The sequence below is a fragment of the Ferrimonas marina genome (assembly GCF_900129905.1).
GTDB lineage: Bacteria > Pseudomonadota > Gammaproteobacteria > Enterobacterales > Shewanellaceae > Ferrimonas > Ferrimonas marina.
Map to the genome: position 1 here is coordinate 1 of NZ_FQXG01000004.1, position 57,671 is coordinate 57,671.

The following is a 57,671-nucleotide window of genomic DNA, read 5'->3' on the forward strand; positions in this document are numbered from 1 at the left end:
CCGCTCGTCGTCTCCAGGTGTCCCCAAGCATGGAAGACAGTCGAGCTTGAAGGCCGTCGCCGTGGGACGGCCCGTTAAATCCGGCTCCCGCAACCGCTTCTGGTCAGAAAAAAAGACACTAGGATACGATATGAATGGTTAGCTCGTCGGGCTCAGCTTTTCATAAAAGCCGCGAAGGTCGTCCCTTCAAATCCGGCTCCCGCAACCACATTCCTCGAAAGAGCCAGCCACTGTGCTGGCTTTTTTGTGCCTGATTTTCACCACTTGTCGCCCCCAGGTGTCCCCAAGCATGGAAGACAGTCGAGCTTGAAGGTCGTCGCCGTGGGCCGGCCCGTTAAATCCGGCTCCCGAAACCACATTCCTCGCTAAGCCGGCCTCTCTCTTCCACCAAGCTGAAACCTGGCCTAGCGGCTTCTCCTCTCCGGCGGTGAGGCCTTCAGTATCTCCACCATGGAAAAGTAGCGCTCTAGGTAGAGGCTCAATTGGTAAAGGGCAAAGCCCCGACGATCCGCAGACGCGTCAGCCAGCAACTCCTGCAGCCAGCGCTGCTCTTGCGTCAACGGCTCGATGTCGCCCTGGCGCCCATCGATCGCCCTGATCAAAGAAGCGTATGCTTGGTCAAACAGCCTACGCAGTCGACTCAGCTCCTCCTCCGACAACCGCGACTCCTTACCCAGCTGTGGTACCAGAACGTTGAGGTGACCCATCGCGCCCTTGTAGATCGCTAACAAGCTACTGCTGTTGGCCGAATCGGCGTAACCAGGCTCCTGTCGCATCTGTGCCAGGCTCGCCGTCAATGCGACCCCCTGTTCGTACGCCAGGCGTCGAGCTCGCGCCAGCTCCACCGTCGCAGGCTGTGCATCTGCCAACCCCTGTAACACCCGCTGCAGATAGCGATGCAGTGTCGCCAGGGCCGTGCGCCTCAACTGGGCCTGACGCCCCCCCTGCCATTGCGGCCAAAGGAATCGATAAGCCAGGTAGATCAGCAAACAGCCGATGACCGTATCCATCATTCGCGCCAGCAGCACGGTGTTGTCCGCCATGTTGATCACATCCAGGGCCAACATCAGCACCAGGGTCGCGCCCACGGTTGTCCAACCATGATGGATCTGCACCAGGGTCAGCGTCAGTGGCAACAAACAGAGCACCAGTATTAACGACCAACTCGGTGCCAGCCCCAGTTGCAGCCAGACACCAGCCAGCGCAATCCCCCCAAGGGTGCCAAACGCCCGTTGCCAGACACGACTGCGAGTGGCCACAAAGCTGCTTTGTCGCACCATGATGATAGTACTGAGGATCCAGTAGCCGTTCTCCAGCGGCAGCTGCTCGGCGATCAGCATCGCTGCCGCCAGGATCAGGGCCAACCGGGCCGCGCCCCGTCCAACCGGACTGGACCACCGCATCATCTGTCGCCACTGCTGCCAGGGGCTGCGCTCCTCCACCGGCAGAAACTCCCTTTGGAACAGGGGGGCGGCCCGGTATGCCAGTCGGGTTATGCGCTCCGCGTTATCCGCCATATAGCGCGCCACCAGACCGCGCCGATCTGGCCCCGCATCGGCTCGCAAGGCCTGGGTGAGCTTATCCACCACCTCCGAAGGTGGCGCGCCCGAGCGCAGATCCCGCCCGGACTCCAGGTCCCGGCTCAACTGGGCCAAACGCTGGGCAATCTGTTGGGTCCAGCGGCGATACAGAGGCAAGTGTTTCGGCTCCGTCAGCACCGAACTGGCCAGCGCCGGTTCTGGTAGCGCCTGCAATCGCTCCTGCAGATCCACCGCCGCGACAAAGGCATTGCGCAGGGGGGCGATACCCGGCTGGTCCTGTACCGCCGCCAGCTGCCTGCGCGAAGATTGCAGCTGCTGGCTCAGGGCATCGTCAAAGTGTGGCGCCAGCCGCATCTGTTGCAGCTGTTCAGGCCGCTCCGCCATCAGATTACTCAGTCGGGCGTAGGTGGCCGCCAAAGATTGCCTCAGTGGCAATTGCCGCCACAGCCGGTACCACAGAGCGCTGAACAGCAGCAGCCAGAACGCCGCCAAACCAAACCCCAGCGCCAGTTGCCAGGCGGGATACAAAGACGCCGTCGCCAGACCGATCACCCCTAAGGTCAGCACTCCCATCCCCAACTTACCGGCCAGCTCCCCCCAAGCCGCGCAACTGGCCATAAAAAAGCCCAACAGGGCAAACCAAAGCGGTAACCCGTTGGGCAGATAGAGCGCGATGGTGGCGCTGAGACCCGAGCTGATGGCAAAGCCTAATACCCCAAGCAGCCCTCGGCGGCGCCAGTGTGCTGAGGGCAGGTCAAGCGAAGAGACCAGGATCCCGGGCAGCACCAGCATCGCCAGCACAACACGTTCAAGCTGGTCCAGGGTAAAACCCAGGGCCAGCGCCAGTGCCATCGCCGTGGTCAGGCGCAGGGCATTGTTGATGTGTGGGTTAAACCAGATGGCTGTGGTCAAAGCGTCCCTGCTGACATCGAGGTGGGATTACAGACCCATAGCGTAACGCATCACCTGATTCTTGATAGGCCCCGATCGCTGTGCCGCCATCAGACCCAGGTTGCGGACCAGTGCCAGCGGCCGGCGCTGATTGGAAAACAGGTTGTAGAACAGGTCCATGGCCGACTGCATCATCAGGTTGTCCGGTCGACGGCGACGCTGATAGCGCTGCAACACCGTGGGGCTCCACCAATCCTGCTGCTGGTCCAGCGCCTCGCCGATCACCTCGGCCAGGGCTCGGACATCCTTGAAGCCCAGGTTCACCCCCTGCCCCGCCAGCGGGTTGATGGTGTGGGCTGCATCCCCCAACAGTACCATCCGCTGCTGGACATACTGCTGGGCGTGCTGCCGGGTCAGCGGGAACGAGGCGCAGCGCTCAATCTCAAACGCCCCCAGTCGGTCCGGGAAGTGATGCTGGATCTCCGCCGCCAGCTCCGCCGGACGCATCGCTTTGAGCTGGGCAACCCGCTCGGGGCTGTCATACCAGACCAGGCTGGCATGCTGGCCCACCAGCGGCAGGAAGGCCCGCGGGCCGGCCGGGGTGAACTCCTGCCAGGTGATGCGCTGCTGCGGCAGTTCGGTGCGGACGTTGATCGCCAGGCAGTGATGACGATACTGCCAGCCAGTCACCCCGATCCCCGCCGCCTGGCGTACCCGGGATTGGGCGCCGTCACAGCCAAGCATGATCTGCCCCTGCAACGTCCGATCCCCCAACAAGAGGTAGGCCCCCTGCTCGTCCTGCCAGAACTTCGAGGGAGCCTGCCCGGTCATTAGGCTGATGCTGGGATGCTGAGCCACCCCATCCCACAGCGCCAACTGAACCACCCGGTTCTCAACAATGTGGCCCAGGTGGCTGTGACCCAGCTCTTCGGCCTTGAAATCCACCTCACTGCGCTGCCACTCCCAGGTAGCCAGGGTGTCGTAAGGCGCAGCTCGACGGGCCAACACTCCAGGCCAGGCCCCCAACTCTGCCAGCAACTGCTCTGAGGCGGCACTGATGGCACTGACCCGCAGATCCATAGGTTGGTCAGCCTCAAACGAGGCCGGAGTCTGGGCTTCCACCAAGCCCACGGAGAGGCCTCGTTGGGCCAGGGCACAAGCGGCTGCAGCGCCGACCATGCCGGCACCGACGATCAGCACATCATACTTCTCTGTCATAGCGATCAATCGTCTCGTTTTTCCTGATGCCAGTGTACGGCAAAGAGGCTCTTGCTTCATGCTCATGGAGCCCAATAGCAACGAAATCGAGCATCTATTCGATACGACATCGCGCTCGACTTTGTCCCACATCTGAGCCAGTTAGCTCGCATGCTCAGGCAAAGCCCCGGCGGATACCGGCGCAACGCTGGTCAGCAGCGCGCTTCGGCGCTAAAATGTGCCGCTAATTTTTTCCTGGCCTGTAACTTTGAGCGACGCTGATTGATGAGCAAGAAACTGCACATTAAGACCTGGGGCTGCCAGATGAACGAGTACGATTCCGCCAAGATGGCCGATCTGCTCGACGCCTTTGGTAACTACACCCTCACCGAGGAAGCAGAAGAAGCCGACGTGCTGCTGCTGAACACCTGCTCCATCCGAGAGAAAGCCCAAGAGAAGGTATTCCACCAACTCGGTCGTTGGCGCCCCCTCAAGGAAGCCAACCCCAAGCTGGTGATCGGCGTGGGCGGCTGTGTGGCCTCCCAGGAAGGGGACGCCATCCGTGAGCGTGCCCCCTTTGTCGACATCGTGTTCGGCCCCCAGACCCTGCACCGCCTGCCGGAGATGATCGGCAAGGTGCAAAGCGGTGAGAAGGGCGTGGTTGACGTCTCCTTCCCGGAGATCGAGAAGTTCGACCGCCTGCCGGAGCCCCGTGCCGAGGGCGCCACCGCCTTTGTCTCCATCATGGAAGGCTGCAACAAGTACTGCTCCTTCTGCGTGGTGCCCTACACCCGCGGCGAAGAGGTCAGCCGCCCGCTGGACGACGTCCTCTACGAGATTGCCCAACTGGCTGACCAGGGTGTCCGCGAGATCAACCTGCTGGGTCAGAACGTCAACGCTTACCGTGGCGAAACCCACGACGGTGAGCTGTGCCATTTCGGTGATCTGCTGCGCTTCGTTGCCGCCATCGACGGCATCGACCGCCTGCGCTTCACCACCAGCCACCCGGTGGAGTTTACCCAGGACATCATCGATGCCTACGCCGATGTACCGGAGCTGGTCGACTTCCTGCACCTGCCGGTACAAAGCGGCTCTGACCGTATCCTGACCATGATGAAGCGCAACCACACCGCGCTGGAGTTCAAGTCGATCATCCGCCGCCTGCGCAAGGTGCGTCCGGAGATCCACATCAGCTCCGACTTCATCGTTGGCTTCCCCAACGAGACCGATCAGGACTTCGAAGACACCATGAACCTGATCCGCGAGATCGACTTCGATCAGAGCTTCTCCTTCATCTACAGCCCTCGCCCGGGTACGCCGGCGGCGGACATGCCGGACGACGTCGAGGAGGAGACCAAGAAGCAGCGTCTCTACATCCTGCAGGAGCGCATCAACCAGCAGGCGATGCAGTTCAGCCGTCGCATGCAGGGCAGCGTCCAACGCATCCTGGTGGAAGGCACCTCCCGCAAGAACGTGATGGAGCTGCGAGGTCGCACCGAGAACAACCGGGTGGTCAACTTCGAAGGCCAGCCGGAGCTGATCGGCAGCTTTGTCGATGTGGAGATCACCGAAGTGCTGCCTCACTCTCTGCGTGGTAATCTTATCCGTACCGAGGATGAGATGGATCTGCGCCGCGAGTTGCGCCCCTCCGACATCCTGAAAAAGCGGCCCAACAACCAGCTCGATGAGCTGGGTGTGGCCACCTTCCAGCCTTAAATAGGTACGAGGACGGGCAAAGCCCTGCTAGGCTCAAGGCCATAGCCACCGTTGCTTGGGGTACCCCTCCCCAGGCAACGTGCCCCTGGCAGCCCAATGCCCAAAAACCTAAGGAAAGAGATTGAGTAGCAAACTGCTGACCCTCGAGGTCTACCTGGAGCCGGCCCAGAACCAACGTCTGGCGGCACTCTGTGGGCCTTTTGACGACAATCTGAAACAGATCGAACGCCGACTTGGTGTCGAGATCAGTTACCACAACAACCACTTCACCGTGGTTGGCCAGGCCATTCAGGCCAACAGCGCCATCGAGCTGTTGAAATCCCTTTATGTAGAAACCGCCGCCGTCAAAGGCAAGATGCCGGACCTGGAACCGGAAGCCGTGCACCTGGCGATCCAGGAGGCGGTGGCACTGGAAGCGGAAGACACCAGCGCCATGGGTGACGAGGTGTTCCTAAAGACCAAGCGTGGCGTGCTCAAGCCCCGCAACCCCAACCAGGCCCAGTACATCCGCAACATCATCGCCCACGACATCTGCTTCGGTGTCGGTCCGGCCGGTACCGGCAAGACCTACCTGGCGGTGGCTGCAGCGGTGGATGCCCTGGAGCGCCAGGAGATCCGCCGCATCCTGCTGACCCGTCCGGCGGTGGAAGCCGGTGAAAAGCTCGGCTTCCTGCCCGGTGATCTGAGTCAGAAGGTTGACCCCTACCTGCGCCCGCTGTACGACGCCCTGTTTGAGATGCTCGGCTTCGAGCGGGTTGAGCGCCTGATTGAGCGCAACGTCATCGAGGTGGCCCCACTGGCCTACATGCGCGGCCGTACCCTCAATGACGCCTTCATCATCCTCGATGAGAGCCAGAACACCACGGTGGAGCAGATGAAGATGTTCCTGACCCGCATCGGCTTTAACAGCCGCGCGGTGATCACAGGTGACATCACCCAGGTCGACCTGCCCCGGGGCACCCGCTCCGGCTTGCGTCACGCCATCGAGGTGCTGCGTGACGTCGACTCCATCAGCTTCAACTTCTTCCAATCCTCCGACGTGGTCCGCCACCCGGTGGTGGCCCGTGTGGTCGAGGCCTACGAGAGCTTTGAGCGCGCCGAACAGGCCAAGAAGGCCCAGAAAGAGCGCGAGCGCCGCGCTGAGCGTGAGGCCCTGGCGGCGGGTCAGCCTCTGCCGGTACCGCCCTCGGCGGAGTCCAACCATGAGTAACGACCTGGATTTGCAGCTGGCCATCGAGGCTGACAACCTGCCCAGCGAAGCCCAGTTTCAACGCTGGGTGGATACCGCCCTGGCCAGCCACCAAGCCGACAGCGAGCTGACCATCCGGGTCTGCAGCACCGAGGAGAGCCAGCAGCTCAACCGCGACTACCGTGGCAAGGACAAACCCACCAACGTCCTCTCCTTTCCGTTCGAGGCCCCACCCGGTATCACCCTGCCCCTGCTGGGGGATCTGGTGATCTGCGCCGAGGTGGTTGAGCAAGAGGCACAGCAACAGCAAAAAGCGCCGATGGATCATTGGGCTCACATGGTGATCCACGGCTGTTTGCATCTGCTAGGCTACGATCATATCGAGGATAACGAGGCCGAGCAGATGGAAGCGCTGGAGCGCCAGCTGCTGGCCCAACTGGACATTGCCGATCCCTATCAAGAGCGGTAATCTGACCCTGTGTCCCCAACCCAAAGAGAAACCATGAACGACGACCAACCTCCGTCGAGTCACGCCAAGCAAAAGCCCGGCCTGCTCGAACGATTGAGCCAACTGTTCGCGGCCGAGCCGCAAAACCGCCAAGACCTGGTAGAGGTGATCCAGGACGCCGAAGAGCGTCAGCTGATCGATGCCGACACCAAGGAGATGATCAACGGGGTGCTGGATGTCGCCGAACTGAAGGTTCGCGATCTGATGATCCCCCGCTCCCAGATCATCGCCATTGAAAAGAATCAGACCGTGGAGGAGTTCCTCCCGGTGGTGATCGAATCCGCCCACAGCCGCTTCCCGGTGATCGACCGCGATAAGGACCACATCGAGGGGATCCTGCTGGCCAAGGATCTGCTGGCCTGGGGCTTTAATGGCCACACCGAGCTGACCCTGGATAAGGTGCTGCGTCCTGCGGTGGTGGTGCCCGAGAGCAAGCGGGTCGATGTGCTGCTCAAGGAGTTCCGCTCCGAGCGCTACCACATGGCCATCGTGGTGGACGAGTACGGCGGCGTCTCTGGCTTGATCACCATCGAGGACATCCTCGAAGCGATCGTCGGTGACATCGAAGACGAGACCGATCTGGAAGAGGATTGCCAGGCCCACATCCGCCGCATCAGCCGGCAGGTCTGGTCCGTGGCGGCACTGACCCCCATCGAGGAGTTCAACGAACACTTCGAGAGCCACTTCTCCGACGACGAATACGACACCGTCGGTGGCCTGATCAGCCACGCCTTCGGCCACCTGCCGGAGCGCGGCGAGTCCATCGAGCTCGAGGGCTTCGAGTTCAAGGTGGTCAGCTCCGACACCCGCCGCCTGGTTCAGCTCCAGGTCAGGGCCATCAGTAATCAAGCGTACAAGGACCCGTCCGCGGCGTGAAATCACTCAATCTAACAGCGGGGCTCAGCCCCGCTTTTCGTAGCCAGGCCCTGTGGCGGCCACTGCTTGCCTTTGGCCTGGGCGGTCTCGCCCACCTGGCCTTTGCCCCCTGCGACATCTGGTGGCTGCTGCCCCTGGCCCTGGCCGGCCTGATGCAACTGGTGGAGCGGCGCAGCCCCCGCCAGGCGGGCTGGATCGGCCTAAGCTGGGGCTTTGGCCTGTTTGCCTTTGGCATCCGCTGGGTCCACGTCAGCATCGACAATTTCGGTGGCATGCCACTGCTGTTCTCGCTGCTGCTGATGGCCCTGCTGTGCCTCTACCTGGCCATCTACCCTGCCCTGGCGCTCTACGCCCTCAATCGCTGGTTTAGCCAATCCTCCCTCAGCCGCTGGCTCGCCTTCCCGGCCCTCTGGTTGCTTACCGAGGTAGCCCGGGGCTGGATGCTGACCGGCTTCCCCTGGCTCTGGTCCGGCTACAGCCAACTCGAAGGCCCTCTCAGTGCCCTGCTGCCCATCGTCGGTGTACTTGGCACCGGCTTGGTGATCAGCGCCCTGGCGGCGGCCCTGCCGTCGTTGCTGCAGCGACGCTGGGGATACCTGAGTGTCCCCGTTGTGGTCGTACTGATGACTTTGCTTGCCTCCCTGTACCAGCCCATCTCCGCCACCGGTAAACAGGTGGATGTCGCCCTGGTGCAGGGGGATATCCCGCAAAGCCTGAAATGGGAGCCGGAGAATCTCTGGCCCACCCTGGTCAAGTACCAGGATCTGAGCCGCCCCCATTTCGATGCCGATCTGATCATCTGGCCGGAAGCTGCCATCCCGGCGCCCGAGCACCTGGTGCGGGAGTTTCTGTTCCAGCTGGACTGGGGGCTGAGCGAAGCCGATGCGGGCCTGATCACTGGCCTTATCAGCATGGACACCCAGAAGAACTTCTATAACTCCCTGATGGTGCTGGGAGAGGATCCCAATGGTCCGCCCATGAACCCCAGCCAACCCGGTCGCTACCACAAGCACCAGTTGCTGCCCATCGGCGAGTTTGTGCCCTTAGAGGACCTGCTGCGTCCGCTGGCCCCCTTCTTCAACCTGCCGATGTCCTCGTTTCAGCGCGGCGACGCGCTGCAGCCCAACCTGCTGGCCGGCGGTGTGACCCTGGCTCCGGCCATCTGCTACGAAATCGCCTTCCCGGAGTTGGTGCGCCAGAACACCCACGAAGATACCGATCTGCTGCTGACCGTCTCCAATGACGCCTGGTTTGGCGACTCCATCGGCCCGATTCAGCACATGGCCATCGCCCAGGCCCGGGCGCTGGAGCTGGGCCGGCCGCTGCTGCGGGTCACCAACAATGGCATCACCGCGGTGGTGGATCACCAGGGCCGGATCACCGAGCAGCTGCCCCAGTTCACCACCGGGGTGCTGCGTGCCCCGGTCGAGCTGGTCGAAGGCCGTACCCTGTTCGCCCAGTGGGGGCAGCGCTGGCTCTACCTGCTTGCTATCGCCATGCTGCTATTGGCCGTTGGCCTGGGCCGTCGAGCCCAGCACTAGCCTGGCACTCAAAGGCGCGAACCAAAACGCAGAACAAAGAAGGCAGCCCATGGGCTGCCTTCTCGTTTCTTAGAGCTGAATCCGCTTCTCCCAGGCTAATCCGGGTTTTCCACCGCTTCATCAAGATTCAGCTCGTTAAGGATCAGAAAGCTATTGAGGCACTGGCCACCGGATTTGTCCTCACACAGCACCAGCGTCGGCTCCGCCTCGACAACCTCTGCCTCGGTCTCCGGTATAAGGAACAGGATGGAGAGGAAGGAGAAGGTAAAGGAGAACGGGATATGGGTCAGGGTGTAACCCAGGTGCTCGCTGCGGGTCATCGACTTGTCGAAGATGGCGACGTAAAGGTGGATAAGGATAACGAGTGCCACCGGGGCACAGAACAGCAGCAACAGATTGCCGGTGTACTCCACTTCCAGAAAATGCAGCAGCACCGCCAGCAGCACGTGAGTCATGGAGATGATGGGTGGCAGCGCCAGCAGGGTCTTGATCATGGTGGGAACCGGTTATCCTCAGACAATGGGGTCTTTCAATACGCAGCCCCGGACCAACATGGAGCAACGACGCTGAAAACTCTGGCCTGGTACTCAAGGCTCAGAGCCGGCTTAAGCTACCAATTCGCCCCAGACCGATCAACGACTTGTCGCTGATTGCCTTGGCGGTTCAGCAGCGACAACACAACAACGGCAGCCCGAGGGCTGCCGTGCTCCACTGCGAGGGTTACAACGCGTCCAGCGCCTCGGACAGCTTGGTCACCGCCACCACCTCCATCCCCTCGATGGGGCTGCGCGGCGCATTGCCCTTGGGCACGATGGCGCGACGAAAGCCGTGCTTGGCCGCCTCGGACAACCGTTCCTGGCCGTTGGCTACCGGCCGGATCTCACCGGACAGACCCACCTCGCCGAACACCACCAGCTCACGACTGAGGGTCAGGTCGCGGAAGCTCGACACCATCGCCAGCAGCAGCGCCAGATCCGCTCCGGTCTCGCCCACCTTAACGCCCCCCACCACGTTGGCGAACACGTCCTGATCCGACATCAGCATGCCGCCATGGCGGTGCAGCACCGCCAGCAGCATCGCCAGCCGGTTCTGCTCCAGCCCCACCGCCACCCGGCGCGGGTTGGCCAGCTGACTGTGATCCACCAGCGCCTGCAGCTCCACCAGCAACGGGCGGGTGCCCTCCCACACCACCATCACCACCGAGCCCGGGGATTGCTGCTCGCCACGGGACAGGAAGATGGCGGAGGGATTAGCCACCTCTTTGAGGCCCTCGCCGGTCATGGCGAATACCCCCAGCTCGTTCACCGCGCCAAAGCGGTTCTTGTGGCTGCGCATGGTGCGAAAGCGGGAGTCCCCCATGGAATCCAGCAGGATAGAGCAGTCGATGCAGTGCTCCAGCACCTTGGGGCCGGCCAGGGTGCCGTCCTTGGTGACATGGCCCACCATCAGGATCGCCACGTTGTTCTGCTTGGCAAAGCGGGTCAGGTAAGCCGCGCTCTCCCGCACCTGGGCCACGCTGCCCGGGGCGGACTGGATGTCGGCCATGTGCATCACCTGGATGGAGTCGATCACCATGATCGACGGCTTCTCCTTCTCCGCCACCAGGCAGATCTGCTCCACCGAGGTTTCCGACAACATCTTCAGCTTGTCGGTGGGCAGCGCGAGACGCTTGGCCCGCATCGCCACCTGCTGCAGGGATTCCTCACCGGTGACATAGAGTGCGTTCATCTGCTGCGACAACTGACACATCACCTGCAGCAGCAGGGTGGATTTACCGGCGCCGGGGTTACCGCCAATCAGGATCGCTGCCCCCGGGACGATGCCGCCTCCCAGCACCCGATCCAGCTCGCCGTAGCCGCTGGAGAAGCGCGGCACTTCGGTCAGGTCAATCTCCGCCAGGGTCTGTACCTGACTGCCACCTGCGCCGGCATAACCGGTGTAGCGATCGCCGCCACGGCTGGGCTTACTGCTGCCCAAGCGCACCTCGGTCAGGGTGTTCCAGGCACCGCAAGCATTGCACTGGCCCTGCCAGCGGGGGTGGTCGGCACCACAGTCATTGCACACGTAGGCGGATTTGCTCTTTGCCATTGAGAGACCATCTTCGAATCAACAGGATGGCGCATTATAACAGCCTCCGAAGCCGTCGCAGCTCCCTGCTTTCGCCCCCGCTCAGGAAAGCAACACAGAACAATACACCTCGGGATTACAGCAAGATAGAACGCGGTTACAATGATTGGCGTCGTGAACAGAACGAGTGATGCATGGATCCCCACAACGCCGCCCTGATTGAACAGTTCAAGCCCCTGCTGCGGGAAGCGGATTTCGACCTGATGTTCGAGCAGCTCTGCGGTGACTTGCCGCAAAGCGAGCGCTTCCTGCTGAAGATGGAGCTGACCCGACTGAACCAGGAGAGCCGGCAGGCACTGGATCTGCGTCAACACAGCCCGCTGCCCTGCAACGAGGTGGAGATCGGCGGTGTGCGCCATTACCTCGACCGACCTAACGCTGAGCGGCTGCGCCAGCTGGTCGGTCTCTATGGCGATCGTCTCACCGTCGGTGCGGTGGAGGAGCTGCTGTCCCAGGTGCAGTCCCACCAGTTGATTGACCAGATGGAGGACGCCGACGGCCAGCCATTGCTGCCCGGCCATTGTCACCTGCTCCCCCTGGGCCACTACACCGTGCGAAAAGAGCAGCGCCGTACCTTTGCCACCGAGGTGATGCTGGCCCAACAGGGCGATCCCATCCACGGCCTGACCCTGGACCTGTCAGTACGGGGCTGCCGCATCCGCACCGAGTCGGATCTGCGCCTCGACCCGGAGCGCCCGGTGACCCTTTACTTTACCGCCCTGAGCAAGGAATACGTCATCCCGGCGCTGGACCTCGGCGTGCGCTATGACATCGTCGGCAAGGAGCACCAGAAGGGCTTTTTGGTGCTGCGGCTGAAACGAGCCGCCGTCGATCCCAACCAGGACCAGGAGCTCAGCCGGGTACTGCAGGCCAGCGCGCTGCGTACCACCCCTGAGCTCAACCACCTGGTGGCCACCACCCGCAGCCACGGCTACGAGCGCCACCTGTTGCCCACCCTGTCCACCCTGCCCATTGCGCTGCAGCGCAAGGAGGGGCGCTGGCAAACGATCCTGGCGCTGAAGACCAAGGCCAACCAGGCCACCTGGCACTACTGGGACAACGAGCGCGGCGCCAGCCAGCTCTCGGCAGTGCTCACTGACTCCCGCATCAATCGTCTGCTGCGTGAACCGGACAACCCGGCCCACACCCTGCTGTACAGCTTCCAGATCAAGCAAAAAGAGCAGGTGCTGTTCTTCAGTGCCACGGTGGCAGAGCTGCTGCACAACGGCGATGCCGACGCCTTCCTGGCCCTGGCCAGTCGCCAACCCAGCTTCCGCCTGCACCAGTTGGGCTATCAAAGCCTCAAGGAGGCGGATCTGCGCCGGGCCCTGCGCGATCCCATCAGCAACCAGCCGTTTGATCCGCTGGTGTGCCAGCAGTTTCAGCATGTACGGGTACTGCTGACCCTGCAGCCGCTGGACGGCGCCGAGCCCCAGTACTTTTCCCAACGGCCCCAATCAGACGATCCCAACACCCTGCGCCGCTACGGCATGAGCCGGGTCAACGACGATCCCATCCAGGCGGTGTTTCTGGCCCTGAAGGAGCGTCGCCGCGAACCCCGCTTCCGTCTCAGCTCCGCCGCGCTGCTCACCTTTGACCGTCAAAGCTGGCCCGGCACCACGCTGGACATCAGCCCCAACGGCATCAAGCTGCGCCTGCAGCAGCCGGCGGCCCTGACCCTGGGCGAGGAGGTGCTGTTGGCCCTGCCCAAGCTGCAAAGCCTGGCGGGTAAGCTCAAGCTCAGCGCCATGCCCTACCAGGTGGTGGGTATCCAACGGGACCAGCGCACCCTCCGGCTCAAGGCGCTGCGACGGGAAACCCACATGGGCGTAGTGTTCCTCTCCCACCTGCTCAGCAAGAACCGGGACAAGCTGCCCCAGGTGGGCGGCACCGCCCATCACCATCAGCTGATCGAGGGGATGAAGAACTTCACCCTGCGCCAGCTACACCCGGTGCCCTTCTTCTCCCACAAAAGCGGCAACCGCCACCAGATCGACACCATCGGATTTGGCGCTCACCCCAGCCTGCTGTTCAACGCCCTGATTGGCCAGGTGCGTAGTGAGGTGGACCTGTCCTGGCTGCTGCTCAACCGCCATCTCACCACGCTGCTGACCGGACTGCGTCAGCAAGCCCAGTCCCAGGCGCTGGAGGTGGCGATAAAGCTGCCCAGAGAGGGCGAGCCGGCGGAGATCATGGCGGTAGAAGACAACAGCAAAGGGTTGAGGGAGTTTATCCTCGAAGGGATCGTCCGGCGCCGCTTCCTCGGCTTGCGGATAGAGCTGCACCCGGCGGGTAAGCCCGATCTGGACTATCTCCAGCAGGACCTGGCGGCCATCAGTGGCCATGCCCTGCACCGGGCTCGGGAGCTGGAGGATGCCCTATGGCAGGTTCAGGGCTGTGGCCAGATGCTGGATATCAGTCAGGATCTGATGGTGCGCTGCCAGCTGGAAAGCCTGATCCCGCCGATGAAGCTCGGCGAGCAAGCAAACAACTGAAGCCGAAGCCGCCGTCCAGCAAGACAGCGGCTTCTTTGTTTTAGGGCGCCAGCATCCCCAGTACCGCATCCAGACCCAGGGTCCCCAAGTGGGCATCGACCTGGGCCGCCACCGCCGGTTTGGCGCGAAAGCCCACCCCCAGGTTGGCCTGGGCCAGCATCGGCAGATCATTGGCGCCGTCTCCCAGCGCCACCCACTGACTCCGGGCAATGCCATAGCGCTGACCCAGCATCTGCAGTATCGCCGCCTTACGCTCGGCATCGACAATGCCACCCTCCACCTCGCCGGTCAGCAAGCCATCCTGCTCGGCCAGGTCATTGGCCTCGAAGTAATCCAACCCCAAGCGCTCGGCCAGCACCCCGGCGATGCGGTTAAAGCCGCCACTGGCCAGGGCCAGGCGCCAGCCTCGTTGTTTCAGCTCCAGGCACAGACGTTCCAGGCCGGGATTGAGCGGCAGATCCGCGGCAATCTCATCCATCACCGCCACCGGGATCCCCTTGAGCATCGCCACCCGCTGACGCAATGACTCGGCAAACTCCAGTCCCCCCTGCATCGCCAACTCGGTCACCTCGGCCACCTGGTCGTAGCAGCCCCCCCGCCGGGCGATCTCATCGATGCATTCAATGGCGATGGCGGTGGAGTCCATATCCATCAGCAGCAAACCCGGCTGGCTGAGCTTGGGCAGGGCCGCCGGCAAGGCCAGCAGCTCACAGCCTGCGGGGGCCTCAGGCAGGGATTGTCGTCCCTGGCCCTGCCAGCCCACTCGCTCCAGGGCGTCGTGGATCCGCTCCGCCACCACGGCGGTCTGAGCCCCCTGCTGTGCCAGCGCCGCCAAGCTCTCGGCTTCCAGCTTGGGCCCCAGTAGCATCCAGGTGGGTAGGGCCGGGTCCCAAGGCAGCAGATCGGCGGCCAACTGGGCGACGGCGGGCGAGGTGGCGGGCTGACTCATCGGGCTAAATCCTTGTTTTGCTTCTATTCCAAATCGAACCCTATTATAAATAGCTGGTAAGGGAAGGAAACGCTTTGTACAGGATGTCACCATGAGGCTCCCTCGCCTGCTGCAACTTTTGCTGGCTCTGCTGTTGATGGCCACCCTCGCCTGGCAGTGGCAGCAGATGCAGCAACAACGGCTGCAGCTGCAGCAAAACCAGCAACAGCAGCTGGCCGAGCACTACCTGCAATACGCCAGCCACGGTGCCGCCATGGCGCTGGCACTGGATGATCTGGATGCCCTGCAGTGGGGGCTGGACCAGTGGTTGCAGGACCCCACCATCATCGCCATCAGCGTCTTCAGCTACCAGGGCGAACGTTTGGCCCATGGCCAAAACCTGTTTCCCCCCCATGCCCTGCCCGACGAGACCACCCTGTCACAGGCCCTGGCTCGATTTCCGCCCCTGACGGTGCCGATCCAGGATGACCAGAAAGCCTACGGCTATCTGCGGCTGCGGCTCAATCGCTCACTGATGATGCGCGATCTGCGCCGCCAGGACAGCCAGAGCCAGTTGGATGGCCAGCGCATGCTGCTGCTGTTTGGCCTGCTCGGCGCCTTGCTGGCCCGGGGCCTGTCGTTTAAACGCGCCCGCTACAGCAGCCTGCGCCACGCCGAGCAAAAAAAACGGGCCCAGCCTGTGGCTGAGCCCGTTGATACCGAGGTCGCGGCGATTACAGCAGCGACTCCAGGGTCATCTCAATCATCTCGTTGAAGGTATTCTGACGCTCGTCGGAGCTGGTCGCTTCACCGGTACGGATGTGGTCGGATACGGTGACCACGGTCAGCGCCTTAGCACCGTATTCCGCCGCGACGCCGTACAGGCCTGCCGCTTCCATCTCCACGCCCAGTACGTTCATCTTCTCCATCACATCGAACATCTCCGGGTCCGGGGTGTAGAACAGATCGGCGGAGAACAGGTTGCCGACCCGAACCGGGATCTGCTTCTGCTCAGCGGCATCCACCACCTTGCGCAGCAGGCCGTAGTCGGCGATGGCGGCAAAGTCGTTGTCCTTGAAGCGGGTGCGGTTCACCTTGGAGTCGGTGCAGGCACCCAGGCCCACGATCACGTCGCGTACCTTCACGTCGGTGGAAACGGCACCGCAGCTGCCAACCCGGATCAGGTTCTTCACACCGTACTCGGTGATCAGCTCCTTGGCGTAGATGGAGCAGGAGGGGATCCCCATGCCAGAGCCCATCACGGAAACGCGCTTGCCCTTAAAGGTGCCGGTAAAGCCCAGCATGTTGCGAACGTCGGTAACCTGCTCAACGTTCTCCAGGAAGGTCTCAGCGATGTACTTGGCGCGCAGCGGATCGCCCGGGAACAGTACGGTTTCAGCAAAGGCACCAGCCGGTGCATTAATGTGAGGAGTAGCCATTAATAGACTCCGTAGTCATAGATTTATAAGAAGGAGGTGCCGTAATCCATCGGCGCCAAACCAAAATGGGTAGCCAGACTCTGGCCGATATCCGCAAAGGTGTCTCGCTTGCCCAGGCTGCGCGGGGTCACGCCGGGGCCAAACAGGATCACCGGCACATGTTCACGGGTGTGATCGGTGCCGGTCCAGGTGGGATCGCAGCCGTGATCCGCGGTGATGATCACGATGTCACCTTCCCGCAACCGGGACGTCAGTTCCGGCAGACGGGTGTCAAAGTACTCCAGCGCCTGAGCGTAGCCGTTCAGATCACGGCGGTGGCCGTAGGAGGAATCAAAGTCGACGAAGTTGGTGAACACCAAAGAATTGGCGTCAGACTCGTCCACCGCTTTCAGGGTGGCATCCCACAAAGCTTCCAGGCCGGTGGCCTTAATCTTCTGGGTAATGCCGCGGTGGGCGTAGATATCGGCAATCTTGCCCACCGACACCACCTGTCCGCCGGCGTCCGCCAGCTTGTCCAGCACGGTCGGGGCCGGCGGCTCTACCGCGTAATCCTTGCGGTTGCCGGTACGGGCAAAGTCCATCGCACTGCTGCCAACAAAGGGCCGGGCGATCACCCGTCCGATGTTATAGGGCTCCAGCTCCTCCCGGGCGATCTGACACAGCTGGTACAGTCGCTCCAGGCCAAAGGCTTCCTCGTGGGCAGCGATCTGGAACACGCTGTCCGCCGAGGTGTAGAAGATGGGCGCACCAGTGCGCATGTGTTCTTCACCCAGGCGCTCCAGGATGGCGGTGCCGGAAGCGTGGCAGTTGCCAAGAAACTCGGTCAGCCCGGCCCGGGCCAGGATCTTGTCGGTCAGCTCCTTGGGGAAGCTGTTGTGCTTGTCGGTGAAGTAGCCCCACTCGTACAGCACCGGCACCCCCGCCATCTCCCAATGGCCGCTGGGGGTGTCCTTACCGGAGGAAAGTTCGGCGGCAAAGCCATGGGCCGCGGTCACTTCCGCCTCCAGGTTGAAGCCTGCCGGCACCTGGCCGGTGCTCTCAAAACCCAGTCGGGCCAGGCCCAGCTGGGTCAGGTTGGGCAGGTTCAACGGGCCGGAACGGCCAATCTCAGCGCCCCCTTCGGCACACACCCTGGCGATGCTGCCGAAGGTATCGGCCCCGGCATCACCAAACTTGTCCGCGTCATCCGTGGCACCAACACCGAACGAATCCATCATCAATATAATGGCGCGACTCATTCCATTCTCCTTATGCGGCCGGGCCCCGGACGATCCGGTAGACCTCAGGCGTAAATTGGGGTTGCTCAAGCGACACGGTGATGGCCGCTCGCAGGGCCTCGGCGGCACGCTGCCACTGGGCCTCATCCTCGGCATGCAGCAGCGCCAACGGCGTCTGCTCGTTGACCTCCTGGCCCAGGGTGCAGAACTGCTCAAAACCGACGCTGTGATCGATCGCCTCATCCGGCACCGAGCGGCCTCCGCCCAGGTGCACCACCGCCATGCCGATGGCACGGGTGTCCATCTCGGCAACAAAGCCCACCGATTGGGCCAGTACCGGCTTGCTCACCGGCGCCTTGGGCAGGTAGCGATCATAGTGTTCAACAAAATCTTCCGGGCCACCGAGTCCGGCCACCATCAGGCCAAAACGGCGCAGGGCTTCGCCGCTATCCAGGGCCTGTTGCAGCTTCTGCCAGCCCTGTTCGGTGGTCTCGGCCAGCTTGCCCAGCACCAACAGTTCGGCCCCCAGGGCCATGGTGATCTCGTGCAAGCGGGGATTACGTTGCTCGCCATTGAGGTAGCGCACCGCTTCGCGGATCTCCACCGCGTTACCGGCACTGGAGGAGAGCACCTGGTTCATGTCGGTCAGCAGCGCTGAGGTGGGTACCCCGGCGCCATTGGCCACATCCACGATGCTCTGGGCCAGCTGCTCCGACGCGTCATAGCTCGGCATGAAGGCACCGCTGCCTACCTTAACGTCCATCACCAGCGCATCCAGACCGGAGGCCAGCTTTTTCGACAGGATGGAGGCGGTGATCAGGGCAATGGAATCCACCGTAGCGGTGACATCGCGGGTGGCGTACATCCGCTTGTCTGCCGGCGCCAGATCACCGGTCTGGCCGATGATGGCCACCCCGGCCTGCTGAACCACTCGGCGGAAGGTATCGTTGTCCGGCGTGATGTTGTAGCCGGGGATCGCCTCCAGCTTGTCCAGCGTACCACCGGTGTGGCCCAGGCCACGACCGGAGATCATCGGCACATAGGCACCGCAGGCGGCGATCATCGGCCCCAGCATCAGCGAGACGCCGTCACCGACGCCGCCGGTGGAGTGCTTATCCAGCACCGGACCGTCCAGCGCCAGGTCATCCCAGCTCAGCACCATGCCCGAATCGCGCATCCCCTCGGTGAGGGCAACCCGCTCTGCGGCGGTCATGTCGTTGAAGTATACCGCCATGGCAAAGGCGGCGATCTGACCTTCGCTGATCTCGCCAGAGCCGATGCCCTGGCAGAAGAAGTGGATCTCATCGGCGCTCAGCGCCTGGTTATCCCGCTTCTTGCGAATGATCTCTTGAGGTAAGAACATCGAATCCCTCCCAGCCAACAGTGGGGGCCAGGCCCCCAACTCGATGACTCAGTAGCCTTGACCTTGTGCCGGTGCCTCACCATGGCCCAGGGTGGCCAGCAGGCTGGCCAGCAGGCTGGAGGCGCCAAAGCGGAAGGTGCGGGGGGAGACCCAGTCCGGACCCAGGATGGAGGCCGCCAGTTGCAGGTACTCCTGCGCCTGTTCAGCGTTACGCACACCACCAGCCGGCTTGAAGCCGATCTTCGGGTCCTTGGCCTTGATCACCTCCATCATGATGCGGGCAGACTCCAGGGTGGCGTTGACCGGCACCTTGCCGGTGGAGGTCTTGATGAAATCTGCGCCGGCATCGATGCTGATCTCGGAGGCCTTACGGATCAGGGCTTCCTCTTTCAGCTCACCGGTCTCGATGATCACCTTCAGCAGCACGTCGCCGCAGGCTGCCTTACAGGCTTTTACCAGGTCGAAACCCACCTGCTCATTACCGGCCATCAGCGCGCGGTAGGGGAACACCACGTCCACCTCGTCAGCACCGTAGGCCACCGCGGCGCGGGTCTCGGCCACGGCGATCTCGATGTCGTCGTTGCCGTGGGGAAAGTTGGTCACCGTAGCGATCTGCACGGCGTCGGCGCCGATCTCACGCAGGGTCTTGCGGGCAATCGGGATAAAGCGGGGGTAGATGCAGATGGCGGCGGTGTTGCCAGCCGGGGACTTGGCCGCATGACACAGGTCGATCACCTTTTGATCGGTGTCATCGTCGTTGAGGGTGGTCAGGTCCATCAGGGTCAGTGCACGTTGCGCAGCGGCGTTCAGATCGCTCATTGGTGATCTCCCAGTTCGATAGTAATAGGCAGTATAGATAAGTTCACTCGCCCCTAACGGACCGGGAAACGCCGGGCGAACCCTGTAAAAAGGGCGCACGGAACCGGTCTCGTCACGGTGAGGCGACGCGGACTTGGTTCCTTGAAGATCAAAGGTGGGGGCCCTGCTGGAGCACCAATCCTCGCGAAAAATCCCTTTCCCCGCAAAAATTCGCCGCAAGAATAGCAAAAGGGCCTGCCAAATGGCAGACCCTTCTACAAGTAACTTATTCAATCACCATTAAAAGTTGTACTTAACGGTGTAAATCAGGCCGTCCTGGTAAGCGGCGTTACCCAGCTTGGCATCGGCGTAGCGGTACTGCAGGCCGGTGGTCACGTTGTTGGGCAGGTGCCACCACAGTGCCACGGCACCGTTGTGGCCGGTATTGGACTCGTGCACGCCGTTCTCACCGTAGGCGTCGTCACGGGCGAACTCGGTCTCGTGCCACTGGGACACGCTGAACTTCTGGCTGCCGATCTTGAAGTCGTAACCCAGAACGTAACCGGCCATGCCGCCGTTCCAGTCAGCAAAGCCAAAGTTGTTGGCGGCGTAGTGGACACCGATGAAGGGCTTCATCCAGAAACCGGACTCGGTGAAGATGTTGTAGCGCACACCGTAGACCTGGTTGTTCTCATAGAAGCCGGAGCTGTCCATGATGGAGTAGTTCTGGGCATAGAACTGAACGTTCTCGATGCCGGTGTTGATGCCCATGGTGCCCTTGATGGCAACACGGGTGGCATCACCGCTGTTGGACTTATCGGAACCGGCAAAGGGGTTTTCCAAGTCGATAAAGCCGTAAACATCACCCCAGGTGAAGCCAGCGCCGCCCTCAGCTTCCAGGAACAGGAAGTCGGTCTTGGTCTTGTTGCCATCGATGGTGTTGCGGTCGATGGTCTTATCGGTCCAGTCCAGGTAGTTAACGGAGACGGAGCCAAAGCCATACAGGTACTCGGCACTTGCCGGGGCAGAAAGGGCCAGAGCAGCAGCGCCTGCAACGGCCAGAGTTTGGAATTTTTTCATCATAAACCTACATCAAATCTCGGTGTTTCTTTGTCCTTATTTCTGCCGCTGTCCCTGCTGGCATGTGAATTCTATTCACATGCGATTCAGATACAATTTGAACATGAGCTGAACCGGTCAAATTTGTGCACCAGATCCCACTTCATGCACAAATGAGTTATTTTCACGATGGTTTTTTGACCAGTTAGATCCGGGGCTTGGAAGGATGTCGCAATCGGACTGCGCAGAAAGTCGCCCGTTCGCCGTCAAGGCAAGGGCTGGCCACTGTGAAATGCCGTGATGAGCTGATAGGAATGAAGGGGATTAACAAGTCACTCTAGAGCCATAGGTTAGCTTGAGACAAGATAACAAAAAGCCGGCTTGGTGCCGGCTTTTTGCTTAAAGGCTAAAAATTATACTTTAACGTGTAGATCACCGCATCGCCGTAATCCGCCTGCCCCAGCTTGTTGTAGAAGTAGCGGTACTGCAGCCCCACGGTGAAATTGGCCGGCAGGTGCCACCAGAATGCCAGGGCACCATTGTGACCGGTGGATCCCCCTCCGCCACTGCCGCCGTAACGGTCGTTGCGACCAAACTCGGTTTCATGCCAGTTGGAGATGGAGAATTTCTGGCTGCCGGCGTTGAAGTCATAGCCAAACACCCAACCAAGCATGCCGCCGTTGGTGCCGGTCCAGCTCTCGGTGCGGGTGTAGTTCAGCCCCAGGAAGGGGGTAATCCAGAAGCCGGATTCAGTGAACAGCTTGTAGCGGAAGCCCAGCACACTGGTGCTGTCATAGAAGCTGTTACCCATGGCGTAGTAGTTCTGGAAATAGCCCTGCCAGTTGTTCCAGATGTTGTAGCCGACAGAGAACTTGGCGGCGATCCTAAAGGAGCTGTTGCCCTGGATCAGGCCATTCTCGTTGCCAGAGGGCTGGTCGTTGCCCTCGAAGGCGTTTTCCAGGTCGAAGAAGCCATAGATATCACCCCAGTCAAAGCCTGCTCCTCCTTCCAGCTCCAGGTAGTAGAAATCTTCCTTAAAGCCGCCGGAGTCACGCTCGGTGCTCGAGCTCCAATCCAGGTAGTTGACATTAAAATCGGCGAATCCATACAGGTACTCGGCGCTTTGCACCTGGGGCGCCAGCGTGGCGGACGCCAGTATGGCCAAAGCGAGTGGCTTGGCTGAACGCATCATCATCCTCTCCTGCCCTTGTGATTATGAAGGCCCACCACCGTTAGCCGCCATGGCGAAGCCACCCTAAACCTTAGACAAGGAACTTGGGTTCGCAATGTTTTGCCGTCCCGGGTAACTGCTGGCAGCCACGCGCTCAGCTCCGCGCTGTAAGCCGCCCGAGGATACAAACAAAAACGGCTGCCCGAAGGCAGCCGTTTGGTCAGGGTAACCGAACCGGTCGATTACATTGCCAGACCCAGGAACAGACCCGCCAGGGTCGCGCTCATCAGGTTGGACATGGAGCCGGCAACCACCGCACGCAGGCCCAGCTGAGCCAGGTCGTGGCGACGGGACGGCGCCATGGCACCCAGACCACCCAGCAGGATGGCGATGGAGCTCAGGTTGGCGAAGCCACACAGGGCAAAGGCCAGGATCGCCTGGGTGCGAGCGGTCATCTCAGCACCGTTGATCAGGGCTTCACCACTCAAGTAAGGCGCCAGGTTGATGTAGGCAACAAACTCGTTCACTACGATCTTCTGACCAATGAAGGAACCGGCTACCAGGGCTTCTTCCCACGGCACGCCCATCACGAAGGCCAGCGGCATGAAGATGTAACCCAGGATCAGCTCCAGGCTCAGGCCTTCGAAGCCCACCAGCTCACCGGCCCAGCCGATGATGCCGTTGAGCATGGCGATCAGGCCGATGAAGGCCAGCAGCATCGCACCAACATTCAGGGCCAGCTGCAGACCGGAAGAGGCACCGGCAGCAGCGGCGTCCAGCACGTTGGTGGGCTTGTCCGGATCCTCGGCGATGTCACCGACATCCTGGTGAGGCTCTTCGGTTTCCGGCTCCATCATCTTGGCCATCAGCAGGCCACCCGGGGCCGCCATGAAGGACGCAGCAATCAGGTACTCCAGCGGTACACCCAGACCGGCGTAGCCCGCCAGTACGGAACCGGCTACGGACGCCAGACCACCGGTCATGATGGCGAACAGCTCGGAGCGGGTCATGGTCGGGATAAAGGGACGAACCACCAGCGGCGCTTCAGTCTGACCGACGAAGATGTTGGCGGTAGCCGACATGGACTCAGGGCGAGAGGTACCCAGTGCCTTCTGCAGGGCACCACCGATCAGGCGGATGATCCACTGCATCACGCCCAGGTAGTAGAGAACCGCGATGAGAGAGGAGAAGAATACGATGATCGGCAGAACGTTAATCGCGAAGATAAAGCCCACCTTGAAGGCGGCCAGATCGCCGAACAGGAAGCCGATGCCGTCGTTGGCGTAGCCAATGACCGAAGACACCTTCTCGGACAGCCAGCCCAGGGCACGCTGGCCCGCCGGTACATACAGTACCAGGGCACCCAGTGATGCCTGGATAGCAAATGCACCACCTACGGTGCGCCAGTTAATCGCGCTGCGATTCGATGACAAACCATAAGCGATCGCCAGCAGGGCAACGATCCCCACTAAACTCATCACAATACTCATTGACCCATTATCCTCTTATCTGGATGTCATTGACGTGCCGCGCACATCTACCTAAAAAGCGGCGGGATTATACTGCTCTCTTCGTCAAAATGCCTCAGGGTAACGGTAATAATTGTGACTTACCCTCGAATTTGAACTCACTTCAGAGCAAAATTCTTGAGTGAGATTCACAGACCGTCACATATCTCCACCTTTTCAGGCGGGTCAAAGCATGCCTAAACATAGCAGGTGAGAAATTCAGCGGGGCTGCAGGGTGGGAAATAGCTGATGGAGGTTGTGTAACAGGGTGGGAGCCAGTTGCTCTGACGGTTCGCTGCGCAGTTCCGCCAGTGCCGCCAGCACCTTGGGCAGTTGGGCCGGCTCGTTGGCCTGTCCCTGGTAACCGCACAGTGGCATATCCGGACTGTCGGTCTCCAGCACCATCGCCGAGAGTGGCAATTGGGCAACGGTCTGGCGGGTTTTTTGCGCCCGGGGATAGCTGATCACCCCGCCGATCCCCAGTTTGAGGTTGTGACGCAGGTATTGTCGGGCCAGATCCAGGCTGCCGGAGAAGCCATGCAGGATACCACCGGCGGGCAGGCTCACACGGTTTAACAACTGCAGCAGCTCATTGTGGGCCTTTCGCACATGCAACAGCACGGGTAACTCGTGTTGCTGCGCCAGTTTCAATTGCGCCAGGCAGCGCTGCTGCTGGGCGGCCATCGGCTCGCTGCCGGCGACCCCATCCAGGCCACATTCACCGATGGCAAGATAGGGATGTGGGCCAGCCAGACGGGCAGTCATCGCCTCAACATCACCATCGGCGTGCGCAAAGCAGGGGTGCAGACCAATAGCTGCGGAAACCCCCGAGTGTTCGGCCAGGGCTTCAAGCCGGGGCCAGCCGGCCCGATCCACCGCCGGCACGATGCAGTGGCTGACGCCCACCGCTTGTGCCCTTGCCAGCACCGTCTGCCACTGGCTGTACAGCGGCGCCAGGTCCAGGTGGCAGTGGCTATCGATCAGGTTGCTCACCGCGCTTCAGCGCCTCCTGGGCGCGCTCAGACAGCGGTACACAGCAACGCTTACTTTCCGGGGTCAGCCCCAGCGAGTCGAGAAACTGACAATATTTTGCCCACAGGGCTTTAATCCAACGCATAGTGCTCCTCCTGGCCGTTAGGGTACCAGTCTGACCCGGGGGGATCGAGGCAAACGGTTGCAACTGCAACCAGTTGCACGTCATCATAGCCTTGATCTTACATGGAAAGAGCCCAATGACAGCCTCCAAGCCCCTGGTAGAACTGCAACAGTTTCTGCCCTATCGCATGGCCAGTACCGCCAGTCACATCAGCCAGGGACTGGCCCAGGTCTATGGTCAGGCCCCCTTCTCGCTGGCCCTGGCGGAATGGCGCATCCTGGCTCAGCTGGCCCGCAGTGGCGAGGCCAATGCCAAGGTAATCGCCCAGCTTACCGATATGGACAAGACCAAGGTCTCTCGCGGGGTCAAAACCCTCGAAGCCAAGGGCCTGTTGCACAAGCGCCAGGACAGCCAGGACAACCGGGCCACCAACCTCAGTCTCAACCAGCAAGGTTGGCAGCTGTATCGCGACCTGGCACCGCTGGCCCTGGCCTGGGAGTCGAGCCTGCTCAGTGCCCTGACCGATGCCGAGCGTCAGGCGCTGTTTCAGATCCTTGATAAGCTCGACCGACAGCTGGAACGGCCAGTGCTCATCGACTAAACCCCGCGGGCAACAATAACGGCTCTGTCCTAGCTAAGTCTTGATTTCCACAAGCACTCTCCTTGGTCGCCGTTCATCGTGCCCCGCCAGCACTTCGCCGACTTGGAGTCGCCCAAGCGAAGTGGCCTAAGGCCAGGTCGAAGGCCTGGATGGCCTGAGTGGCTTGCGGAGACAAGGATGTCGACTCAAGCCAGAGCCGCAGGCTTTGGACACGATAGTGAGGGTTAGCGACGACCGGAGGCAAACGGGGGTTCCAAGGGGGCGGGACGCCCCTTTGGTTGCTGCCGGCAACCCGGCAAAATTGTCAGTAAAGATTGAAAGTGGGAGCCGCAAGGCTAATTAGAACAACCGTAAACTACGGCAGAGCACGCCAAAAAAAAGATGGCCTTCGCCATCCTTTTTTCATTGTGCAGCCGGGGCTTCCGACCCGCGCATCAATGCTCGCGGGTCTTATGGAAGGTTACGTCCGGGTAGCGCTCCATGGTCAGGTTGAGGTTAACCATGGTGGGGGCGATGTAGGTCAGGTTATCACCGCCATCCAACGCCAGGTTGGTGGAGGCCTTGCGACGGAACTCGTCCTCTTTCTTCGGGTCCTCACAGCTGACCCAACGGGCAGTGGCCACGTTGATTGGCTCGTAGATCGCCTCCACCTTGTACTCGGTGCGCAGGCGAGCCACAACCACGTCAAACTGCAGCACACCCACCGCGCCCACGATCAGATCGTTGTTGTCGATGGGACGGAACACCTGCACCGCGCCCTCTTCCGACAGCTGAACCAGACCCTTGAGCAGTTGCTTCTGCTTGAGCGGGTCCTTAAGGCGGATGCGACGGAACATCTCCGGGGCAAAGTTGGGGATGCCGGTGAACTTCAGTGCCTCACCCTGGGAGAAGGTATCCCCGATCTGGATGGTGCCGTGGTTATGCAGGCCGATGATGTCACCGGGGTAAGCCTCCTCGGCGTGGCTGCGATCGCCGGCCATGAAGGTCACCGCATCGGAGATGGTCACATCCTTGCCCAGGCGCACGTGGCGCATCTTCATGCCCTTGCTGTATTTGCCGGAGCAGATGCGCATAAAGGCGATGCGGTCGCGGTGCTTGGGATCCATGTTGGCCTGGATCTTAAACACGAAGCCGGAAAACTTGTCGTCGTCCGCTGCTACGGTGCGCAGATCGGTTTCCCGCGGCTGCGGTGCCGGGGCCCATTCGGTCAGGCCATCCAGCATATGGTCGACACCAAAGTTACCCAAAGCAGTACCGAAGTAGACCGGGGTCAGCTCGCCCGACAGGAACAGCTCCAGATCAAACTCGTTGGAGGCGCCGATCACCAGCTCCAGCTCCTCGCGCAGCTGGGCCGCCAGCTCGTCACCAATCTCGCTGTCCAGCTCCGGGTTGTCCAGGCCCTTGACGATGCGCTTCTCCTGGATGGTGTGACCCTGACCGCTCTGGTACAGGATGGTCTCGTCCCGGTGGATGTGATAAACGCCCTTGAACTCCTTACCACAGCCGATGGGCCAGGTGATGGGCGCGCACATGATGTTGAGCTCGTTCTCCACCTCATCCATCACCTCCATCGGGTCACGGATATCGCGGTCGAGCTTGTTCATAAAGGTGACGATGGGGGTATCACGCAGGCGGGTGACCTCCATCAGCTTGCGGGTCCGGTCTTCCACACCCTTGGCGGCGTCGATCACCATCAGGCAGGAATCCACCGCGGTCAGGGTGCGGTAGGTGTCTTCCGAGAAGTCCTCGTGGCCCGGGGTGTCCAGCAGGTTGACCAGAGCCTCATTGTAGGGGAACTGCATCACCGAGGTGGTTACGGAGATCCCACGCTCCTTCTCCATCTCCATCCAGTCGGACTTGGCGTGCTGGCCACTGCCACCGCGGCCCTTAACGGTACCGGCCTTCTGCAGGGCCTGGCCAAACAGCAGCACCTTCTCGGTGATGGTGGTCTTACCCGCATCGGGGTGAGAGATAATGGCGAACGTGCGTCGCTTCGCCACTTCGGAAATCTGGTTGCTCATAAATCTCGACCGGAAAAAGGGAGGTTCAGCTCGGAGCTGCAAAGGGGGCGATTATAGCCGGTGTCCCCGCTCAGAAAAAGGGCTCAGGCTGCCTCCGACGGGGGCTGAGGCTGAGGCTGAGTCTGAGGCTTAGCCTTGAGCCAGCCCAGGTAGGTCATCAGGGCACAGCCCCCCACCATATAGACCGCGGCTGCAGAGACCTGCAGCAATCGGGTGATGAACTTGGCGTCCGCTTCGCCCCCGCTGGAGCCGGTGGTGGAGCAGATGATCACCAGGAAGGTGGTGAAAGCGGAGGCGTAGATCTTGCCCTTGGGGTCGAGGAAGATCTTCTCGGCAAACAGCAAACTGGTGATCGCCATCAGCGCCACGAAGAAGGTCCACTGCGGCACCGCCACCAGCAGCTGGTAGAACACCAGGGCCGCCACACCGCCTATCAGGTTAGCCAGCAGGATCACCGCGCCAGCCTTGATGCCACCGTGCAGGTCCGGATCCTGCGATAGCACCGCGACAAACACCAGAACCAGCAGGTCTGAGGTGCGATCGGTCAGGAAGATAAAGACAAACAGCGGCACCACCAGCAGGGTACTGAGTGCCGCCCGTCGGGCCGCCTCGGCGTCGCTCAGCGGGTCGGGCTTGGGCGGCATCTCCAGTGGCCCCAACTGGGGGATCCAGCTGTACATCAGCGCCGCCATCAGCAGGCCCAGGCCGGTGGAGATCAGAAAACCCCAGGCAAACTCCACCGCCAGCGGCCGGCTGATCAGTCCCAATGCCGGGAACATCAGTATCGCCACCAGCAGCATCAGCACCACCATGGCGTTCATCCCCAGCGCCGCTCGATAGAAGGTGAGAAACAGCAGCCAGGTCATGGCGATCAGACAGACCCACATATAGGGCAGCAGCAGGTAGACGATGGCCACACCCACGCCAAACGCCATGGCAATCCCCAGCAGCAACTGCCAATAGGCCTTGGCGGGCAGCGGCAGCGCCGGCGGGCCAAGAAACAGGCCGACAAAGATCGGCGCAACAAACGCCAGAGGCCACTCAATGGTCATCGCCAGGGTGACCGAGATGGTTATCCCTAGGGCAAAGCGCAGGATGCGACGACGGTCGTCCTCCACCGCAGTATCAGTAGACATAGCTCACCAGGCTGACCAGGCGGATCCACAGCTTGCCGATCCAGCGGGTGATCATCGCCCGTTCGGTGTAGATGATCACATCCGCCTGCCCCCCTTCACGGCGGTAGCCCACAGCCGATTCATCGGAGAAGCGGATAATCACCGGGAAGCGCTGGGCGTCGCGCAGCCAGCCCGAGGTCTCCTCCGGCGACTGCAGGCTGCCCACCGAGCTGCCCTGCTCAAACTGGATGCCGGCGCTGACCGACACCACCTCACCGTGGAAGATACGGCCCGGTGCCGCATCCAGCACCATCTCCACCGCATCGCCGGGCTGGATGTTCTCCAGGTTGTTCTCCCGCAGGTAGGCCTCGAGCCAAACATCCTTGGAGGAGACAAAGGTCATGATGGGTTGGCCAGGGTTGGCGTAGTAGCCGGCGTCATAGCGGATGTTGGTCACCATGCCGTAGCGCGGGGCCCGCACCACGGTGTTCTCAAGATCCAGCCGGGCCTGGCCCAAGGCCGACAACGCCCGCTGCAGCTTGGGGTTATCCTCGCCGGCCAGGCCTACCTGCTGCTTGGCCATCTCCAGGTTGGCCTGGGCCTGGTCCACCGAGGCCTCGGCACTGGACAACTGGGCCCGGGCCCGGTCCACATCGGACTGGGACACATAACCCTCGTCGGCCACTGCCAGGATCCGCGCGGTGTCCGCCTTGACCCGGTTAAGACTGGCCACGGATTCGATCACCCGGGCCTGGGCCGAGGCCACATTGGCGGTACCGGCACCAACCTCCTGCCCCGCCAGCTCCAGCTCCGCTTCCGCCTTGCGCACCGCCAACTCGTAGCGCTCCCGTTCGATATTAACCAGCGCCTGGCCAGGTTGAACAATCTGATTGTTGGAGACCGGTATTCCCACCACCTGCCCCGCCACCTGAGTGGCCATTGGCAGGATGTAGCCCCGCACCCGGGCGTTGTCGGTGCGGGGGGCAAAGCGTTCCGAAGCCACATACCAGGTGAAGATCAGCAGGCAGACCAGCGCCACCACCCGGGAGGTCTTGCGCACCTTCTTGCTGGTCTCACTGGCGGCTTTGTCCGCCTCGGACTTGGCTTGTGCTTGAGTCTCTTCGGCTTTGGGATCAGACGGTTTGTTGTCCGCTGTGCTCATCCTGTGCTCCTTGTTCCGCATCCTGCGTGGCTGGGCTCAACCAGGCCATAAAGAGGGTATAACCCACCGCCAGCACCACGGCGCCGGCGAACAGACCGATGATCCCGGACAGCATCATGCCGCCAATGGCCCCCAGCAGGATCACCAGCATCGGCACCTCCATGCCACGACCGAGGAACATCGGCTTGAGGAAGCCATCGCTGCCGCTGACGATCAGCGACCACACGGCGAACAGGGTGGCGGACATACCATCGTTGACCGAGAAGACATAGGCGATGATGGGGGCCAGCACGATGATGGGGGGAAGCTGGGCAATGGCTAAGACCAGCACCAGTACCATCCACACCCCGGCGGCGGGAACGCCCACCAGCACCATGCCCAGCCCGGCGGCCAGGGCCTGGATCACTGCCACCCCCAGCACGCCCTTGGCGACGCTGCGGATGGTGTCGCAGGCCAGCTGCGGCAGCTCCGAATTGGTATGCCCGGTTACCCGGTCGGCCACCTGTTGCACTGCGCCTTTGCAGGCTTCGCCGGTGGTGAGGAATACCCCACCGATGATCACCGACAGGCAGAACATGGCGACGCCACCGAAGAGAGAACCCAGCATGCCCAGCAGGCCGCTGAGGGCATTGCCGATGCTGTCCTTGTGCTTGACCATAAAGCCGGTGAGATTCTGTGAGGCCTCCAGCCAGGTGGCGTGGGCCTTTTCACCGATCAGGGGCCAGGATTTCACCTGGTCCGTCGGCGGCGGGATCTCAAGGGTACCTGCCTGCAGGTGCTCAGTGAAGCGTCCAGCACTGTCCACCACACCGCCCCCCAACGAGAAGGTCGGTATCAGTAGCAGGGCCAAACCCGCCAAGGTGATCAGGGTGGCCGACAGCTTGGCCTTGCCCCCCAATCGGGCGGTCAGGCCCAGGTGCATCGGGTACAGCGCCACCGCCAGCAGGGTGGCCCAGATCACGGGCACCAGGAAGGGTCGAATGATCTGGAAACACCAGACCAGCAAAATGGAGATCAGAAACAGCTTTATTGCCGCCTCAATGATGGCGTGCTCATTGTTGACGACCGGACGAGGTTCGGAACTGGCCATAACTCACCCACCTTAGTGAAGTTGGCAGAACGATTAGGGGAGGCACCACATCCTGATGTGCCGGAGAGTAACTATAACAATGGGTTAAATTTTCGTCAGGAAAGCTGGTCAAATTTCATGCAGCTTTGTCGCTTCCGCCCAGGCAGCAAAAAGCCGCCCGCAGGCGGCTTTCTATCTCATAGCGGATAGCTCAGGGCTTACTGCTGGGGCGGATTCACCCGAGCCTGGGCTTCTTTCATCGCGCCTTCGGCGATCTCGCGCATCTCCAGCAGGGCGTAGCGGTGCTCGACAAACTCGTACACATTGGTGGCCAGGGCCAGCTTGTACAGGTTCATCGCCTTGCCGCTTTGGCCCTGCAGGCGGGCCTGTTTGCCCAGGTAGAAATAGGCTTCGCACAGACGCTCCGCCAGCTCGCCCTGCTTTTGCAGGCCTTCACGGCTCGAGGCCAGCAGCTCACCGCCGCTGATACGGCCCAGGTAGAGATCCACCAGGCCGGTAGACCAGTTATCGTCATCCAGCCGGGTGCGGTGATCCGCCAGCTGGATCAGTGCCTGTTCCGGATCCAGTTGATGCTGGGCCAGGTAAAGCCAGATCACCCGGTAGGGGTCGTTGGGCTCATCCAGCAGGAAGGTAGTGAAGTCCTGCACCGCCAGGTCCGGTCGCTCGCCATAGTAGAGCGCAATGCCCCGGTTGAGGTAGGCGTAGCTGTATTGCGGATCCAGCTCCAATACCGCGTCAAAGGCCTCGTAGGCCTGGTCAAACTCCATCGCCTGGGTGGCGTAGATGCCGATGAAGTTGTAGACATCGGTGTAATCCGGCTGCAGCTGCAGGGCCAGGTTGAAATCGATGCGCGCCAGGGTGCGCAAACCCAGGGCGTCGTAACGCAGGCCGCGGTCGTAGAGGAAACGGGCCCGCTGCTGTTCGGTCAGATCCGGCACGGTCAGCAGCTCGCTGAGCTTGGCCACCTGCACCTCGATCTGGGGGTCTGCCTGCTGCGGCGTGGCCAGCAGCAGCTGAGGTTCGTCGTTGATCGGCGCCGGTTGGGTGGCACAGCCCGTCAGCAGGGCCGCGGCAACCACCACGGGCACCATCAATCGTTTCATCGTCATAGTCTTCCTATTCCCCAAGGGATCGCTCGGGGCCAAAACAAAAAAAGGAGAGCGAATGCTCCCCTTTTTATCACACTTCAGGCTTATTCGGCAGCCGGCTTGGCAGCCACTTCCTTCATGGACAGGCGGATGCGGCCCTGACGGTCCACTTCCACTACCTTCACGTCCACTTCCTGACCCATCTCCAGGTGATCGGCGACGTTGTTCACGCGCTCTTCACTGATCTGGGAGATGTGCACCAGGCCATCTTTGCCCGGCAGGATGTTAACGAAGGCACCGAAGTCAACGATGCGAACCACTTTACCCTTGTAGATACGACCCTCTTCCACATCGGCGGTGATCGCCTCGATGCGGCTGATGGCGTCCTTGGCGGCGGCGCCATCGGTGGAGGCGACCTTCACGGTACCATCGTCTTCGATCTCGATGGTGGTGCCGGTCTCTTCGGTCAGGGCACGGATCACAGCGCCACCTTTACCGATCACGTCACGGATCTTGTCCGGGTTGATCTTGATGGTGGTGATGCGCGGTGCGTGCATGGACAGCTCTTCGCGGTGAGACGGCAGCGCCTCGTCCATCACACCCAGGATGTGGTTACGAGCTTCGTTGGCCTGCTTCAGGGCGATCTGCATGATCTCCTGAGTGATGCCTTCGATCTTGATGTCCATCTGCAGCGCGGTTACGCCTTCGGCGGTACCGGCTACCTTGAAGTCCATATCGCCCAGGTGGTCTTCGTCACCCAGGATGTCGGACAGAACTACGAAGTCTTCGCCTTCCTTCACCAGACCCATCGCGATGCCTGCAACGGAAGCCTTGATCGGCACACCGGCGTCCATCAGGGCCAGAGAGGTACCACAGACAGAAGCCATGGAGGAGGAACCGTTGGATTCGGTGATCTCAGACACCACGCGAACGGTGTAAGGGAACTCCTCGGCGGTCGGCATAACAGCCTGAACACCACGCTTGGCCAGCTTACCGTGGCCGATTTCGCGGCGCTTGGGGGAACCCATAAAGCCGGTCTCGCCTACACAGTAGGGAGGGAAGTTGTAGTGCAGCATAAAGCGGTCGGTGCGCTCACCCACCAGCTCGTCGATGATCTGGCCATCGCGCTCGGTGCCCAGGGTAGCGGCTACCAGGGCCTGGGTCTCGCCACGGGTAAACAGGGCGGAACCGTGGGTACGCGGCAGTACGCCCGGCAGTACGGACAGGGCGCGAACCATCTTGGTGTCACGGCCATCGATACGCGGCTCACCGGCGATGATGCGGCTACGAACCACCTTCTTCTCCAGGCTGCCCAGCATGCCGCCGATCTCTTGCTCATCCTGCTCCGGGGTCTCCGCCAGGATCGCTTGCTTGGTCGCAGCCTTCACGGCGTTGATCTTCTCGATGCGAGCCATCTTGTCGGTGGTGGTGTAGGCGTCGCCCATGCCTTCGGTGGCCAGCTCGGCAACCTTGGCTTCCAGCGCAACGTTCTTCTCCGGTGCAGTCCACTCCCAAGTGGGCTTGCCTGCTTCGGCTTTCAGCTCGTTAATGGCGTTGATCACCGCCTGCTGTGCCTGGTGACCGTACATCACCGCACCCAGCATCACCTCTTCGGACAGCACTTCCGCTTCGGATTCCACCATCAGAACCGCGCCTTCGGTACCGGCAACCACCAGGTCCAGCTTGGATTCTTTCAGCTCTTCCACGGACGGGTTGAGCAGGTACTCGCCGTCCTGGTAACCCACACGGGCACAACCGATGGGGCCGTTGAACGGAATACCGGACAGGGACAGCGCAGCGGAGGTACCGATCATGGCTACCACGTCAGGGGACACAGCCGGCTCAACGGAAACCACGGTGGCAACCACCTGGACTTCGTTCATAAAGCCTTTCGGGAACAGCGGGCGGATCGGACGGTCGATCAGACGCGCAGTCAGGGTCTCACCCTCGGCCGGACGGCCTTCACGCTTGAAGAAGCCACCGGGGATCTTACCGGCTGCGTAGGTCTTCTCCTGGTAGTTCACGGTCAGCGGGAAGAAGTCTTGACCCGGGTTAACGGATTTCTTACCAACGACGGTCACCAGAACGGTGGTGTCGCCCATGCTGGCCAGTACGGCGGCATCGGCTTGGCGAGCGATCACGCCGGTTTCCAGCGTGACGGTGTGCTTTCCGTAAGGGAAGCTCTTAATGACAGGATTCACTAGCTGTTTCCTTAACTGTGTTTTTCGTCTCAAATTTCGCCCGTTAGTATACTGCAAACCCAAGGGAAAGATAGCGATGCTGGGGGCTTGGGTCGGGAAAAGACTTGAAAAATCTGCCAACTCGGACTTGGCCCGCTACCCCGGCGAACCTCGCTAGATTAGGCGAGCAATATTTCAGCGTTTTTGCCCCCCTGACTCTGCCCTCACCCCCCTGCCCCGCCGCAAACCCCAAAGCCCCTTGAAACGAAAAACGGAGGCCCCTGGCCTCCGTGTCAAACCCGCTATTCCCCGGATGGGGTCTCCCACCTAGGCCTCGCTGTGCTCAGCGATTTGGCCCAGTGCTAGGGTGCGCACCATGGTGTTCACCGTCTCCAGCACATCGGCAACGCTGATGTCACTGACCGCACCATTGCCCTTGGCCACCAGCACCTGGGAGGCAGCGCTGGCCTGTGGGGTCCAGTAGGACTTCTTATCCCGCTTCATCGCCACCAGCGGCCGACCGAAGGCGGTGGCAAAGTGCATGATGGCGGTATCCACGGTCACCACAAAATCCGCTTGGCTGATCATCGCCGGCAGCTCAAAGAAGTGCTGATCGACGGTAAACACCGCCACCCGGGCCTGATGCGACTTGAGAAACTCCGCCACCGCCGCCTGCATCGGCTCAAAATGCTCGCCGGTGACGTTCAGCACGAAGCGACGGCTGGGTTCCGCCTCCGCCAGGCGCTGAACCAGCTCCAGCATCTGCTCTGGTTGCCAGTTCTTGCGCGGCGCGGTGGACAGGTGGTTAAGGAAGAACAGCGTACCGGGGGCTTCGCCAAACTTCTCCTGCAGCCACTGCTGGGCACCGATGGGGTAGCTCTCTGGCAGCTGCATGCTGGGCAGGTACTGGGCCCGGGATAGCTCCACCCCAGCCACTTCCGACACCAGGTGGTAGTAGCGATCGGTGATGTGGTGCTCCGCCGGCAGCATCTTATCGGTCAGGGTATAGAGCGCATCGGCGCTGCGCAGCTGCCAACGGGTCCACAGCCCCACCGACTTGTTATCTGCAGTGCCGCAAACGTAGAAGGCCTCCGGTGCGATCTGGCGAGCGATCTTGGCATAGCGCCAGGGCTTACTGTTGGGCAGGCTCAGTAGCAGATCATAGGGTTGCTCAGCGGCCCGCTGGATCTGGGCACGCTGGCTCTCCACAAAGTCACAGCAGCCGTAGGCCAGCTCAAAGGCGGGCTCCGCCTCAATCCACTGCTCAATGATACGGCTGCGGGACAGGCGCCAGGCATCCTGGTTATTGCGGCCATCGTCAAACCAGATGTCCAGAATCAGCTCGGGGTTGTTCTGCTTCAGCGCCGCCAGGAAGGTCTTGCAGTAGAGAAAATCCCCCAGGGCAAAGGGCGCCATCACCAGCATGCGCTTGGCCTGGCTCATCCGCTGTGCGGGGATCAAAGGGGGTGTCATGGAGGAACCACCATCAACAAATAAAGAGAGGGGGCAATTATAACCTCCCCATCCCGGTTGCCAATCGATGCCCTGCAAAAGCCGGATTTATGGCAGGAAATGGCCATCCGTCGTCATTGCCAACAAAAAAGCCCTCCACAAGGGAGGGCTCTTATCCGGATCAGCGAAGCGTTGACTCCTGCTAGGGATTAGTCGAACTGGGGCTTACTCGAAGTAGGGCTTGTCCGCCAGTGGGTAGAGGTAGGGCTGAACCTGGGTGTTCAGGTGGGACTCCACCTCACTTCCTTCCATGGTAGAGCCATCCCCCGCTCCCCACCAGTTGCCCGCCAATTGGGCCGGCTCGTAGGCGCGGTGAGAGATGTGGATCGCATCACTCTGAGGTTCCTTCCGTAAGTTACTGCCACTGATATGAAGGTCACCCTTCACACGGAGCAGCCCCACTGTCACATCGGAACCGGTGATCATCACCGACTCGTAGTCTTGCGCAGCGTTGAATGGAGAGCTCAGCTTGGAATCGATCACCTTGAGGTGGCCCGTGCTGGTGAACCAGAGACCGCACGACTCCAGCTCCGACCGCTCCACGGTGATATCACCAATACCGCCACCCGTTGCGGCACAGCCGGTGACGTCTCTCATCGTTACTGCCATCGGCTGCTCTGCCTGCGAGTAGATCATCGGCCAGCCGCTGGTCGCCCGCTCCAGGTCCTGCAGGATGATGGGGCGACGGGCATCAATACCACCGTAACCAACACCACGGCTCGTCCCCATGGGGGCAAAGGTAATGTTCTCGTCGATGGTGAGCGGTTGCAGGCTCTCGTCGGTGTGATTATCACAAGCCAGGCTCACGGTGCCCTCGTTGAGCTTGGCCGGAGAGTCGCTCTGGGCAATGGCGTAAGCCATGGACGGGTGAACCTCAAACTCGTACACCTCGTCGATGGTGCCATCGTTGTCCTGGTAGGGCTCAAGCGGAGCGTACTGGGCGCGCACCCGGTAGGTACCTGGGAGATCAGCGTAGAGCTCATTAAAGCCCTCGATGCGGGCCTCACTGCCGTAGGGGGTCTCCAGCAGGGTGAACTGCGCCTTAAAGCGGATGCCATTACGATGGGTAGACACACCAAGGTACTGCGCCGTCTCCGGGCAGGTGGCCACACTGTCGATGGCGGTATTCAGGTAGGCATTATCGAAGTGAAACAGCTGGTAGCTGGGTTGCTTAACAGAGTCACTGTCACTGGAGCAGGCCGACAGGCCCAGGGTCGCGAGTACCGCGATGGAAAGTGCGCGCAAAGTCATGAGGATTACCAAAGATGTACGAGATGGCGCGATTGTACGTGGCGGTAAACAACACAAGAACGAAAAGCGGCGAAATACCAGCCACTTTTACCCCTACGTTACCAGGGGACAACCCGGTGTCAAAGGGCTTAACCGGGATCGATCCCGGGGAAACAGGTCAGATAACAGGCAAAAGAAAAGGGAGCCTAACGGCTCCCTTTTCCCAAATTGGTTGCGACTTAGCGACGCAGGCCCAGCTTGGCGATCAGCTCTTGGTAACGAGCTACATCTTTACGCTTCAGGTAGTCCAGCAGCTTACGACGCTGGGCAACCATGCGCAGCAGACCGCGACGGCTGTGGTGGTCGTGGATGTGCTGCTTGAAGTGGCCTTGCAGGTGGTTGATCTGAGCGGTGTGCAGAGCGATCTGCACTTCCGGGCAACCGGTGTCGTTCTCACCGCGGCCGAACTCAGCAACGATCTTAGCCTTAGCTTCTACGCTTAGTGACATAGTCTTTTCTCCAAAATTAATGTATTTCACCCCCACGCCGATCACTAACTCAGCGTAAGAGGCGGGGCATTATAGCCGCTTGCCGGTGGCTGCTCAACCCTGCTGGATGTTGATCAGGCGCTTTGGCGCCACCAAGCCATCTTCGTCAATCTGACCCAGGCCGATAAACACCCGTTGCGGACCGACGGTGAGACGGACGGTGCCGGTCTCCGGTGCCCGCGGTACCTGTACCGCTTGGCCCTGCAGCAGGTAACCAGCAACCACGTCACCCATGTTCACCTCAGGCAGGGTCGCCACTGCGGTGTCCATCGGCAGCAGCAGCGGGTCCAGCAGCTCTTTGGGCTTGCGGCCCTGATCCAGCGCCTGCTCCAGCAGGTTCTCGATCTGCTCCAGCTGCACCATGCGCTCATAAGGGTAGCCGGCCACCTGGGTACGACGCAGCACGATCACGTGGGCGCCGCAACCCAGCACCTCTCCCAGGTCATCCACGATGGTGCGGATGTAGGTGCCCTTGGACACGTGCACGTCCAGCTCCACCTCGTCGCCGTCGAAGCGATTGAGGATCAGCTCGTAGACATTGATCGGGCGCGCCTCGCGGGGCACCTCGATCCCTTCCCGGGCGTACTTGTACAGGGGCTGGCCCTGGTACTTCAGCGCCGAGTACATGGAGGGCACCTGCATGCTCTCGCCGCGGAAGCCTTCCAGTGCCTCGTTGAGCTGGTCCAGGTTCACGTTGACCGGACGCTCAGACACCACCTCGCCGTCGGCGTCACTGGTGGTGGTACGCACCCCCAGCTTGGCCACCACGGTGTAGCGCTTGTCCGCGTCCAGCAGGAACTGGGAGAACTTGGTCGCCTCACCCAGGCAGATCGGCAGCATGCCGGTAGCCAGGGGATCCAAGGCACCGGTGTGGCCGGCCTTGGCGGCATTGTAGACCCGTTTGACCTTCTGCAGCGCGTCGTTGGAGCTGATCCCCGCCGGCTTATCCAGCAGCAGGATGCCGTCGATCAGACGGCCACGGTTGCGACGACGTCCCATCAGCCCTGACCCTCTTCGCTGCCCGGCTCATCGCCATCGGTACGACCGCTCTGCTCCGCCTTAGCGTCGTCCTCGGCACGCACCTGGGAGACCAGGCTGGCCATCCGCATCCCCTCAACCAGGGACTTGTCGTACTCGAAGCGGATCTCCGGCATCACCCGCAGCTTGACGCGGGAGGCCAGCAGGGTGCGGATCATCGGCGCCAGCTCCACCAGCACCGCCAGTTGTTTCTTCACCTCGTCGGCGTCGTCATTGAGGAAGGTCACGAACACCTTGGCGTAACCCATGTCCTTGGACACTTCCACTTCATTGACCGTGACCATGCCCAGACGGCTGTCACGAACCTCACGCATCAGCACCATCGCCAGCTCACGCTGCAGCTGCTGGCCGACACGGCGGCTTCGACTGAATTCTTTTGCCATATTCTTTTTCACCAAAAAGAGGGGCCGCAGCCCCTCTTGATACGCCAGCAACAACCCAAAGTTAGTTCATTGCTTGCTGCCGGCTATGTTCCACTGCGATTACAGGGTGCGTTTCACTTCCACGGTCTCGAACACTTCGATCTGGTCACCGACCTTCACGTCGTTGTAGTTCTTAACGCCGATACCACACTCCATGCCGTTACGAACTTCCTGCAGGTCGTCTTTAAAGCGACGCAGGGATTCCAGTTCGCCTTCGTAGATCACCACGTTTTCGCGCAGTACACGGATCGGGGCGTTACGCTTAACGATACCCTCGGTCACCATACAACCTGCAACCGCACCAATCTTCGGCGACTTGAACACTTCGCGAACCTGGGCCAGACCAATGATCTCCTGCTTGAACTCCGGAGCCAGCATGCCGCTCATGGCCTGCTTCACTTCGTCGATCAAATCATAGATCACGCTGTAGTAACGCAGATCCAGGTTTTCGTTGTCCACGGTGCGACGAGCAACCGCATCGGCACGAACGTTGAAGCCCACCAGGATGGCGTTAGAGGCCGCGGCCAGGGAGGCGTCGGTCTCGGTGATACCACCCACACCACGGCCAATGATGTTCACCTTCACTTCGTCGGTGGACAGCTTGGTCAGGGAGTCGGCAATCGCTTCCAGGGAGCCCTGTACGTCGGCCTTCAGTACCACGTTCAGCTCGGAGATGTCGCCAGCGGTCATGTTGGTGAACATGTTCTCCAGCTTGGCCTTCTGCTGGCGAGCGAGCTTGACCTCGCGGAACTTGCCCTGGCGGTGCAGCGCAACCTCACGGGCCTTCTTCTCGTCACGCACCACGGTGGCTTCGTCACCGGCGGCCGGAACACCGGACAGACCCAGGATCTCAACCGGGATGGACGGACCCGCTTCGTCGATAGGCTGACCGTTCTCGTCGCGCATGGCACGGACACGGCCGTACTCCAGGCCACACAGAACGATATCGCCCTGACGCAGGGTACCTTCCTGAACCAGGATGGAAGCGACCGGGCCGCGGCCCTTGTCCAGACGGGACTCGATCACCACGCCGTGGGCCATGCCCTCTTTGCGGGCGTTCAGTTCCAGAACCTCGGACTGCAGCAGGATGCCTTCCAGCAGGGCGTCAACGCCTTCACCGGACTTGGCAGACACGTGAGCAAACATGTGCTCGCCGCCCCAGTCTTCCGGGATCACGCCGTGCTGAGACAGCTCGTTCTTCACGCGGTCCGGATCGGCGGTTTCCTTATCCATCTTGTTCACCGCAATCACCAGCGGCACTTCGGCTGCCTTGGCGTGCTGGATCGCTTCGATGGTTTGCGGCATCACACCGTCATCGGCTGCCACAACCAGGACCACGATGTCGGTGGCCTTGGCACCACGGGCACGCATGCTGGTAAAGGCGGCGTGACCCGGGGTATCCAGGAAGGTGATCATGCCGTTTTCGGTTTCTACGTGGTAGGCACCGATGTGCTGGGTAATACCACCGGCCTCGCCAGAGGCAACCTTGGCACGACGGATGTAATCCAGCAGGGAGGTCTTACCGTGGTCAACGTGACCCATGATGGTCACAACCGGTGCGCGGCTGACGGTTTCTGCGGTGGTGTCACGATCGGACAGTACGGCATCTTCCATCTCGTTGTCGTTGCGCAGAACCACCTTGTGGCCCAGCTCTTCGGCAACCAGCTGCGCGGTTTCCTGGTCAATCACCTGGTTGATGGTCACCATGGAGCCCATCTTCATCATCGCCTTGATGATCTCGGTCGCCTTGATGGCCATCTTGTTGGCCAGCTCCGCTACGGTGATGGTCTCGCCGATCACCACATCACGGACAACCTTCTCAGCCGGCTTCTGGAAGCCATGCTGCATGGACGACGGTGCATTCACACCGCGCTTACCACGCTGGTTACGACCGCCGCGCTGGTTACGACCACCGCGGGCATTGCGATCATTCGCACCGGCAGGCTTCTTCTTACGACGAGGACCGGCACGCTCGGCCTTGGCATCCTGCTGATCTTCAGCAGCTCGGGCCGCAACAGAAGTGGTCACGTGGTAGTCAGCGTTCTTTTCCTGCTCTTTACGCTTGGCATCTTCCTCGGCCCAGCGTTGAGCGTTCTCTTCGGCCAGCTTCTTGGCCTCTTCGGCCTTTGCTTTGGCCTCTTCTTCCGCTTTCCGTGCCGCTTCTGCTTCTTGCGCTTTCAACAATGCTTCTGCCTCTTCTTTGGCTTTCTGTTCTTGCGCAACGGTTTCGGGATCGCTCTCGACGGCCTCACGCTTGGCTTTTTGCTCAGCCGCACGCTTGGCTTTTTCTTCCGCCGCACGCTTGGCCTTTTCTTCGGCTTCGCGGCGCGCTTGCTCATCCGCCTCACGCTTGGCTTGCGCCTCACGCTTGGCATTTTCTTCGGCCTCCAGGCGAGCACGCTCTTCGGCTTCCTTGCGGGCCTCTTCCTCTACCGCACTACGCTTGACGTAGGTGCGCTTCTTACGAACTTCAACCTGCACCGACTTGCTCTTACCACCGCCGCTGGACACGCTCAGGGTAGAGCGGGTCTTGCGCTGCAGGGTCAGACGAGTGGGCTCGGCCTTACCGCCGTGCTGCTCAGCCAGGTGGTTCAGCAGCTGCTGCTGCTCCGCCTGGGTGACGCTGTCGCCGGCGTTTTTGTTGATACCAGCTTCGGCAAATTGCGCTACCAGACGGTCAACGGGTTTGCCGACTTCCTCGGCTAGGGCTGAGATGGTTTTATCTGACATTATCCTTATATCCTCCGTTGGCCGTGTTAGGCGTCTTCGCCGAACCAGCAAATGTTACGTGCGGCCATGATCAGCTCGCCGGCTTTTTCATCGCTCAGCTCTTCGATGTCGGACAGATCATCGATGCCTTGATCGGCCAAATCTTCCAGGGTGATGACGCCGCGGCTGGCCAATACAAAGGCCAGGTGACGCTCCATCCCCTCCAACGCCAGCAGATCTTCTGCCGGCTCAGCGCCGTCCAGCGCCTCTTCAGAGGCCAGGGCCTTGGTGGTCAGGGCGCTCTTGGCACGCTCACGCAGTGCCTCAACGGTCTCTTCGTCCAGACCGTCAATCTCCAGCAGCTCAGCTACCGGTACGTAGGCCACCTCCTCCAGGGTGGTGAAGCCCTCTTCCACCAGCACGGTGGCAAACTCTTCGTCGATGTCCAGGCCTTCAACGAACACGTCGACCATCTTGGCGGATTCCGCCTGATGCTTCTCTTGCATCTCTTCGGTGGTCATCACGTTCAGTTCCCAGCCGGTCACCTGGGATGCCAGGCGCACGTTCTGGCCAGCACGGCCAATGGCTTGCGCCAGGCTGTCTTTCTCAACCGCCACGTCCATGGACTTGGTGTCTTCATCCATCACGATGGAGGAAACGTCCGCCGGGGCCATGGCGTTGATCACGTACTGGGCGAAGTTCTCATCCCACAGCACGATGTCGATGCGCTCACCACCCAGCTCGCCGGAAACGGCTTGCACACGGGCGCCACGCATACCGACACAGGCACCGACCGGGTCGATACGCTTATCGTTGGACTTCACCGCGATCTTGGCGCGGGAACCCGGATCACGGGCGGCGCCCACGATCTCGATCATCTCTTCGCCGATCTCCGGCACCTCGATGCGGAACAGCTCCACCAGCATCTCCGGGCGGGAGCGGGTCAGGAACAGCTGAGAACCGCGGGACTCCAGGCGGACGGAGTGCAGCAGGGCACGAACGCGGTCACCGGGGCGGAAGTTCTCACGGGGCAGCATCTCTTCGCGGAACAGGATGGCGTCGGCGTTGTTGCCCAGGTCAACGATGACAGAGTCACGGTTTACCTTCTTCACCACACCGGTGATCAGCTCACCCTCTTTATCCTTGAACTGCTCAACCACCTGGGCACGCTCGGCTTCGCGTACCTTCTGAACGATCACCTGCTTGGCGGTCTGGGTGGTGATGCGGTCGAATACGACGGATTCGATCTGCTCTTCAACGAAATCGCCTACCTCGATGGACTCATCTTCCTCCATCGCGCGGGCGGCAGACAGGTAAACCTGACGGGTCGGGAACTCCATCTCGGCGTCATCTTCGATCACTTCCCAGCGACGGAAGGTGTCGTATTCGCCAGTACGCTGGTCGATGCATACACGGGCATCGATCTCCAGCTCCTGCTTCTTCTTGGTCGCGGTTGCCAGAGCGAACTCCAGCGCTTCAAAGATCTTTTCGCGTGGTACCGCTTTTTCGTTCGATACCGCTTCGGCTACCGCCAGAATTTCTTTGCTCATTATCAGCCTCGTTTCACCCTGAAACTTAAAATTGCGGAACCAGATGGGCTTTCTGTACGTTCGACAGCACCACCATCTGCTCTTGATCGTTACTGCGCAGGGTCACGGTCTCGCCTTCGACAGCGACGATCTCCCCACGCCATTTGCGTTGTCCTTCCATTGGCATGTTCAGCACCACGGTCACCTCGCGACCCAGGTACTTTTCATAATGCGCAGCCGTAAACAGGGGGCGGTCCATCCCGGGGGAGGAAACCTCCAGGTTGTATTCGGTGTTGATGGGGTCTTCCACATCCAGAACCGCACCTACCTGGCGGCTAACGGCCGCACAGTCGTCCACGGTGATGCCATTTTCATGGTCAATGAAGAGGCGCAGGACGGAGTGATTGCCTGCACGAATGTATTGCAGACCCCAGAGCTCATAACCCAAAGCTTCTACGGGTTCATTCAGCATCTCGGTGAGGCGTTGTTCAATCGTCGCCATGGGTAAACCCCTACAAACAAAAAAAGGGCCGAACAGCCCATTCTTACGACTAACAGTACTGCTGCACAGGGAGAAACAGTACTAGGATAGTCAACCGCCAAGAGACAGATAACAAAAAGCCCCGGTTTTAAACGGGGCTTGACGTTAACTATACCCTGTTCGAAGCGTTCGCTTCGGCAACCTGAGTTGCCACCGCCTCCGCCACGGTTTTAGGTCTTACGACCGGTCTAGCCACGGAGCGATATCCAGCTGGGCATGCAGACAAGATATCGGAAATGCATGCAGGTGCCGAACCTAACGGCATCCTACTGTGATGACTGATGAAGCACGCTTCATCGGTTCATCAAAAGTTGGTTGCGGGGGCCGGATTTGAACCGACGACCTTCGGGTTATGAGCCCGACGAGCTACCAGGCTGCTCCACCCCGCGTCCGTCTGTGTCGTTTTACTTCGGACAAGAAGCACCAGAGTTAAATTGACGTCAAGCGTCATTTCCCGTTCCAGCGTGCCCTTTTTACTTCGGGTCAGAAGTGGCGATTACTGTACCGCATAAGGGACGTAATCGCAATGTAATGGTGCCGAGAGCGGGACTTGAACCCGCACGAGCATAGCTCACCACCCCCTCAAGATGGCGTGTCTACCAATTCCACCACCTCGGCACAAATTCTGTTAGCCGTAACCCTGGCTACTGGGTTTTTAGTTCGGTACGTCGCTGGAAGCAGGTACGTCACTGTTCTGCGGCTGCTCGATAACCGGAACGTCAATCTCGTTCCACTCATCGGTCGGGTTGGCAGTGTTGGCAGTCATGCGGCCCAGCATCAGGCTCAGCACGAAGAACACGGTTGCCAGAACAGCCGTTGAACGGGTCAGGAAGTTGCCTGAACCGGAGGAACCGAACAGAGTCGCCGATGCACCTGCACCGAAGGACGCACCCATGCCAGCTCCTTTACCCTGCTGGATCAGTACCAGGCCGATAATCGCCAGGGCCACCAACAGGTAAACAACCATCAAAACTTCAAACATCTTTCACTCATTCCGCTTGTGAGGCGATGCGACACAGCGTAGTAAACTCGCTGGCATTGAGGCTCGCACCACCAACCAAACCACCATCGACATCCGGCTGGTTAAACAGATCAGCCGCATTGCTCGATTTGACGCTACCACCGTACAGGATTCGGAGCTTCTCTCCCACACAGGGAGACAGTCCCGTCAACCGTTGACGAAGGAAGGCATGTACCTCCTGAGCCTGCTCAGGAGTCGCGCTCTTGCCGGTTCCGATCGCCCAAAGGGGTTCGTAGGCAAGCACCGCATTATCAAACGCCATAATCCCGACTTTGTCCACCACCGCGTCCAGCTCACCGGTTAACACCTCAAAGGTGCGGTTCGCTTCGCGGGCGGCGAGGGATTCACCCACACAGAGAATCGGTGTCAAACCCATCTTCTGTGCCATGGCGAATTTTTCTGCCACCATGTCGCTGGTCTCTCCGTACATACGACGGCGCTCGGAGTGACCGATGATAACATAGCTACAGCCGAATTCCTTCAGCATGGCGCCGGAGATCTCTCCGGTGTAGGCACCAAACTCCTGATGACTCAGGTTTTGTGCCCCCAGGCTGACCAACTTCTGAGTCAGCTCCTGGCCATAGCCGGATAACATCCGCTGCACACTGTCCAAGTAGACGCTGGGCGGACAAACCACCACTTCGGACAAACCGTCATGAAGCCTTGAAAGCTTCTCAAACAGTTCCTGCGCTAATTGTTGGCTACCGCCCATTTTCCAATTAGCTGCGACCAAGGGTCGTCGAGTCGCCATAACCGTCTCCTGTGAAAGCGGGCGAGATAATATCTAACCCCCTGACAACTTACAAGGGCCAATTGCCCGACCAAACCACGAACGCCGATTCTTTGCCCAATCTGTTGAAAATTTGCGTTTTAACCACGGGAATGGGCCCGCTGCTGCGACAGGTGCGCAAGGATCCCCCGTACACCGGTAAGCAAACCGTCCCCCTCGGCCGCACCATTCAGCTCCAGCCAGCCCCATTGAGAGTGGTAGAGCAACGACGCGCTGCCCAAGGCATCCAGCACCAGGCCATAGTCGGCCTGCTTAGCTTGCAGCGTGGTCTGGACCCGCTCCGGATGACCCAGGCCCACCCCGTCGTTGATGTTGCGACCATCGGGACGACAGCCCAGCCGGGTAACGCGACCCGCCAACTCCTCCAGCAGCAGCGGCGCTGCCTCGGCGCAGGCACCGTTAGCACCATCCACCACAATATGAAGCTGGCTCAGATGTGCTGAGTGACCCAGTTGCTGCTTGCAGTGCTCCACATAGCGACCCACTGCATCATCCAGACGCACAGCCTTACCCAACGGCTCCGCCAATGGGCTTGAAGCCGGCACCTCTGCGGGGAAGGAATGTGTTTGACCGCTGGCATCCAGCAGTCTCAGCTGGGTGATCGCCAGGGAGGTATTGGGAGCGCCGATCATGATGCCGATGTCCGCCTGAAAGGAGCTGACCACAAAGCGCAGTGCCGGCAGGGGCACCACGCCCAGCAGGATCACATTCTGGCCGGCGGCCAGCAGACCGGAGCGAAGACTGGCGGTGATCAGATCACTGCTCAGTCGTGCGTCTTGAGCGATCACCACCCTACCCTGGCTGGGCAGATGCTGGCCCAGGCTACAGCCCAGGCGAAACAGATGTTCCGGTGCCAGACGCGTCAGCGTCAGTGGGCTGATGGTGTCACTCATAACGTCCCCTAATCCATCTGGTACTGGTGCATCCTTTGCCAAACCTTCAAGGCATCGGCCGTTGCTGCAACATCATGCACCCGCAAAATCTCTGCCCCTTGTTGCGCGGCCAACAGTGCGCCAACGGCGCTGCCTACAACGCGTTGTTCCGCGGGGCGTTCTATTACATTACCTATCATGCTTTTGCGCGACAGCCCGATCAATAGCGGCCGCTCATGCAAGCGCAGCCCATCCAGCCGTCCCAATAAACGGTAGTTGTGTTCCAGGGTCTTGCCAAACCCGAAGCCGGGATCCAGCACGATTCTGCTGGCATCGATCCCGGCCAGTTGGCAGGCCTTGACGCGCTCGGTAAAGAAGGCGTTGATCTCGCCAAACAGGTCCTGGTAGCTGGGGTTGTCCTGCATGGTGCGGGGCTGGCCCTGCATGTGCATCAGGCAGATGGCCGCTTCGGTCTCGGCGGCGGCCTCCAGCGCCCCCGGCGCCTGCAGGGCACGGACGTCGTTGATCATCCCCGCGCCAGCCGCCACCGCCTCACGCATCACCTGCGCCTTGGAGGTGTCGATGGAGATCACCACCTCCAGCTCGGCGGCGATACGCTCGATCACCGGCACCGTCCGTGCCAGCTCCTCATCCAGCGACACCTCGGCGGCCCCTGGACGGGTGGACTCCCCGCCCACGTCAATCAGGGTCGCGCCATCGGCCACCATCTGGCGAGCCGCCGCCAGCGCCACCTCCAGCTCATTGTGCTTGCCGCCATCGGAAAACGAGTCCGGGGTGACGTTTAAGATCCCCATGATCTGGGGCTGTGCCAGCGAGAGGCTGTGCCGGCCACATTGCAGTTCCATAATACTCCCTGGGGATGTCGCTCCCCTTGATAGAAAAAACCCTGCACCAAGGCAGGGTTTTGTTCATGTCAGTCAGCGCTTACTTGGCCGGGGCTTCTTCGCCACCGTCGACACTGCTTTCCGGCTTAGGTTCGTCCGCCTTCGCTTCGGTCTCGGCCGGCGCATTGCCATCGCTGCCACCGGAAGCGGGACGGTCGTTGTTGTCCCAGTCCGCCGGCGGACGCACCTCTTTGCGTTCCATCAGATCGTCGATCTGACGGGCGTCGATGGTTTCGTACTTCATCAGCGCATCGGTCATGGAGTGGAGGATGTCCATGTTGTCCACCAGCAACTGACGAGCGCGCTCGTAGTTACGGTCGATGAACTCCTTCACCTCTTCGTCGATCATCTGCGCGGTGTCGTCAGACATGTGGCTGGCCTTGGCCATGGAGCGGCCCAGGAACACCTCACCGTCGTCTTCGGCGTAGTTCATCGGCCCCAGCTTCTCGGACAGACCCCACTGGGTCACCATCTTGCGGGCGATGTCGGTGGCACGCTCGATGTCGTTGGAGGCACCGGTGGTGACCTTGGCATCGCCGTAGATCAGCTGCTCCGCGATCCGACCGCCGTACAGGCTGGAGATCATCGACTCCAGGTGCTGCTTGGAGTGGCTCCAGCGGTCCTGCTCAGGCAGGTACATGGTGACACCCAGGGCACGGCCACGTGGGATGATGGAGACCTTGTAAACCGGATCGTGTTCCGGCACCAGGCGACCGACAATGGCGTGGCCCGCCTCGTGGTACGCGGTCATCCGCTTCTCATCCTCGGACATCACCATGGAGCGGCGCTCGGCGCCCATCATGATCTTGTCCTTGGCCTTCTCAAACTCTTCCATCGCCACTAGGCGCTTGGAAGCACGGGCGGCAAACAGCGCAGCCTCGTTCACCAGGTTAGCCAGCTCGGCACCGGAGAAGCCCGGGGTACCACGGGCGATCAGCGCCGCATCCACACCTTCCGCCAGCGGCACCTTGCGCATATGCACCTTGAGGATCTGCTCACGGCCACGTACGTCCGGCAGACCAACGGTGACCTGACGGTCAAATCGGCCAGGACGCAGCAGTGCCGGGTCCAGAACATCAGGACGGTTGGTCGCGGCGATCACGATGATCCCCTCGTTGCCTTCAAAGCCATCCATCTCAACCAGCATCTGGTTAAGGGTTTGCTCACGCTCGTCGTGACCACCGCCCAGACCGGCGCCACGCTGGCGACCGACCGCGTCGATCTCGTCGATAAAGATGATGCAAGGAGCAGATTTCTTGGCTTGTTCGAACATGTCACGGACACGGGAAGCACCCACACCCACGAACATCTCTACAAAGTCGGAACCTGAGATGGTGAAGAACGGCACCTTGGCTTCACCGGCAATGGCTTTGGCCAGCAAGGTCTTACCGGTACCCGGCGGGCCCACCATCAATACGCCGGTGGGGATCTTGCCACCGAGCTTCTGGAACTTGGTGGGATCACGCAGGTAATCCACCAGCTCCGCCACCTCTTCCTTGGCCTCATCACAACCGGCCACATCCTGGAAGGTGGTTTTGATCTGGTCTTCGCCCATCAGGCGCGCCTTACTCTTACCGAAGGACATGGCGCCTTTGCCACCGCCCCCCTGCATCTGGCGCATAAAGAAGATCCAGACACCGATCAGCAGCAACATCGGGAACCAGGAGATGAAAATCTGGGCCAATACGCTGGGCTGCTCCGGCGGCAGTCGGTTCACCTCGACGTTGTTGTCCAACAGGTCGTTGAGCAGGTCTTTATCGTAAACCGGCATGTAGGTGACGAACTTCTCGCCGCTGTTGGTGGTGCCTGAGATGGTCACACCGTCTTGCTGAAACTCCACAGAGCGCACTTGGCGGCTCTGGTACGCATCAACAAAGGTGTTGTAATTCATGGCATTGTTGCTGCGTGATGTGGGCGAGTATCCTTGGAATACTGTCATCAGCACCACGGCAATCACCAGCCATAGAATCAAATTTTTCGCCATATCGCTCAAGGTCTGGAACCTCTCATAGTCCTTGCTGTATTAGGGCTAGCTTACCCTTTGTAACCGCTAGCCACAATGTACACTTCCCGTGACCGAGCCCGGGAACTGTCCGGTTTTCGGATTTTCACACTGGTAAAGCTGTTACGCACTTCCTGCAGGTACTGATCAAAGCCTTCGCCTTGGAAAACCTTGACCACAAAGGCCCCTTTCGGCGCCAGTACCTGGTGACACATGTCGAACGCCAGCTCAACGAGGTACATCGCCCGGGGTTGATCAACCGCCCCGGCACCGGACATGTTGGGTGCCATGTCCGACATCACTACGTCCACCTTGTTGTCTCCGACCCGAGCCAGCAGGGCGTTAAGGACATTCTCCTCCCGAAAGTCACCCTGAAGGAAGTCGACACCGGCGATTGGGTCCATCGACAAAATGTCACAGGCGATCACCTGCCCCTCCAGACCCACCTGCTCCACGGCATATTGGGACCACCCCCCCGGGGCTGCCCCCAAGTCCACCACGGTCATGCCCGGTTTGAGCAGCTTGTCCTTTTGCTGGATCTCCTCGATCTTAAAGGTAGCCCGAGATCGCAATCCCTGTTTTTGGGCTTTCTTGACGTAGTGATCGTCAAAATGTTCCGTCAGCCAGCGTTTGGAACTGGCGGAGTGTTTCTTCTTGGTCATGCCGTTACGGCCACCTGTTCTGTGATCCCGACAAAGTGAGCGCGAGATCTAAGGGTTAGTATTACGCTTTCTATGGCGTTAGAATACGCGGTTTTCAAGTCCACCAAGCCAAAAGAGTGCCTGATGAGTCAACTTACGACCAAACAAAAGCAGTACCTGAAGGGTCTGGCCCATGGCCTGAAGCCCGTGGTCATCCTCGGGGCCAATGGCCTGACCGAGGGGGTACTGGCCGAGATCGAACTGGCGCTGGAGCACCACGAGCTGATCAAGGTAAAAGCCGCCAGTGAAGACCGCGAGATGAAGCGCGCCATCATGGACGCCATCGCACGCGAGACCGGCGCTGCCGAAGTGCAGACCATTGGCCACATCCAGGTGCTGTACCGCCCCTCGGAGAAGCGTAAGATCGAGCTGCCCAAGGGGCGCTGATCTTCAGCCATCAAAAAAGCCGCCTTCGGGCGGCTTTTTTGTGTCTGCGCACCGGCTAGCGGATCAGAGGTACTCGACCTTGAGTACTTCGTACTCGATGTCGCCGGAGGGGGCTTTCACCACCACCACGTCGTCCAGCTCTTTGCCCACCATGGCGCGGGCGATGGGGGAGTTGACGGAGATCAGGTTGTTCTTCAGATCCGCCTCGTCGTCACCCACGATGCGGTAGGTCACCTCGGCATCGGTGTCGATGTTCACCATGGTCACGGTGGCACCGAAGATCACCTTGCCGTTGTTGGCCATCTTGGTGACGTCGATCACCTGGGCCACGGACAGCTTGCTCTCAATGTCACGAACCCGGGCTTCCGCCAGGCCCTGCTCTTCACGGGCAGCGTGGTATTCAGCGTTCTCTTTCAGATCACCCAGCTCACGGGCAGAGGCGATCGCTTCGGAGATCGCAGGGCGCTTGGTGTGCTTGAGGTAGTCCAGTTCTTCGCGCAGCATCTCAGCGCCGCGCACCGTCATTGGGACAGTAGCCATAGTGTTTCTCTTTTCTCCGACAAAGACTCGCCCCGCCCTGCTGTCGCTGGGCGTCGCTGGCGAGTTGGGGAAATGGGTGTTGTCTGTATAGCAGCAGATTGTAATAGCAAAACGCCGGCGGGTCATCCCGTCCGGCGTTTACTTCGGCGTGGTTCAGCTCGGCGTCAGCACCGAGCCTCCCCCTGATGACTTAGGCCTTACTGCGTTTATGCAGCTCTTGGACCGAAGCCACCTTCTCGCGATCGTCCGCTTTGTTGGCCATACAGGTGGCAAACGCAGCGTTCATGGTGGTGGTGTAATTCACCTTGTACTGCAGCGCACCGCGACGCAACTGACGGGAATCCTCAATCGCCTGACGACCCTCAGTGGTGTTGACGATGTAGGTGTACTCACCGTTCTTGATGCGGTCGAGGATGTGCGGACGGCCTTCGTGCACCTTGTTCACCAGGCGCGGGTTGATGCCCGCTTCACCCAGTGCCACGGCGGTACCGTGGGTGGCGTCCAGCTCGTAGCCCAGTTCCACCAGCTTCTGTGCCAGATCAGCCACGCGGCGCTTGTCGCCCTGACGAACAGACAGCAGCGCACGGCCGTTCTTCGGCACGTCCTTGATGGCCCCCAGCTGCGCCTTGGCGTAGGCCTCGGCGAAGGTGTCACCCACACCCATAACCTCACCGGTGGAGCGCATCTCCGGCCCGAGCAGCGGATCCACACCGTGGAACTTGTTGAACGGCAGCACCACCTCCTTGACGGAGTAGTACGGCGGGATCACCTCCTGGGTGAAGCCCTGCTCCTTCAGGCTCTTACCAGCCATCACCCGGGCCGCGATCTTGGCGATCGGGGCGCCGATGGCCTTGGAGACGAAGGGTACGGTACGGGCGGCACGGGGGTTCACCTCAATCAGGTAAACCACGTTGTCCTTAACCGCGAACTGGATGTTCATCAGACCCACCACACCCAGCTCCAGGGCCAGCTTGCGGCACTGGTCGCGCATCTCGTCCTGGATGGCCGGGCTCAGGGTGTAAGGCGGCAGGGAACAGCCAGAGTCACCGGAGTGAACACCCGCTTGCTCGATGTGCTCCATGATGCCGCCGATCACCACGTCGGTGCCGTCACAGATGGCGTCCACGTCCACCTCGGTGGCGTCGTCCAGGAAGCGATCCAGCAGTACCGGGGATTCGTTGGACACGCTGACCGCTTCGTTGAAGTAGCGACGCAGGTCGGCCTCGTCATAGACGATCTCCATGGCACGGCCACCAAGAACGTAGGAGGGGCGAACCACCAGCGGGTAGCCAATGCGCTCCGCTTCACGCACCGCTTGCTCCACGGTGGTAACGGTGCTGTTTTCCGGCTGCTTCAGGCCCAGGCGCTCAACGGCTTGTTGGAAACGCTCACGGTCTTCGGCGCGGTCGATGGCGTCCGGTGAGGTACCGATGATCGGCACACCTGCGGCTTCCAGGGCACGGGCCAGTTTCAGCGGGGTTTGACCGCCGTACTGAACGATCACGCCCTTGGGCTGCTCAACCCGGACGATCTCCAGTACGTCTTCCAGGGTGATGGATTCGAAGTAGAGACGGTCGGAGGTGTCGTAGTCGGTGGACACTGTCTCCGGGTTACAGTTGACCATGATGGTCTCGTAACCGTCTTCGCGCATCGCCAGAGCAGCGTGTACACAGCAGTAATCGAACTCGATGCCCTGACCGATGCGGTTCGGGCCACCGCCGATCACCATGATCTTGTCCTTATCGGACGGATTGGCCTCACACTCATCCTCGTAGGTGGAGTACATGTAGGCGGTGTCGGTGGCGAACTCGGCGGCACAGGTGTCCACCCGCTTGTAGACCGGGAACAGCTCGTGCTTGTGGCGCAGTTTGCGCACCTCGCCCTCGGACACACCCAGCAAGGTGGCCAGACGGGCATCGGAGAAGCCCTTGCGCTTGAGGGTGCGCAGGAAATCGTAGTCCAGACCTGCAAAGCCGCTGGCCTGTACCTGCTCTTCCAGCTTCACCAGCTCTTCAATCTGCACCAGGAACCAGGGGTCGATGTTGGTGATCTTGAAGATGGCGTCCATGGACAGACCAGCGCGGAAGGCGTCAGCGATGTACCAGGGGCGGTCACATCCCACGTCCTGCAGCTCGTAGCGGATCTTGGCCAGGGCGTCGTTGTCATTGATGTCGACGATGGGGTCGAAACCGGTCTTGCCGGTCTCCAGGCCGCGCAGTGCTTTCTGCATCGACTCCTGGAAGGTACGACCGATCGCCATCACCTCACCGACGGACTTCATCTGGGTGGTCAGACGGTCGTTAGCACCGGCAAACTTCTCGAAGTTGAAGCGCGGGATCTTGGTGACAACGTAGTCGATGGAGGGCTCGAACGAGGCCGGGGTGGCACCGCCGGTGATGTCGTTCTGCAGCTCATCCAGGGTAAAGCCGACCGCCAGCTTGGCCGCGATCTTGGCGATGGGGAAACCGGTGGCCTTGGAGGCCAGGGCGGAGGAGCGAGACACCCGCGGGTTCATCTCGATGATTACCATGCGGCCGTCTTTCGGGTTGATACCGAACTGCACGTTGGAGCCGCCGGTTTCTACCCCAATCTCACGCAGTACCGCCATGGAGGCGTTACGCATGAGCTGGTATTCCTTGTCGGTCAGGGTCTGGGCCGGGGCTACGGTGATGGAGTCACCGGTGTGCACGCCCATGGGGTCGAAGTTCTCGATGGCACAGACGATGATGCAGTTGTCCGCTTTGTCGCGCACCACTTCCATCTCGTACTCTTTCCAACCGATCAGAGATTCGTCGATCAGCAGCTCGTTGGTCGGCGACAGGTCCAGACCACGGGTACAGATCTCCTCGAACTCCTCCTTGTTGTAGGCGATACCGCCGCCGGTGCCGCCCATGGTGAAGGAGGGGCGGATGATGCAGGGGAAACCCACCTGCTCCAGCACCGCGTAGGCTTCTTCCATGGAGTGGGCCACGTCGGCACGGGGGCACTCCAGGCCGATCTTCTTCATCGCCTTGTCAAAGCGGGAGCGATCTTCCGCCTTGTCGATGGCGTCGGCGGTGGCGCCGATCATCTCTACGCCAAACTCGGCCAGAACGCCCTTGGCTTCCAGCTCCAGCGCGCAGTTCAGTGCGGTCTGGCCACCCATGGTGGGCAGAACCGCGTCCGGGCGCTCTTTGGCGATGATGTTGCGTACCACTTCCCAGTGGATCGGCTCGATGTAGGTGGCATCGGCCATCTCCGGATCGGTCATGATGGTGGCCGGGTTGGAGTTCACCAGGATGACGCGGTAGCCCTCTTCCCGCAGGGCCTTACAGGCCTGGGCGCCGGAGTAGTCAAACTCACAGGCCTGGCCGATCACGATCGGGCCAGCGCCCAGGATCAGAATACTTTTAATGTCAGTACGTTTTGGCATCGTCGTCTTCTCTGTGCGCTTACTTGGCGGCCTTGAATTGGTCCATCAGTTCGATGAAGTGATCGAACAGCGGGGCGGCATCGTGCGGACCCGGGCTCGCTTCCGGGTGACCCTGGAAGGAGAAGGCCGGCTTATCGGTGCGGTGGATCCCCTGCAGGGTGCCATCGAACAGGCTCTTGTGAGTGGCGCGCAGGTTGCTCGGCAGGCCCGCTTCGTCCACGGCAAAGCCGTGGTTCTGGGCGGTGATCATCACCACGTCGCGGTCCAGGTCTTTCACCGGGTGGTTACCACCATGGTGACCGAACTTCATCTTCACGGTCTGGGCGCCGGAGGCCAGGGCCAGCAGCTGGTGACCCAGGCAGATACCGAACACCGGGATCTCGGTCTTGAGGATCTCGGTGATCGCCTCGATGGCGTAGTCACACGGCTGCGGGTCGCCCGGGCCGTTGGACAGGAACACCCCATCGGGATTCATCGCCAGCACCTCGGCCGCCGGGGTTTGCGCCGGCACCACGGTGACGTCGCAGCCACGATCCACCAGCATGCGCAGGATGTTCTGCTTCACGCCGTAGTCGTAGGCCACCACTTTGTAATTCAGTGCCTCGGACGGGGTATCGGACGGCAGGCCGCCCACCAGCTTCCAGCTGCCCTGACGCCAGCTGTAGGGGCTGCTGACGGTAACCTCTTTGGCCAGGTCCATCCCTTTCAGGCCCGGGAACGCCTTGGCGGCTTCCAGGGCTTTCTCTACATTGTCCTCGCCGGCGATGATGGCACCGTTCTGGGCGCCCTTCTCACGCAGGATGCGGGTCAGTTTACGGGTATCGATGTCAGCGATGCCGACGATGCCGTGGCGCTTGAGGTAATCAGAGAGGGATTCTTCGTTGCGGAAGTTGGAGGCCAGAGCGGGGAGATCGCGGATGACGAGGCCTTGAGCATGGATTGCGCCGGATTCGACGTCTTCGGCATTGGCACCGGTATTGCCAATATGAGGGTAGGTAAGAGTGACGATCTGTTTTGAATAGGAGGGATCAGTCAGGATCTCTTGATAGCCGGTCATGGAAGTGTTAAAAACGACTTCTCCGGATGACAAACCGTCTGCACCTATGGATTTACCACGGAAAACGGTCCCATCCTGGAGCACTAACAGGGCAGTTTTATTCAACTTGACCTCCCACCAGAAATTCTTTTAAGTTGTTGTTTCTTTGCCATTTAATTGATCCCGAACACGACTAGAATTCGGATTTTTGGCAAATTCCGCGCATTATAGCAGCGAAACTCCATTACGACTACAGTTTTGAGAAAAAAGGTGGCCCTTTGAGCGACCTTCTCATCAGTGAAACCAAATTACCTTCCTTGCCGCAGCGCAGCCCCAGCATAGACCAGTCCCACCAGCTTGCCGGGCTGACATTCATGGCGCTGCGACGCTGGCACAAAAAACCCGCCTTCCGGCGGGTTCTTGTTGTCAGAGTCACAGCGGCTTAAAGCCCAGCACCTGCTGCATGTCGTACAAGCCAGCGGGCTTATCCTTCAACCAGTTGGCGGCACGCATGGCACCATTGGCGAAGGTCATGCGGTTAGAGGCCTTGTGGGTGATCTCCAGGCGCTCACCCAGATCGGCAAACAGCGCGGTGTGCTCACCGACGATGTCACCGGCCCGGATGGTGGAGAAGGCGATGGTCTCGCGATCCCGCTCACCGGTGATCCCCTCGCGGCCATAGATGGCGCACTGGTTCAGGTCCCGCTTCAGGGTTTCGGCGATCACCTCACCCATCTTCAGCGCGGTACCGGACGGCGCGTCCTTCTTGTAGCGGTGGTGACCCTCGATGATCTCGATGTCGGTGTAGCTGCCCATCACCTCGGCGGCCACTTCCAGCAGCTTGAACATCAGGTTGACGCCCACCGCCATGTTGGGAGCCAGCACCACCGGAACGGTCTTGGCGATATCGGCGATCTGCGCTTTCTGCTCGTCGCTGAACCCTGTGGTACCGATCACCATCGGCTTGTTGTTGGCCTGACAGTGGGCCAAAAACTCCAGGCTGGACTCCGGAGAGGTGAAGTCCACCAGCACATCGTAGTTGCCCTTCACCAGGTCCAGGTTGCCGGACAGCGGCACCCCGGCGTGCACCCGGGCCAGCAGTTCACCTGCGTCACAACCGATCAGGGTGGAGCCCGGTCGCTCGATGGCAGCGCCGAGATCGGTGTTGGGATTAACGAAGGCGGCCTCGATCAGGCTTCGGCCCATGCGGCCGCTGGCGCCGGTGACAGCAACGCGAATTTTTTCCAAGGTCTGTTCCCTTCAATGTGCTTGAACCGGGCAACTATATCGACATTCCGCCGCACCATAAAGAGGCAGCGTCAGTTTTCCGTCGTATTGCCCGTCTGTTGCGAGACAAAACTCCAATCTGTCCAGTTACTGGCCAGCAAAAAAAACTCTCTCCTAGTTAGGTGTTGAACGCACTTTGCTCGTTGAATCCAACCAAACTGTGTGACCCGCCAGCTCTTCGCCGACTTGACCGTTCTTGTGCCTCCATGCACTCACGGCATTGATGCATCCTGCATGGCAGGTCGCACGAACGAAGTGACCAAAGACCAGGTTGAAGGCCAGGACGGCCTGAGTGGCTTGCGGAGACAGGGGTGAAAACCGCAGGTTTGAACGCGTAGGCAGGGATGCCGAAGCCGGGCTTTGGTGCGAAGCAGGGACTGCGCAGCAGCAAAGTCGACTCAAGCCAGAGCCGTAGACTTTGGTTACGAAAGAGAGGGTAAGCGACGATTGGAGGCAATCGGGGGTTCCATGCGGGGCGCGTAGCCGGGGCGGAACGCCCCTTTGGTTGGCCGCTCATCAGCATCCCTGCTGTCGCGGCATTGGTGCATCCTGCACGGCACTTCGGCAACCCGGCAAAGCCATTTACAACGAGTGAAAAGTGAAATGACCAGGTTAGCTGGAACCACAGTGAATTCGGACAGAGCAAAAAAAGGGCGCCCTTCGAAAGGCGCCCAAATACATTGCAGGAAGAGATGAAAATCAGAAACCGACGGTCACCGACATGCGGAACTTACGACCCTCGGAGACGGTCACGTTGCTGTTGGTACCACCACCCAGGTAATCGGTATCAAACAGGTTCTCGATGTTGGCACGCAGGTCAATCTCGGTGTTGCCCCACTTCAGCGGGTAGGAGGCACCGGCATCGAAGCGCACGTATGCGTCTTTAACAATGGTGTTGGCCGCAACGGTTTCACCATCGAAGGTGGTGTTGCCATCGTTGGCAAAACGCTCACCTTCGTAGATGGCACCCAGGTTCAGGGCCAGCTGGTTGTCGAACTGGTAGCGAGACCAGATGGACGCGCTCCACTCCGGCGCATCCACTGGGGTGATTCCGGGCTCGTATTCCGGGTGCTCGATGTACTCCGCATCGAGGTACATCACCGAGCCCATCAGGAAGAAGTTTTCGCTGATCTGGCCTTGGGCTGCAGCCTCGATACCGCGGTGACGTTGCTTACCACCTTGAGTAGTAATGCTTTCATTGTCGCCACCGCCCGGCAGATCCTCGGTGAAGGTGAAGTTGGTCACCTCGGTGTTGAACAGCGCACCGGAGAG

At 60.7% G+C, this 57,671-nt stretch carries 48 protein-coding genes and 2 tRNA genes (1 of these 50 running past the window's edge); 9 read left to right on the plus strand and 41 right to left on the minus strand.

The annotated features are described in order from the left end of the window. Positions 1 to 404: 404 nt before the first annotated feature. Both BUC04_RS10110 and BUC04_RS10115 read right to left on the minus strand, forming a co-directional pair. Complete coding sequence (locus BUC04_RS10110; RefSeq protein WP_067656270.1) at positions 405 to 2,453, minus strand: FUSC family protein; 2,049 nt, start codon at positions 2,451 to 2,453, stop codon at positions 405 to 407. 27 nt (positions 2,454 to 2,480) lie between these two features. After that, complete coding sequence (locus tag BUC04_RS10115) at positions 2,481 to 3,650, minus strand: FAD-dependent oxidoreductase (protein ID WP_067656273.1); 1,170 nt, start codon at positions 3,648 to 3,650, stop codon at positions 2,481 to 2,483. A 264-nt stretch (positions 3,651 to 3,914) separates the two neighbouring features. On the opposite strand from BUC04_RS10115, the gene miaB reads away from it, so the two are divergent. The 5 genes from miaB to lnt all read left to right on the plus strand — a co-directional run bounded on the left by miaB (position 3,915) and on the right by lnt (position 9,459). Next, positions 3,915 to 5,345, plus strand: a complete 1,431-nt coding sequence (gene miaB / locus BUC04_RS10120; protein WP_067656275.1) for a tRNA (N6-isopentenyl adenosine(37)-C2)-methylthiotransferase MiaB — start codon at positions 3,915 to 3,917, stop codon at positions 5,343 to 5,345. A gap of 121 nt (positions 5,346 to 5,466) precedes the next feature. Further along, entirely contained in the window at positions 5,467 to 6,555 is a 1,089-nt protein-coding gene (locus BUC04_RS10125; RefSeq protein ID WP_067656277.1) for a PhoH family protein, read from the plus strand. After that, positions 6,548 to 7,003: an rRNA maturation RNase YbeY gene (gene ybeY / locus BUC04_RS10130; RefSeq protein WP_067656279.1), complete on the plus strand. Its 456-nt coding sequence runs from the start codon at positions 6,548 to 6,550 to the stop codon at positions 7,001 to 7,003. The genes BUC04_RS10125 and ybeY overlap by 8 nt, the downstream gene beginning before the upstream one ends. A gap of 33 nt (positions 7,004 to 7,036) precedes the next feature. Continuing rightward, a complete protein-coding gene (gene corC, locus BUC04_RS10135) occupies positions 7,037 to 7,918 on the plus strand; it encodes a CNNM family magnesium/cobalt transport protein CorC (RefSeq protein WP_067656280.1) in 882 nt (293 codons plus the stop codon). Next, a complete protein-coding gene (gene lnt / locus BUC04_RS10140) occupies positions 7,915 to 9,459 on the plus strand; it encodes an apolipoprotein N-acyltransferase (protein WP_067656288.1) in 1,545 nt (514 codons plus the stop codon). The genes corC and lnt overlap by 4 nt, the downstream gene beginning before the upstream one ends. 95 nt (positions 9,460 to 9,554) lie before the next feature. On the opposite strand, the gene BUC04_RS10145 is transcribed toward lnt, so the two are convergent. Both BUC04_RS10145 and radA read right to left on the minus strand, forming a co-directional pair. Continuing rightward, on the minus strand, positions 9,555 to 9,953 hold the full coding sequence (locus BUC04_RS10145) for a hypothetical protein (RefSeq protein ID WP_067656291.1): 399 nt from the start codon (positions 9,951 to 9,953) through the stop codon (positions 9,555 to 9,557). 226 nt (positions 9,954 to 10,179) lie between these two features. Then, positions 10,180 to 11,547: a DNA repair protein RadA gene (gene radA, locus BUC04_RS10150; protein WP_067656293.1), complete on the minus strand. Its 1,368-nt coding sequence runs from the start codon at positions 11,545 to 11,547 to the stop codon at positions 10,180 to 10,182. Between the two features lie 173 nt (positions 11,548 to 11,720). Between radA and BUC04_RS10155 the strand changes: the two genes are divergently transcribed. Further along, entirely contained in the window at positions 11,721 to 14,081 is a 2,361-nt protein-coding gene (locus BUC04_RS10155; protein ID WP_067656295.1) for a PilZ domain-containing protein, read from the plus strand. A 40-nt stretch (positions 14,082 to 14,121) separates the two neighbouring features. Here BUC04_RS10155 and serB read toward each other — a convergent pair whose 3' ends face one another. Next, on the minus strand, positions 14,122 to 15,030 hold the full coding sequence (gene serB, locus BUC04_RS10160; RefSeq protein ID WP_067656297.1) for a phosphoserine phosphatase SerB: 909 nt from the start codon (positions 15,028 to 15,030) through the stop codon (positions 14,122 to 14,124). 91 nt (positions 15,031 to 15,121) lie between these two features. Between serB and BUC04_RS10165 the strand changes: the two genes are divergently transcribed. After that, positions 15,122 to 15,784 carry an AhpA/YtjB family protein gene (locus BUC04_RS10165; protein WP_067656299.1) on the plus strand — a complete coding sequence of 221 codons (663 nt, stop codon included), beginning with the start codon at positions 15,122 to 15,124 and terminating at the stop codon, positions 15,782 to 15,784. On the opposite strand, the gene deoD is transcribed toward BUC04_RS10165, so the two are convergent. The 9 genes from deoD to BUC04_RS24085 all read right to left on the minus strand — a co-directional run bounded on the left by deoD (position 15,744) and on the right by BUC04_RS24085 (position 24,681). Beyond that, positions 15,744 to 16,448, minus strand: coding sequence for a purine-nucleoside phosphorylase (deoD, locus tag BUC04_RS10170; RefSeq protein WP_067656303.1), 705 nt, complete (start codon positions 16,446 to 16,448; stop codon positions 15,744 to 15,746). The genes BUC04_RS10165 and deoD overlap by 41 nt on opposite strands. Positions 16,449 to 16,471: 23 nt before the next feature. Beyond that, entirely contained in the window at positions 16,472 to 17,686 is a 1,215-nt protein-coding gene (locus BUC04_RS10175) for a phosphopentomutase (RefSeq protein WP_067656306.1), read from the minus strand. A 10-nt stretch (positions 17,687 to 17,696) separates the two neighbouring features. Further along, positions 17,697 to 19,028, minus strand: a complete 1,332-nt coding sequence (gene deoA / locus BUC04_RS10180; protein ID WP_067656309.1) for a thymidine phosphorylase — start codon at positions 19,026 to 19,028, stop codon at positions 17,697 to 17,699. Between the two features lie 48 nt (positions 19,029 to 19,076). Then, positions 19,077 to 19,847 carry a deoxyribose-phosphate aldolase gene (deoC, locus tag BUC04_RS10185; RefSeq protein WP_067656312.1) on the minus strand — a complete coding sequence of 257 codons (771 nt, stop codon included), beginning with the start codon at positions 19,845 to 19,847 and terminating at the stop codon, positions 19,077 to 19,079. A 279-nt stretch (positions 19,848 to 20,126) separates the two neighbouring features. Continuing rightward, positions 20,127 to 20,906: an outer membrane protein OmpK gene (locus tag BUC04_RS10190; RefSeq protein WP_073325840.1), complete on the minus strand. Its 780-nt coding sequence runs from the start codon at positions 20,904 to 20,906 to the stop codon at positions 20,127 to 20,129. Positions 20,907 to 21,291: 385 nt separating this feature from the next. Further along, positions 21,292 to 22,077 carry an outer membrane protein OmpK gene (locus tag BUC04_RS10195; protein ID WP_067656316.1) on the minus strand — a complete coding sequence of 262 codons (786 nt, stop codon included), beginning with the start codon at positions 22,075 to 22,077 and terminating at the stop codon, positions 21,292 to 21,294. A 221-nt stretch (positions 22,078 to 22,298) separates the two neighbouring features. Further along, on the minus strand, positions 22,299 to 23,546 hold the full coding sequence (locus BUC04_RS10200; RefSeq protein WP_067656318.1) for a NupC/NupG family nucleoside CNT transporter: 1,248 nt from the start codon (positions 23,544 to 23,546) through the stop codon (positions 22,299 to 22,301). A gap of 237 nt (positions 23,547 to 23,783) precedes the next feature. Then, positions 23,784 to 24,557 carry a TatD family hydrolase gene (locus BUC04_RS10205; RefSeq protein ID WP_067656320.1) on the minus strand — a complete coding sequence of 258 codons (774 nt, stop codon included), beginning with the start codon at positions 24,555 to 24,557 and terminating at the stop codon, positions 23,784 to 23,786. After that, positions 24,538 to 24,681, minus strand: a complete 144-nt coding sequence (locus BUC04_RS24085) for a DUF5363 family protein (RefSeq protein WP_169799576.1) — start codon at positions 24,679 to 24,681, stop codon at positions 24,538 to 24,540. Before BUC04_RS24085 ends, BUC04_RS10205 begins: the two co-directional genes overlap by 20 nt. A gap of 115 nt (positions 24,682 to 24,796) precedes the next feature. Between BUC04_RS24085 and BUC04_RS10210 the strand changes: the two genes are divergently transcribed. Then, entirely contained in the window at positions 24,797 to 25,261 is a 465-nt protein-coding gene (locus tag BUC04_RS10210; protein WP_067656323.1) for a MarR family winged helix-turn-helix transcriptional regulator, read from the plus strand. 434 nt (positions 25,262 to 25,695) lie between these two features. Here the strand turns inward: BUC04_RS10210 and prfC are convergent, their stop codons facing one another. The 22 genes from prfC to rlmE all read right to left on the minus strand — a co-directional run bounded on the left by prfC (position 25,696) and on the right by rlmE (position 49,698). Further along, the gene (prfC, locus tag BUC04_RS10215) at positions 25,696 to 27,282 is read right to left on the minus strand and encodes a peptide chain release factor 3 (RefSeq protein ID WP_067656327.1); all 1,587 of its coding nucleotides are present in this window, start codon (positions 27,280 to 27,282) and stop codon (positions 25,696 to 25,698) included. A gap of 83 nt (positions 27,283 to 27,365) precedes the next feature. Then, the gene (locus BUC04_RS10220; RefSeq protein ID WP_082766561.1) at positions 27,366 to 28,418 is read right to left on the minus strand and encodes a DUF2955 domain-containing protein; all 1,053 of its coding nucleotides are present in this window, start codon (positions 28,416 to 28,418) and stop codon (positions 27,366 to 27,368) included. Continuing rightward, positions 28,408 to 29,559, minus strand: coding sequence for an HlyD family secretion protein (locus BUC04_RS10225; protein ID WP_067656336.1), 1,152 nt, complete (start codon positions 29,557 to 29,559; stop codon positions 28,408 to 28,410). The genes BUC04_RS10220 and BUC04_RS10225 overlap by 11 nt, the downstream gene beginning before the upstream one ends. Further along, complete coding sequence (locus BUC04_RS10230) at positions 29,531 to 30,649, minus strand: AI-2E family transporter (RefSeq protein WP_067656342.1); 1,119 nt, start codon at positions 30,647 to 30,649, stop codon at positions 29,531 to 29,533. Before BUC04_RS10230 ends, BUC04_RS10225 begins: the two co-directional genes overlap by 29 nt. Before the next feature lie 197 nt (positions 30,650 to 30,846). Next, positions 30,847 to 31,752 (minus strand): lipoprotein NlpI, encoded by a 906-nt coding sequence (gene nlpI / locus BUC04_RS10235; protein ID WP_306305287.1) that lies wholly within the window; start codon positions 31,750 to 31,752, stop codon positions 30,847 to 30,849. 89 nt (positions 31,753 to 31,841) lie between these two features. Next, entirely contained in the window at positions 31,842 to 33,938 is a 2,097-nt protein-coding gene (gene pnp, locus BUC04_RS10240; protein WP_067656350.1) for a polyribonucleotide nucleotidyltransferase, read from the minus strand. 306 nt (positions 33,939 to 34,244) lie between these two features. After that, positions 34,245 to 35,390 carry a glycosyltransferase family 9 protein gene (locus BUC04_RS10245; protein ID WP_073325842.1) on the minus strand — a complete coding sequence of 382 codons (1,146 nt, stop codon included), beginning with the start codon at positions 35,388 to 35,390 and terminating at the stop codon, positions 34,245 to 34,247. A 204-nt stretch (positions 35,391 to 35,594) separates the two neighbouring features. Beyond that, on the minus strand, positions 35,595 to 36,680 hold the full coding sequence (locus tag BUC04_RS10250; protein ID WP_067656354.1) for a hypothetical protein: 1,086 nt from the start codon (positions 36,678 to 36,680) through the stop codon (positions 35,595 to 35,597). 218 nt (positions 36,681 to 36,898) lie between these two features. Beyond that, the gene (gene rpsO, locus BUC04_RS10255; RefSeq protein WP_067656359.1) at positions 36,899 to 37,168 is read right to left on the minus strand and encodes a 30S ribosomal protein S15; all 270 of its coding nucleotides are present in this window, start codon (positions 37,166 to 37,168) and stop codon (positions 36,899 to 36,901) included. A 93-nt stretch (positions 37,169 to 37,261) separates the two neighbouring features. Further along, positions 37,262 to 38,206: a tRNA pseudouridine(55) synthase TruB gene (gene truB, locus BUC04_RS10260; RefSeq protein ID WP_067656361.1), complete on the minus strand. Its 945-nt coding sequence runs from the start codon at positions 38,204 to 38,206 to the stop codon at positions 37,262 to 37,264. Next, on the minus strand, positions 38,206 to 38,628 hold the full coding sequence (gene rbfA, locus BUC04_RS10265; RefSeq protein WP_067656377.1) for a 30S ribosome-binding factor RbfA: 423 nt from the start codon (positions 38,626 to 38,628) through the stop codon (positions 38,206 to 38,208). The genes truB and rbfA overlap by 1 nt, the downstream gene beginning before the upstream one ends. Before the next feature lie 99 nt (positions 38,629 to 38,727). Next, entirely contained in the window at positions 38,728 to 41,397 is a 2,670-nt protein-coding gene (gene infB / locus BUC04_RS10270) for a translation initiation factor IF-2 (RefSeq protein ID WP_067656365.1), read from the minus strand. 26 nt (positions 41,398 to 41,423) lie between these two features. Further along, positions 41,424 to 42,926: a transcription termination factor NusA gene (gene nusA, locus BUC04_RS10275; RefSeq protein WP_067656370.1), complete on the minus strand. Its 1,503-nt coding sequence runs from the start codon at positions 42,924 to 42,926 to the stop codon at positions 41,424 to 41,426. Between the two features lie 25 nt (positions 42,927 to 42,951). Beyond that, on the minus strand, positions 42,952 to 43,407 hold the full coding sequence (rimP, locus tag BUC04_RS10280) for a ribosome maturation factor RimP (protein ID WP_067656374.1): 456 nt from the start codon (positions 43,405 to 43,407) through the stop codon (positions 42,952 to 42,954). Positions 43,408 to 43,758: 351 nt separating this feature from the next. Next, positions 43,759 to 43,835, minus strand: a tRNA-Met gene (locus BUC04_RS10285). 143 nt (positions 43,836 to 43,978) lie between these two features. Continuing rightward, a tRNA-Leu gene (locus tag BUC04_RS10290) sits at positions 43,979 to 44,064 on the minus strand. A 37-nt stretch (positions 44,065 to 44,101) separates the two neighbouring features. Next, on the minus strand, positions 44,102 to 44,428 hold the full coding sequence (gene secG / locus BUC04_RS10295; protein ID WP_067656380.1) for a preprotein translocase subunit SecG: 327 nt from the start codon (positions 44,426 to 44,428) through the stop codon (positions 44,102 to 44,104). A 7-nt stretch (positions 44,429 to 44,435) separates the two neighbouring features. Then, positions 44,436 to 45,218, minus strand: coding sequence for a triose-phosphate isomerase (gene tpiA / locus BUC04_RS10300; protein ID WP_067656382.1), 783 nt, complete (start codon positions 45,216 to 45,218; stop codon positions 44,436 to 44,438). Positions 45,219 to 45,337: 119 nt separating this feature from the next. Then, positions 45,338 to 46,150, minus strand: coding sequence for a phosphohexomutase domain-containing protein (locus BUC04_RS10305; RefSeq protein WP_067656385.1), 813 nt, complete (start codon positions 46,148 to 46,150; stop codon positions 45,338 to 45,340). A gap of 8 nt (positions 46,151 to 46,158) precedes the next feature. Beyond that, the gene (gene folP, locus BUC04_RS10310; protein ID WP_373277931.1) at positions 46,159 to 46,998 is read right to left on the minus strand and encodes a dihydropteroate synthase; all 840 of its coding nucleotides are present in this window, start codon (positions 46,996 to 46,998) and stop codon (positions 46,159 to 46,161) included. 76 nt (positions 46,999 to 47,074) lie between these two features. Further along, complete coding sequence (gene ftsH, locus BUC04_RS10315; RefSeq protein WP_067656391.1) at positions 47,075 to 49,027, minus strand: ATP-dependent zinc metalloprotease FtsH; 1,953 nt, start codon at positions 49,025 to 49,027, stop codon at positions 47,075 to 47,077. Positions 49,028 to 49,068: 41 nt separating this feature from the next. Further along, positions 49,069 to 49,698 carry a 23S rRNA (uridine(2552)-2'-O)-methyltransferase RlmE gene (gene rlmE / locus BUC04_RS10320; protein WP_067656393.1) on the minus strand — a complete coding sequence of 210 codons (630 nt, stop codon included), beginning with the start codon at positions 49,696 to 49,698 and terminating at the stop codon, positions 49,069 to 49,071. 123 nt (positions 49,699 to 49,821) lie between these two features. On the opposite strand from rlmE, the gene yhbY reads away from it, so the two are divergent. Continuing rightward, on the plus strand, positions 49,822 to 50,124 hold the full coding sequence (gene yhbY, locus BUC04_RS10325) for a ribosome assembly RNA-binding protein YhbY (protein ID WP_067656395.1): 303 nt from the start codon (positions 49,822 to 49,824) through the stop codon (positions 50,122 to 50,124). A gap of 63 nt (positions 50,125 to 50,187) precedes the next feature. Here the strand turns inward: yhbY and greA are convergent, their stop codons facing one another. The 5 genes from greA to BUC04_RS10350 all read right to left on the minus strand — a co-directional run. After that, complete coding sequence (gene greA, locus BUC04_RS10330; RefSeq protein WP_067656398.1) at positions 50,188 to 50,664, minus strand: transcription elongation factor GreA; 477 nt, start codon at positions 50,662 to 50,664, stop codon at positions 50,188 to 50,190. Positions 50,665 to 50,854: 190 nt separating this feature from the next. Beyond that, positions 50,855 to 54,076 (minus strand): carbamoyl-phosphate synthase large subunit, encoded by a 3,222-nt coding sequence (gene carB, locus BUC04_RS10335; RefSeq protein ID WP_067656400.1) that lies wholly within the window; start codon positions 54,074 to 54,076, stop codon positions 50,855 to 50,857. Positions 54,077 to 54,095: 19 nt separating this feature from the next. Further along, on the minus strand, positions 54,096 to 55,238 hold the full coding sequence (carA, locus tag BUC04_RS10340; protein ID WP_067656402.1) for a glutamine-hydrolyzing carbamoyl-phosphate synthase small subunit: 1,143 nt from the start codon (positions 55,236 to 55,238) through the stop codon (positions 54,096 to 54,098). A gap of 306 nt (positions 55,239 to 55,544) precedes the next feature. Further along, the gene (gene dapB / locus BUC04_RS10345; protein WP_073325844.1) at positions 55,545 to 56,360 is read right to left on the minus strand and encodes a 4-hydroxy-tetrahydrodipicolinate reductase; all 816 of its coding nucleotides are present in this window, start codon (positions 56,358 to 56,360) and stop codon (positions 55,545 to 55,547) included. Between the two features lie 738 nt (positions 56,361 to 57,098). Continuing rightward, a protein-coding gene (locus BUC04_RS10350) for a TonB-dependent siderophore receptor (RefSeq protein WP_067656404.1) crosses the window boundary here: on the minus strand, positions 57,099 to 57,671 show its end. 1,554 nt of this gene lie beyond the right edge of the window; 573 of the gene's 2,127 nt are visible here — the last part of the coding sequence; its start codon lies off the right edge, out of view; it ends in the stop codon at positions 57,099 to 57,101.

What these genes read in the sequence shown, in the direction of transcription:
- radA (WP_067656293.1), bottom strand. Translation starts at nt 11,547, where the DNA reads ATGGCAAAGAGCAAATCCGCCTACGTGTGCAATGACTGTGGTGCCGAC.
- nusA (WP_067656370.1), bottom strand. Translation starts at nt 42,926, where the DNA reads ATGAGCAAAGAAATTCTGGCGGTAGCCGAAGCGGTATCGAACGAAAAA.
- infB (WP_067656365.1), bottom strand. Translation starts at nt 41,397, where the DNA reads ATGTCAGATAAAACCATCTCAGCCCTAGCCGAGGAAGTCGGCAAACCC.
- BUC04_RS10210 (WP_067656323.1), top strand. Translation starts at nt 24,797, where the DNA reads ATGACAGCCTCCAAGCCCCTGGTAGAACTGCAACAGTTTCTGCCCTAT.
- rimP (WP_067656374.1), bottom strand. Translation starts at nt 43,407, where the DNA reads ATGGCGACGATTGAACAACGCCTCACCGAGATGCTGAATGAACCCGTA.
- BUC04_RS10200 (WP_067656318.1), bottom strand. Translation starts at nt 23,546, where the DNA reads ATGAGTATTGTGATGAGTTTAGTGGGGATCGTTGCCCTGCTGGCGATC.
- BUC04_RS10190 (WP_073325840.1), bottom strand. Translation starts at nt 20,906, where the DNA reads ATGAAAAAATTCCAAACTCTGGCCGTTGCAGGCGCTGCTGCTCTGGCC.
- greA (WP_067656398.1), bottom strand. Translation starts at nt 50,664, where the DNA reads ATGGCTACTGTCCCAATGACGGTGCGCGGCGCTGAGATGCTGCGCGAA.
- rpsO (WP_067656359.1), bottom strand. Translation starts at nt 37,168, where the DNA reads ATGTCACTAAGCGTAGAAGCTAAGGCTAAGATCGTTGCTGAGTTCGGC.
- BUC04_RS10250 (WP_067656354.1), bottom strand. Translation starts at nt 36,680, where the DNA reads ATGACTTTGCGCGCACTTTCCATCGCGGTACTCGCGACCCTGGGCCTG.
- BUC04_RS10115 (WP_067656273.1), bottom strand. Translation starts at nt 3,650, where the DNA reads ATGACAGAGAAGTATGATGTGCTGATCGTCGGTGCCGGCATGGTCGGC.
- prfC (WP_067656327.1), bottom strand. Translation starts at nt 27,282, where the DNA reads ATGAGCAACCAGATTTCCGAAGTGGCGAAGCGACGCACGTTCGCCATT.
- tpiA (WP_067656382.1), bottom strand. Translation starts at nt 45,218, where the DNA reads ATGGCGACTCGACGACCCTTGGTCGCAGCTAATTGGAAAATGGGCGGT.
- corC (WP_067656280.1), top strand. Translation starts at nt 7,037, where the DNA reads ATGAACGACGACCAACCTCCGTCGAGTCACGCCAAGCAAAAGCCCGGC.
- yhbY (WP_067656395.1), top strand. Translation starts at nt 49,822, where the DNA reads ATGAGTCAACTTACGACCAAACAAAAGCAGTACCTGAAGGGTCTGGCC.
- BUC04_RS10145 (WP_067656291.1), bottom strand. Translation starts at nt 9,953, where the DNA reads ATGATCAAGACCCTGCTGGCGCTGCCACCCATCATCTCCATGACTCAC.
- BUC04_RS24085 (WP_169799576.1), bottom strand. Translation starts at nt 24,681, where the DNA reads ATGCGTTGGATTAAAGCCCTGTGGGCAAAATATTGTCAGTTTCTCGAC.
- rlmE (WP_067656393.1), bottom strand. Translation starts at nt 49,698, where the DNA reads ATGACCAAGAAGAAACACTCCGCCAGTTCCAAACGCTGGCTGACGGAA.
- BUC04_RS10245 (WP_073325842.1), bottom strand. Translation starts at nt 35,390, where the DNA reads ATGACACCCCCTTTGATCCCCGCACAGCGGATGAGCCAGGCCAAGCGC.
- BUC04_RS10195 (WP_067656316.1), bottom strand. Translation starts at nt 22,077, where the DNA reads ATGATGCGTTCAGCCAAGCCACTCGCTTTGGCCATACTGGCGTCCGCC.
- deoC (WP_067656312.1), bottom strand. Translation starts at nt 19,847, where the DNA reads ATGAGCGATCTGAACGCCGCTGCGCAACGTGCACTGACCCTGATGGAC.
- BUC04_RS10155 (WP_067656295.1), top strand. Translation starts at nt 11,721, where the DNA reads ATGGATCCCCACAACGCCGCCCTGATTGAACAGTTCAAGCCCCTGCTG.
- miaB (WP_067656275.1), top strand. Translation starts at nt 3,915, where the DNA reads ATGAGCAAGAAACTGCACATTAAGACCTGGGGCTGCCAGATGAACGAG.
- deoD (WP_067656303.1), bottom strand. Translation starts at nt 16,448, where the DNA reads ATGGCTACTCCTCACATTAATGCACCGGCTGGTGCCTTTGCTGAAACC.
- BUC04_RS10220 (WP_082766561.1), bottom strand. Translation starts at nt 28,418, where the DNA reads ATGTCTACTGATACTGCGGTGGAGGACGACCGTCGTCGCATCCTGCGC.
- BUC04_RS10230 (WP_067656342.1), bottom strand. Translation starts at nt 30,649, where the DNA reads ATGGCCAGTTCCGAACCTCGTCCGGTCGTCAACAATGAGCACGCCATC.
- BUC04_RS10165 (WP_067656299.1), top strand. Translation starts at nt 15,122, where the DNA reads ATGAGGCTCCCTCGCCTGCTGCAACTTTTGCTGGCTCTGCTGTTGATG.
- BUC04_RS10305 (WP_067656385.1), bottom strand. Translation starts at nt 46,150, where the DNA reads ATGAGTGACACCATCAGCCCACTGACGCTGACGCGTCTGGCACCGGAA.
- BUC04_RS10175 (WP_067656306.1), bottom strand. Translation starts at nt 17,686, where the DNA reads ATGAGTCGCGCCATTATATTGATGATGGATTCGTTCGGTGTTGGTGCC.
- secG (WP_067656380.1), bottom strand. Translation starts at nt 44,428, where the DNA reads ATGTTTGAAGTTTTGATGGTTGTTTACCTGTTGGTGGCCCTGGCGATT.
- serB (WP_067656297.1), bottom strand. Translation starts at nt 15,030, where the DNA reads ATGAGTCAGCCCGCCACCTCGCCCGCCGTCGCCCAGTTGGCCGCCGAT.
- deoA (WP_067656309.1), bottom strand. Translation starts at nt 19,028, where the DNA reads ATGTTCTTACCTCAAGAGATCATTCGCAAGAAGCGGGATAACCAGGCG.
- BUC04_RS10225 (WP_067656336.1), bottom strand. Translation starts at nt 29,559, where the DNA reads ATGAGCACAGCGGACAACAAACCGTCTGATCCCAAAGCCGAAGAGACT.
- nlpI (WP_306305287.1), bottom strand. Translation starts at nt 31,752, where the DNA reads ATGAAACGATTGATGGTGCCCGTGGTGGTTGCCGCGGCCCTGCTGACG.
- rbfA (WP_067656377.1), bottom strand. Translation starts at nt 38,628, where the DNA reads ATGGCAAAAGAATTCAGTCGAAGCCGCCGTGTCGGCCAGCAGCTGCAG.
- carB (WP_067656400.1), bottom strand. Translation starts at nt 54,076, where the DNA reads ATGCCAAAACGTACTGACATTAAAAGTATTCTGATCCTGGGCGCTGGC.
- ybeY (WP_067656279.1), top strand. Translation starts at nt 6,548, where the DNA reads ATGAGTAACGACCTGGATTTGCAGCTGGCCATCGAGGCTGACAACCTG.
- truB (WP_067656361.1), bottom strand. Translation starts at nt 38,206, where the DNA reads ATGGGACGTCGTCGCAACCGTGGCCGTCTGATCGACGGCATCCTGCTG.